The organism is Streptomyces sp. NPDC003036, from assembly GCF_040611175.1.
Taxonomy (GTDB): domain Bacteria; phylum Actinomycetota; class Actinomycetes; order Streptomycetales; family Streptomycetaceae; genus Streptomyces.
Genome location: NZ_JBEXNO010000035.1, coordinates 1 through 57,233 on the forward strand (window position 1 = coordinate 1; position 57,233 = coordinate 57,233).

51 protein-coding genes, 1 other RNA gene and 1 pseudogene (1 of these 53 running past the window's edge) are annotated in these 57,233 nt (G+C 72.1%); 27 read left to right on the plus strand and 26 right to left on the minus strand.

The window, feature by feature from the left end:
- Positions 1-105: 105 nt before the first annotated feature.
- From ABZX67_RS24025 to ABZX67_RS24065, 9 genes are all read right to left on the minus strand, one after another.
- Entirely contained in the window at positions 106-387 is a 282-nt protein-coding gene (locus tag ABZX67_RS24025) for an HU family DNA-binding protein (RefSeq protein WP_023588435.1), read from the minus strand.
- 372 nt (positions 388-759) lie between these two features.
- On the minus strand, positions 760-2,199 hold the full coding sequence (locus tag ABZX67_RS24030) for an NAD-dependent malic enzyme (RefSeq protein WP_355363454.1): 1,440 nt from the start codon (positions 2,197-2,199) through the stop codon (positions 760-762).
- 412 nt (positions 2,200-2,611) lie between these two features.
- A complete protein-coding gene (locus ABZX67_RS24035; RefSeq protein WP_355363456.1) occupies positions 2,612-4,903 on the minus strand; it encodes a UvrD-helicase domain-containing protein in 2,292 nt (763 codons plus the stop codon).
- A gap of 62 nt (positions 4,904-4,965) precedes the next feature.
- Positions 4,966-5,751, minus strand: a complete 786-nt coding sequence (locus ABZX67_RS24040; protein WP_355363458.1) for a zf-HC2 domain-containing protein — start codon at positions 5,749-5,751, stop codon at positions 4,966-4,968.
- Positions 5,748-6,350, minus strand: a complete 603-nt coding sequence (locus ABZX67_RS24045) for a sigma-70 family RNA polymerase sigma factor (protein WP_355363460.1) — start codon at positions 6,348-6,350, stop codon at positions 5,748-5,750. Before ABZX67_RS24045 ends, ABZX67_RS24040 begins: the two co-directional genes overlap by 4 nt.
- A gap of 102 nt (positions 6,351-6,452) precedes the next feature.
- Entirely contained in the window at positions 6,453-6,968 is a 516-nt protein-coding gene (locus ABZX67_RS24050; RefSeq protein WP_355363462.1) for a GNAT family protein, read from the minus strand.
- Positions 6,969-6,996: 28 nt separating this feature from the next.
- Positions 6,997-8,160, minus strand: coding sequence for a uroporphyrinogen-III synthase (locus ABZX67_RS24055; RefSeq protein WP_355363464.1), 1,164 nt, complete (start codon positions 8,158-8,160; stop codon positions 6,997-6,999).
- An 88-nt stretch (positions 8,161-8,248) separates the two neighbouring features.
- A complete protein-coding gene (locus ABZX67_RS24060) occupies positions 8,249-9,580 on the minus strand; it encodes a nitrate/nitrite transporter (protein ID WP_355363466.1) in 1,332 nt (443 codons plus the stop codon).
- A gap of 159 nt (positions 9,581-9,739) precedes the next feature.
- Complete coding sequence (locus ABZX67_RS24065; RefSeq protein WP_355363468.1) at positions 9,740-10,705, minus strand: LysR family transcriptional regulator; 966 nt, start codon at positions 10,703-10,705, stop codon at positions 9,740-9,742.
- Positions 10,706-10,788: 83 nt separating this feature from the next.
- On the opposite strand from ABZX67_RS24065, the gene ABZX67_RS24070 reads away from it, so the two are divergent.
- Both ABZX67_RS24070 and ABZX67_RS24075 read left to right on the plus strand, forming a co-directional pair.
- Positions 10,789-11,994, plus strand: coding sequence for an MFS transporter (locus ABZX67_RS24070; RefSeq protein WP_355363470.1), 1,206 nt, complete (start codon positions 10,789-10,791; stop codon positions 11,992-11,994).
- Positions 11,995-12,099: 105 nt separating this feature from the next.
- A complete protein-coding gene (locus ABZX67_RS24075) occupies positions 12,100-12,576 on the plus strand; it encodes a hypothetical protein (RefSeq protein ID WP_355363472.1) in 477 nt (158 codons plus the stop codon).
- A 42-nt stretch (positions 12,577-12,618) separates the two neighbouring features.
- Here ABZX67_RS24075 and ABZX67_RS24080 read toward each other — a convergent pair whose 3' ends face one another.
- Positions 12,619-13,953: a hypothetical protein gene (locus ABZX67_RS24080; RefSeq protein WP_355363474.1), complete on the minus strand. Its 1,335-nt coding sequence runs from the start codon at positions 13,951-13,953 to the stop codon at positions 12,619-12,621.
- 142 nt (positions 13,954-14,095) lie between these two features.
- Here ABZX67_RS24080 and ABZX67_RS24085 point away from each other — a divergent pair, with 142 nt between their 5' ends.
- From ABZX67_RS24085 to tgmC, 5 genes are read left to right on the plus strand one after another with little or no spacing between them, the layout of a single operon-like run.
- The gene (locus tag ABZX67_RS24085) at positions 14,096-14,263 is read left to right on the plus strand and encodes a hypothetical protein (RefSeq protein ID WP_355363476.1); all 168 of its coding nucleotides are present in this window, start codon (positions 14,096-14,098) and stop codon (positions 14,261-14,263) included.
- A gap of 5 nt (positions 14,264-14,268) precedes the next feature.
- Positions 14,269-14,583, plus strand: a complete 315-nt coding sequence (locus tag ABZX67_RS24090) for a hypothetical protein (RefSeq protein ID WP_355363478.1) — start codon at positions 14,269-14,271, stop codon at positions 14,581-14,583.
- On the plus strand, positions 14,538-14,819 hold the full coding sequence (gene tgmA / locus ABZX67_RS24095) for a putative ATP-grasp-modified RiPP (RefSeq protein ID WP_355363480.1): 282 nt from the start codon (positions 14,538-14,540) through the stop codon (positions 14,817-14,819). The genes ABZX67_RS24090 and tgmA overlap by 46 nt, the downstream gene beginning before the upstream one ends.
- A gap of 5 nt (positions 14,820-14,824) precedes the next feature.
- Positions 14,825-15,808 (plus strand): ATP-grasp ribosomal peptide maturase, encoded by a 984-nt coding sequence (gene tgmB, locus ABZX67_RS24100; RefSeq protein WP_355363482.1) that lies wholly within the window; start codon positions 14,825-14,827, stop codon positions 15,806-15,808.
- On the plus strand, positions 15,783-16,955 hold the full coding sequence (gene tgmC, locus ABZX67_RS24105; RefSeq protein ID WP_355363484.1) for an ATP-grasp peptide maturase system methyltransferase: 1,173 nt from the start codon (positions 15,783-15,785) through the stop codon (positions 16,953-16,955). The genes tgmB and tgmC overlap by 26 nt, the downstream gene beginning before the upstream one ends.
- A 106-nt stretch (positions 16,956-17,061) precedes the next feature.
- Here the strand turns inward: tgmC and ssrA are convergent.
- The 5 genes from ssrA to ftsE form a co-directional block, all read right to left on the minus strand.
- Positions 17,062-17,432, minus strand: a transfer-messenger RNA (tmRNA) gene (gene ssrA, locus ABZX67_RS24110).
- Positions 17,433-17,544: 112 nt separating this feature from the next.
- A complete protein-coding gene (smpB, locus tag ABZX67_RS24115) occupies positions 17,545-18,024 on the minus strand; it encodes an SsrA-binding protein SmpB (RefSeq protein WP_355363486.1) in 480 nt (159 codons plus the stop codon).
- Between the two features lie 18 nt (positions 18,025-18,042).
- Complete coding sequence (locus ABZX67_RS24120; RefSeq protein WP_355363488.1) at positions 18,043-19,239, minus strand: S41 family peptidase; 1,197 nt, start codon at positions 19,237-19,239, stop codon at positions 18,043-18,045.
- Positions 19,240-19,307: 68 nt separating this feature from the next.
- Complete coding sequence (ftsX, locus tag ABZX67_RS24125) at positions 19,308-20,225, minus strand: permease-like cell division protein FtsX (RefSeq protein WP_355363490.1); 918 nt, start codon at positions 20,223-20,225, stop codon at positions 19,308-19,310.
- Positions 20,226-20,272: 47 nt separating this feature from the next.
- Positions 20,273-20,962: a cell division ATP-binding protein FtsE gene (ftsE, locus tag ABZX67_RS24130; protein WP_355363492.1), complete on the minus strand. Its 690-nt coding sequence runs from the start codon at positions 20,960-20,962 to the stop codon at positions 20,273-20,275.
- A 272-nt stretch (positions 20,963-21,234) separates the two neighbouring features.
- Here ftsE and ABZX67_RS24135 point away from each other — a divergent pair, with 272 nt between their 5' ends.
- Positions 21,235-21,435 carry a hypothetical protein gene (locus ABZX67_RS24135; RefSeq protein ID WP_355363494.1) on the plus strand — a complete coding sequence of 67 codons (201 nt, stop codon included), beginning with the start codon at positions 21,235-21,237 and terminating at the stop codon, positions 21,433-21,435.
- Positions 21,436-21,551: 116 nt separating this feature from the next.
- Here ABZX67_RS24135 and ABZX67_RS24140 read toward each other — a convergent pair whose 3' ends face one another.
- The 4 genes from ABZX67_RS24140 to ABZX67_RS24155 form a co-directional block, all read right to left on the minus strand.
- Entirely contained in the window at positions 21,552-22,547 is a 996-nt protein-coding gene (locus tag ABZX67_RS24140) for a hypothetical protein (protein ID WP_355363496.1), read from the minus strand.
- A 388-nt stretch (positions 22,548-22,935) separates the two neighbouring features.
- Positions 22,936-24,042: a peptide chain release factor 2 gene (gene prfB, locus ABZX67_RS24145; RefSeq protein WP_355363498.1), complete on the minus strand. Its 1,107-nt coding sequence runs from the start codon at positions 24,040-24,042 to the stop codon at positions 22,936-22,938.
- A gap of 70 nt (positions 24,043-24,112) precedes the next feature.
- Complete coding sequence (locus ABZX67_RS24150) at positions 24,113-25,348, minus strand: serine/threonine-protein kinase (protein WP_355363500.1); 1,236 nt, start codon at positions 25,346-25,348, stop codon at positions 24,113-24,115.
- A 114-nt stretch (positions 25,349-25,462) separates the two neighbouring features.
- A complete protein-coding gene (locus ABZX67_RS24155) occupies positions 25,463-27,157 on the minus strand; it encodes a protein kinase (RefSeq protein ID WP_355363502.1) in 1,695 nt (564 codons plus the stop codon).
- 385 nt (positions 27,158-27,542) lie between these two features.
- On the opposite strand from ABZX67_RS24155, the gene ABZX67_RS24160 reads away from it, so the two are divergent.
- From ABZX67_RS24160 to ABZX67_RS24200, 9 genes are all read left to right on the plus strand, one after another.
- Positions 27,543-30,656 (plus strand): FHA domain-containing protein, encoded by a 3,114-nt coding sequence (locus ABZX67_RS24160; protein ID WP_355363582.1) that lies wholly within the window; start codon positions 27,543-27,545, stop codon positions 30,654-30,656.
- 114 nt (positions 30,657-30,770) lie between these two features.
- Positions 30,771-32,162 carry an ABC transporter substrate-binding protein gene (locus ABZX67_RS24165; protein WP_355363504.1) on the plus strand — a complete coding sequence of 464 codons (1,392 nt, stop codon included), beginning with the start codon at positions 30,771-30,773 and terminating at the stop codon, positions 32,160-32,162.
- A 97-nt stretch (positions 32,163-32,259) separates the two neighbouring features.
- Entirely contained in the window at positions 32,260-33,522 is a 1,263-nt protein-coding gene (locus ABZX67_RS24170) for a sugar ABC transporter permease (RefSeq protein WP_355363584.1), read from the plus strand.
- The gene (locus ABZX67_RS24175; protein WP_355363506.1) at positions 33,519-34,394 is read left to right on the plus strand and encodes a carbohydrate ABC transporter permease; all 876 of its coding nucleotides are present in this window, start codon (positions 33,519-33,521) and stop codon (positions 34,392-34,394) included. The genes ABZX67_RS24170 and ABZX67_RS24175 overlap by 4 nt, the downstream gene beginning before the upstream one ends.
- Before the next feature lie 86 nt (positions 34,395-34,480).
- Positions 34,481-36,730: a bifunctional glycosyltransferase family 2 protein/CDP-glycerol:glycerophosphate glycerophosphotransferase gene (locus ABZX67_RS24180; RefSeq protein ID WP_355363508.1), complete on the plus strand. Its 2,250-nt coding sequence runs from the start codon at positions 34,481-34,483 to the stop codon at positions 36,728-36,730.
- 101 nt (positions 36,731-36,831) lie between these two features.
- Complete coding sequence (locus ABZX67_RS24185; protein WP_355363510.1) at positions 36,832-37,224, plus strand: hypothetical protein; 393 nt, start codon at positions 36,832-36,834, stop codon at positions 37,222-37,224.
- A 199-nt stretch (positions 37,225-37,423) separates the two neighbouring features.
- Positions 37,424-38,140, plus strand: a complete 717-nt coding sequence (locus ABZX67_RS24190) for a terpene synthase family protein (RefSeq protein WP_355363512.1) — start codon at positions 37,424-37,426, stop codon at positions 38,138-38,140.
- Positions 38,137-38,397, plus strand: coding sequence for a hypothetical protein (locus ABZX67_RS24195; RefSeq protein WP_355363514.1), 261 nt, complete (start codon positions 38,137-38,139; stop codon positions 38,395-38,397). The genes ABZX67_RS24190 and ABZX67_RS24195 overlap by 4 nt, the downstream gene beginning before the upstream one ends.
- Positions 38,394-39,227 (plus strand): methyltransferase domain-containing protein, encoded by an 834-nt coding sequence (locus ABZX67_RS24200; RefSeq protein ID WP_355363516.1) that lies wholly within the window; start codon positions 38,394-38,396, stop codon positions 39,225-39,227. The genes ABZX67_RS24195 and ABZX67_RS24200 overlap by 4 nt, the downstream gene beginning before the upstream one ends.
- Positions 39,228-39,314: 87 nt before the next feature.
- Here ABZX67_RS24200 and ABZX67_RS24205 read toward each other — a convergent pair whose 3' ends face one another.
- Genes ABZX67_RS24205 through ABZX67_RS24225 form a run of 5 tightly spaced genes read right to left on the minus strand, consistent with a single transcriptional unit; the run spans position 39,315 to position 46,445 of the window.
- Positions 39,315-40,961 (minus strand): glycosyltransferase family 2 protein, encoded by a 1,647-nt coding sequence (locus tag ABZX67_RS24205; RefSeq protein WP_355363518.1) that lies wholly within the window; start codon positions 40,959-40,961, stop codon positions 39,315-39,317.
- Positions 40,958-43,168, minus strand: coding sequence for a CDP-glycerol glycerophosphotransferase family protein (locus ABZX67_RS24210; RefSeq protein ID WP_355363520.1), 2,211 nt, complete (start codon positions 43,166-43,168; stop codon positions 40,958-40,960). The genes ABZX67_RS24205 and ABZX67_RS24210 overlap by 4 nt, the downstream gene beginning before the upstream one ends.
- Before the next feature lie 22 nt (positions 43,169-43,190).
- Entirely contained in the window at positions 43,191-43,565 is a 375-nt protein-coding gene (locus tag ABZX67_RS24215; protein WP_355363522.1) for a hypothetical protein, read from the minus strand.
- A gap of 10 nt (positions 43,566-43,575) precedes the next feature.
- Complete coding sequence (locus tag ABZX67_RS24220) at positions 43,576-45,156, minus strand: bifunctional glycosyltransferase/class I SAM-dependent methyltransferase (RefSeq protein WP_355363524.1); 1,581 nt, start codon at positions 45,154-45,156, stop codon at positions 43,576-43,578.
- A gap of 53 nt (positions 45,157-45,209) precedes the next feature.
- Complete coding sequence (locus ABZX67_RS24225) at positions 45,210-46,445, minus strand: glycosyltransferase family 39 protein (RefSeq protein ID WP_355363526.1); 1,236 nt, start codon at positions 46,443-46,445, stop codon at positions 45,210-45,212.
- Positions 46,446-46,628: 183 nt separating this feature from the next.
- Here ABZX67_RS24225 and ABZX67_RS24230 point away from each other — a divergent pair, with 183 nt between their 5' ends.
- The 7 genes and pseudogenes from ABZX67_RS24230 (at position 46,629) to ABZX67_RS24260 (ending at position 52,835) form a co-directional block, all read left to right on the plus strand.
- A complete protein-coding gene (locus ABZX67_RS24230) occupies positions 46,629-47,699 on the plus strand; it encodes a glucose-1-phosphate thymidylyltransferase (protein ID WP_355363528.1) in 1,071 nt (356 codons plus the stop codon).
- A complete protein-coding gene (gene rfbB / locus ABZX67_RS24235) occupies positions 47,696-48,712 on the plus strand; it encodes a dTDP-glucose 4,6-dehydratase (protein WP_355363530.1) in 1,017 nt (338 codons plus the stop codon). Before ABZX67_RS24230 ends, rfbB begins: the two co-directional genes overlap by 4 nt.
- Positions 48,709-49,569, plus strand: coding sequence for a dTDP-4-dehydrorhamnose reductase (gene rfbD / locus ABZX67_RS24240; protein ID WP_355363586.1), 861 nt, complete (start codon positions 48,709-48,711; stop codon positions 49,567-49,569). Before rfbB ends, rfbD begins: the two co-directional genes overlap by 4 nt.
- A gap of 20 nt (positions 49,570-49,589) precedes the next feature.
- A pseudogene (locus ABZX67_RS24245) lies at positions 49,590-49,760 on the plus strand (ATP-binding protein); the annotation flags it as partial.
- Between the two features lie 462 nt (positions 49,761-50,222).
- Positions 50,223-50,804, plus strand: coding sequence for a carbonic anhydrase (locus ABZX67_RS24250; protein ID WP_355363532.1), 582 nt, complete (start codon positions 50,223-50,225; stop codon positions 50,802-50,804).
- A gap of 14 nt (positions 50,805-50,818) precedes the next feature.
- Positions 50,819-52,312 carry a SulP family inorganic anion transporter gene (locus tag ABZX67_RS24255; RefSeq protein WP_355363534.1) on the plus strand — a complete coding sequence of 498 codons (1,494 nt, stop codon included), beginning with the start codon at positions 50,819-50,821 and terminating at the stop codon, positions 52,310-52,312.
- Positions 52,313-52,424: 112 nt separating this feature from the next.
- Positions 52,425-52,835 (plus strand): RidA family protein, encoded by a 411-nt coding sequence (locus tag ABZX67_RS24260; protein WP_355363536.1) that lies wholly within the window; start codon positions 52,425-52,427, stop codon positions 52,833-52,835.
- Positions 52,836-52,892: 57 nt separating this feature from the next.
- Here ABZX67_RS24260 and rfbC read toward each other — a convergent pair whose 3' ends face one another.
- Together rfbC and ABZX67_RS24270 are read right to left on the minus strand one after the other, a co-directional pair.
- A complete protein-coding gene (gene rfbC, locus ABZX67_RS24265) occupies positions 52,893-53,531 on the minus strand; it encodes a dTDP-4-dehydrorhamnose 3,5-epimerase (protein WP_355363538.1) in 639 nt (212 codons plus the stop codon).
- Between the two features lie 102 nt (positions 53,532-53,633).
- The gene (locus ABZX67_RS24270; protein ID WP_355363540.1) at positions 53,634-54,254 is read right to left on the minus strand and encodes a TetR/AcrR family transcriptional regulator; all 621 of its coding nucleotides are present in this window, start codon (positions 54,252-54,254) and stop codon (positions 53,634-53,636) included.
- A gap of 154 nt (positions 54,255-54,408) precedes the next feature.
- On the opposite strand from ABZX67_RS24270, the gene ABZX67_RS24275 reads away from it, so the two are divergent.
- The 3 genes from ABZX67_RS24275 to ABZX67_RS24285 all read left to right on the plus strand — a co-directional run.
- Complete coding sequence (locus ABZX67_RS24275; protein ID WP_355363542.1) at positions 54,409-55,308, plus strand: ABC transporter permease; 900 nt, start codon at positions 54,409-54,411, stop codon at positions 55,306-55,308.
- Between the two features lie 73 nt (positions 55,309-55,381).
- Positions 55,382-56,122 carry an ABC transporter ATP-binding protein gene (locus tag ABZX67_RS24280; protein ID WP_355363588.1) on the plus strand — a complete coding sequence of 247 codons (741 nt, stop codon included), beginning with the start codon at positions 55,382-55,384 and terminating at the stop codon, positions 56,120-56,122.
- Positions 56,123-56,202: 80 nt separating this feature from the next.
- Positions 56,203-57,233 carry the 5' portion of a glycosyltransferase 87 family protein gene (locus ABZX67_RS24285; protein WP_355363544.1) on the plus strand. 262 nt of this gene lie beyond the right edge of the window, so 1,031 of the gene's 1,293 nt are visible here — the first part of the coding sequence; it begins with the start codon at positions 56,203-56,205; its stop codon lies off the right edge, out of view.

Here is a 57,233-nt window from a genome sequence, read left to right on the forward strand (position 1 = left end):
GGGGGCCCAACTCAGGGGCGCCCCCCCGGGGGGGGGGGCCCCCCCTTCTGTCACGTCTCGTGCCCAGTGGCGCCCGGCCGGTGCGCGGCCGGCGCCAAGGGGGGCTTACTTGCCCTTGGCGGCTTCCTTGAGCTTCGAGCCCGCGGAGACCTTCACGCTGTAGCCGGCCGGGATGTTGATCGGCTCGCCGGTCTGCGGGTTACGAGCGGTGCGAGCGGCACGGTGGGTGCGCTCGAAGGTCAGGAAGCCGGGGATGGTGACCTTCTCGTCGCCCTTGGCGACGACCTCACCGATGGTCTCGGCGAGCGCGGCCAGCACGGCGTCGGCGTCCTTGCGGGTCACCTCGGCGCGGTCGGCCAGGGCGGCCACCAGCTCACTGCGGTTCATGTTCTTACTCCCGTGTTCTTTCTGCCTGTGAGGCGTGCCACGCGGCGGAGCCGCATGTTGGGCACAGCGAAGCCGATGCTGCCAGGGCCCTTGGACAGTCCCCGGACCCGGGTCTGCTGTCAGACCCTCGCGCCCGAATACGCATCCTGCCCCCACCAGCGGCGGGAAAGCCAATCCGGCACCCTCCGGAGTCACACGAAAAGCGCCACTGGCCCGTCCTGGTGACGTTGGGTCGATCATGCGGGACTCCCCGGAGCCGAATCGCCACCCTAAAGGCCGAAAGGGCAGGTGTACGGCTCCGGGCCCGCGCGGCGCGCCGCGAACTCGGCGGGAACTCGGCGCGCCGGCTCCCGAGGGTCCGGCTTCCGGGGGTCAGACCGACGACGGCGCGCTGGAGGGCACCGTCGTGCCCGCCGCCTTGGCGGCGTCGCGCACGGCGCCCGCGACCGCGCCGGCGACCTTGTCGTTGAAGACCGACGGGACGATGTAGTTCGCGTTGAGCTCGTCCTCGGTGACGACCCCCGCCAGCGCGGTCGCCGCCGCGAGCATCATCTCGGTGTTGACGGTGCGCGACTGGGCGTCGAGCAGACCGCGGAAGACGCCCGGGAAGACCAGCACGTTGTTGATCTGGTTCGGGAAGTCGGAGCGTCCGGTGGCGACAACTGCCGCCGTCTGGCGGGCGATTGCCGGGTCCACCTCGGGGTCCGGGTTCGCGAGCGCGAACACGATGGCGTCGTCCGCCATGGCCGCGACGTCGTCGCCGTTCAGCACGTTCGGGGCGGAGACGCCGATGAAGACGTCCGCGCCGACCACGGCCTCCTTCAGGGTGCCGGTGACGCCCTCGGGGTTGGTGTTGTCGGCGATCCAGCGCAGCGGCGAGTCGGGGTCGGCGGAGACGAGGTCCTCGCGGCCCGCGTGCACGACGCCGTGGATGTCGGCGACGACGGCGTGCTTGACGCCCGCCGCGATGAGGAGCTTGAGGATGGCCGTACCGGCGGCGCCGGCGCCGGACATGACGACCCGTACGTCGCCGATGGCCTTGCCGACGACCCGCAGGGCGTTGGTCAGGGCGGCGAGGACGACGATGGCGGTGCCGTGCTGGTCGTCGTGGAAGACCGGGATGTCCAGGGCCTCGCGCAGCCGCGCCTCGATCTCGAAGCAGCGGGGCGCGGAGATGTCCTCGAGGTTGATGCCGGCGAAGCCGGGGGCGATGGCCTTGACGATCTCGACGATGGCGTCGGAGTCCTGGGTGTCCAGGCAGATCGGCCAGGCGTCGATGCCGGCGAACCGCTTGAAGAGGGCCGCCTTGCCCTCCATGACGGGCAGCGCGGCCTTGGGGCCGATGTTGCCGAGGCCCAGCACGGCGGAGCCGTCCGTCACGACGGCGACGGAGTTGCGCTTGATGGTGAGGCGGCGGGCGTCCTCGGGGTTCTCGGCGATCGCCATGCACACGCGGGCGACGCCCGGGGTGTAGATCATGGAGAGGTCGTCACGGTTGCGGATGGGATGCTTGCTCGCCATCTCGATCTTGCCGCCGAGGTGCATCAGGAACGTACGGTCGGAGACCTTGCCGAGCACGACGCCCTCGATGGAGCGCAGCTTGCCGACGATCTCGTCGGCGTGCGCGGTGGACGTGGCGGCGATCGTGACGTCGATCCGCAGCTTCTCGTGGCCGGATGCGGTCACGTCGAGGCCGGTGACGGAGCCGCCGGAGGACTCCACGGCCGTGGTGAGCTGGGAGACCGCGGTTCCGCTCGCGGGCACCTCCAGCCGGACCGTCATCGAGTACGAGACGCTGGGCGCCGTTGCCATGGCCGAGTTCCTCTTTCCCTAGCTACGTTGCTGCGCCGCACCGGCGGGTGGCCGGGCGGAGCCCTCCGATGGTCGCACCTACCTGTGAGTAACAGGTAATAGCGGTCATTTAGTTTTCGGAGTTTCGGAAACTAACTTCCACCATACGAGAAAGTGGCCTCTTGGCGGAAGCCCCAAGATCGCCGGACCCAAAAAGCAGCAGGTCCGTGTCATCGTCTGATGACACGGACCTGCTGCTCATGAACGCGAAGGGTGGCACCGACCCGCCATGCTCGCCTCGCGGCAAGTGGTCGCTCGAAGCGACTAAGGTTGGGCCCGGGGGCTTGGATCGAGCCGGTGCCACCCCCAGGCTAACAAACCACCCCGGGAAGTGATTCCCCTACGACCGGTTGACGGCGAAACGCCGCGCGGATCAGTCCCGGAGCAGGTCCGGAACCCCGTCCGCGTCCGGGTCGTCGCGCCGCCCGGACACCACCGTCAGCTGCTGCGTCGCCCGGGTGAGCGCCACGTACAGCACCCGCAGCCCGGCCGGCGACTCGTCGGCGATCTCCGCGGGTGAGACCACGACGGTCGCGTCGTACTCCAGGCCCTTCGCCTCCAGGCTGCCCAGCGCCACCACCCGGTCGCCCAGCTCCTGAAGCCAGCGCGCCGCCTGCCGGCGCCGCTCCATGGCCACCACGACGCCCACGGTGCCGTCCACGCGGTCCAGCAGCCGCCGCGCCTCCTCCCGTACGAGCTCGGCGAGGTCCCCGCCGTCCGGCAGGGCCACGAAGCGGGGCTCCACGCCCGTCGAGCGGACGGCGCGCGGCGCCTCCATGCCCGGCATGGCGAGCGCCAGCACCTTCGCGGCGAGCTCGGCGATCTCGGCGGGGTTGCGGTAGTTCACGGTCAGCTCGAAGCGGCGGCGCGGCCGGGTGCCCAGCGCCTCGTCGCGCGCCTCGGCGGCCTCGTCCGGCAGCGGCCACGACGACTGGGCCGGGTCGCCGACCACCGTCCAGGTGGCGTGGCGGCCGCGCCGGCCCACCATGCGCCACTGCATGGGCGTGAGGTCCTGCGCCTCGTCGACGATGACGTGGGCGTACTCGGTGCGCTCCTGCGCCAGCCGCTCGGCCCGCTCGCGCTGCGTCTCCTCCCGTACGGGCATGAGCTCCTCGAGGCCCGTGAGCTGGTCCAGCGGGTCGAGCTCCCGCTTCCTGCGCGGGCGCGCCGGGGCGCCGAGGATCGCCTGGAGCTCGTCCAGCAGGGCCACGTCGTGCACGGAGAGCTCCGTGCGGCGCAGCGAGCGGGCCAGGCGCCGCACCTCGCCCGGGTTGAGCACCCGCCGGGCCCAGCGGCCCAGCCGCTTCTCGTCGGCCATGGCGTCGAGCACGCGGCGCGGCGTGAGCTCGGGCCACCAGGCGTCGAGGAAGGCGATGAAGCTGTCCTCCGTCGTCACGTCCTCGTCGAAGGAGGAGCGCAGCTCGGCGGCGAGCTCCGGGTCGCCCGGGTGGCGCGAGGCCGCGCCCGACTTGGCGTACAGCGCGTCGAGCAGCAGCTTGCGCGCCCGCGGGCGCAGCAGGTTCACCGGCGCGGTGCCGCCGAGCGCGTTGTGGCGGATCCGGTTCAGCTCGTCGGCCTCCAGCTCCAGGCGCCGCCCGAAGGCGACGACCCGCAGCCGCTCGGGGGCCCCGCCCTGTTCCAGGGCCCCGCGCGCGGCCTTCCGCAGCACCTTGAGCATCCGCGAGGAGCCCTTGACGCGGGCGACGGCCGGCTCGTCGTACACCGTCGCCTCGGCGCCGTCGACCAGGCTGCCGACCGCGCGGATCGCCACCTGGCCCTCCTCGCCCAGTGACGGCAGGACGCCCTCGGTGTAGGCGACCAGCAGCGGGGTCGGCGAGACGATCAGGATGCCGCCCGCGTACCGGCGCCGGTCCTGGTAGAGCAGGTAGGCGGCGCGGTGCAGCGCGACCGCCGTCTTGCCGGTGCCGGGGCCGCCCTCGACGTACGTCACGGAGGCGGCGGGCGCGCGGATGACGAGGTCCTGCTCGGCCTGGATCGAGGCGACGATGTCGCGCATGGTGTGGCTGCGGGCCTGGCCGAGCGCGGCCATCAGCGCGCCGTCGCCGATCACCGGCAGCTCGGCGCCGTCCAGTGTCGCGGTCAGCTCGGGGCGCATGAGGTCGTCCTCGACGCCGAGGACCTTGCGCCCCTTGGAGCGGATGACGCGGCGGCGTACGACCCGGCCGGGCTCGACGGGCGTGGAGCGGTAGAAGGGCGCGGCGGCCGGGGCGCGCCAGTCGATGACCAGCGGGGAGTAGTCGGCGTCGAGGACGCCGATGCGGCCGATGTGGAGGGTCTCCCCGATCTCGGCCGTGTTGTCCGGTCTGACGGCGTCGTCGGCGGGCTCGACGGAGGTGTAGGCGCCGTCGGGGCCCTTCTTGCCGTCCTTGCCGCGCAGCAGGTCGATGCGGCCGAAGAGGAAGTCCTCGTACTCGTTGTTCAGCCGGTTGAGGTGGATCCCGGCGCGGAACACCTGCGCGTCGCGCTCGGCGAGCGCGCCGGGTGTTCCGACCTGGCCGCGCTTGGCGGCGTCGTTCATCAGGAACTCCGCCTCGTGGATCTTCTCCTCGAGGCGGCGGTACACCTGGTCCAGGTGGTCCTGTTCGATACCGATCTCGCGGTCACGGACCGTATCGACACCACCGACGGCTTCCTGCGCGGCCACCGAGGCCCCCTTCTGACGTGCATTGGGCAGCCGTCGAGCCTACGCCAGCGGGACCGTGAATGTCAGGCGGGTACCGTCACGAGCCGGTTCCCTTCGAACGTCCGCACCTCGAAGTGATCGATGTCGTCGCGCTCCATGGCGGCGCCGCCGTGGACGTACAGCGGGTTCCTGGCCGCCTTGTCGGGGCTGTCCGGGATGCCGTACCCCCACTTCGGGACGGACCAGGAGGTGATGATCTCCTCCTCGCCCGTCTTGGAGACGGCGATCAGATTGCACTTGAGCGGGCCCTTGACGTTCTTGAGCTCCAGCACGGTGTGCGTGCCCCAGGCCTTGCGCTCGGTGCCGACGGTGGCGCTGACCTTGGTGGTGGCGTCGGTGGCGGACTCCTTCTGCTCCATGTGGTGGAAGAAGGCGTCCTCGGCCGGGCTGGTCGGGTGGGGGTCGAGGGCGACGGCGGGCCGCCGGTCGTCGCCGGAGGACGTGACGACCACCGCGGTCGCGGGCCCGGCGATGATCAGGGCGGCCGCGGCGGCGATCAGATACCGCGTACGGCGGCGGCGCTGGGCGCGCTTGGCGGCGACCTCGTCGACGATCCGGTCGAACAGCTTGGTCTCGCCGCCGCGCAGCGGCTCCGGCATGGGCAGGCGCACCGGCTGGGCGGACGGTCCGGGACCCTCCGCGAGCATGGCCAGCATGGGCTCCATCCCGGAGAACTCCTCCAGGTGGTGGGCGCACACCGGGCAGCCGGCCAGATGCACTTCGAAGGCGGTGGCCTCGGCGTCGTCGAGAATTCCGAGCGCGTACGCGCCGACGGCGTCGTGCACCGACTCGTTCTCGTACGTCGTCATGCCGAGATCCCCCTCTCCTCCAGCGCGAGCTTCATGGAACGCAGTGCGTAGAACACCCGGGACCGGACGGTCCCGCTGGGTATGCCGAGCGTCTCGGCAGCCTCGTTGACCGTACGCCCCTTGAAATAAGTCTCGACCAATACTTCCCGGTGGGCCGGGCTCAAATCGTCGAGCGCGTCAGAGAGCGTCATCAGCCACAACGCCTTGTCGATCTCGTCCTCCGCGGGCATGACCTCGAGCGGCGACGGGTCGACCTCCTGCGGCCGGGCCTGCCGGCTGCGGTGGCCGTCGATGACGATGCGCCGGGCGACCGTCACCAGCCAGGGTCGGACGGAGCCGGTTGCCCGGTTGAGCTGACCGGCGTTCTTCCAGGCACGGATGAGTGTCTCCTGTACGACGTCCTCGGCGCGCTGGCGGTCGCCCGCGACGAGACGCAGTACGTAGGCGAGCAGGGGGCCGGCGTGTTCACGGTAGAGCGCACGCATCAACTCCTCGTCCGGGACGGAGGTGTTGTCGTTGCGTGGCGGCACAGCGCGATGCCGGGCCCGATGCGCTCCCCGACGGTCATCGGCCACGGCGGCATCCTTGCGCACCTGCACCTCCCGGTCGAGACCCTGTCTGAGTCGTTGTCGTTCATGACTACGGAGGCGGGAGGGATTCTTCTCAACGCGCGGGGATTCTTTTTTCGTTCGGGTGTCGGGCTACCCCTGCGGGGGCGGGTCGTCGTGGAGGATCCGCTGGTAGAGGTGGTGATCGCGCCAGGCGCCGTCGATGTGCAGATAGCGCGGGGCCGTGCCGATCCGCTCGAACCCGCTCTTGGCCAGGACGCGTTGGGAGGCGGTGTTGTCGAGCACGGTCCCGGCCTCGATCCGGTGCAGCCCGAGTTCCTCGCGGGCGGCCCGGCACACCTCCCCGACGAGCCGGGTGGCCAGCCCGCGCCCGGTGTGCGCGGCGTCGACCCAGTAGCCGAGGAAGGCGCTGCGGAAGGGGCCGAGCGCGATCCCCGAGAGCGTGGCGCAGCCGACGACGTCCTCCCCGTGGAAGGCGAGCCACATCCGGCTGCCGGGCGCGGTGAGCCGGGCGCGCTGCTCCTCGGCGGTGTAGTACGCGTCGGGCCTGCGCGGCTCCCAGGGGCGCATGTGCGCGCGGTTGCGGGCGAGGGCGGCGGCGAGCGCGGGGGCGTCGGCGGGGTCGGCGGGACGGAGGAAGATCGTCATGCCGCCACGTTAAGACCTCGTGAAGGGCTTACACGTCCGCGTACTTGGCGTCGCCGCCGGGGTCCAGGGCCAGCCGGTAGCCGCGCTTGACGACCGTCTGGATCAGCTTCGGCGCGCCGAGGGCCGCACGGAGCCGGGCCATCGCCGTCTCGACGGCGTGTTCGTCGCGGCCCGCGCCCGGCAGCGCGCGCAGCAGGTCGGCGCGGGAGACGACCCAGCCGGGGCGGCGGGCGAGCGCGTGCAGGAGGGACATGCCCGCCGGGGGCACGGGCCGCAGGTCTCCGTCGACCAGGACCGCGTGGCCCCGGATCTCGATGCGCCGCCCGGCGACGGGCAGGGTCCGGGCGCGGGCCGGGAGCTCCTGGCACAGCAGCTGCACCAGCGGCCCGAGGCGGAACCGCTCGGGCTGCACGGTGTCGATGCCGTGCGCCTGGAGCGGCAGGGCGGTGACGGGTCCCACGCACGCGGCGAGCACCCCGTGGTGCAGCGCGTCGAGCAGCTCGGGCAGCAGGCCCCGGCTCTCGGCGCGGGCCAGCAGCGAGGCGCCCGCCGGCGCGCTGGTGAAGGTCACCGCGTCCAGGGAGCGGGCCACGGCCGCGTCGATCAGCCGGTCCAGGGGCGCGAGGTCCTCGGGCGGCATCCACCGGTAGACCGGGACGACCACGACGTCCGCCCCGGCGTCCCGCAGCGCCTCCACGAAGCCGGGCAGCGGCTCGCCGTGCAGCTGGAGCGCGATGCGCCGCCCGGTGATCTCCTGGGCGAGGAGCCGCTCCAGGACCTCCGCCATGGAGTCCGAGGCGGGCGACCAGTCCTCGGTGAGCCCGGCGGCCCGGACCGCGCCCTTGACCTTGGGGCCCCGGGCGAGGACCTGCGCGCCCCGCAGGCGGGCGAGCAGGTCGTCGCCGTACCCCCAGCCGTCCGCGGCCTCCAGCCAGCCGCGGAAGCCGATCGCGGTGGTGGCGACCACGATGTCGGGTGCCTGGGCGATGAGGCCCTTGGTGGCGTCGAGGAGCTCGGCGTCGTCGGCGAGCGGCACGATCCGCAGCGCCGGGGCGTGCAGGACGGACGCACCGCGGCGCTGCAGGAGCGCGCCGAGCTCGTCGGCGCGGCGGGCCGCGGTGACGCCGACCGTGAAGCCGGCGAGGGGGCCGTGGGCGGGACCGTGCGGGGGAGCCTGCTCTTGCTCGTGCATGACACCAGAGGGTGGCAAGGGTGCGTGACGGTCCTGGTTCGCCGATATTTCTCCCCCGTTACGGACGTCCCCGGCAGTCATGTCCCGCTCACACCTCGGAGTAGCTGAGCTGCCGCTGCGCCGGGACCTCGGCCGGACGGCGAAGGTATACCGCCCAGGTGACGGCCAGGCAGGCCGCGTAGTAGGCGAGGAAGGCGACGAAGGCCGCGGTGCCGGTGCCGCCCGCCTGGAAGGACTGCCGGAAGGCGAGGTTGATGCCGAGCCCGCCGATCGCGCCGACCGCGCCGATCAGGCCCATCGCGGCGCCGGAGAGCCGGCGCCCGTACGCGTCGGCCTCCTCGTTCGCGAGCCCGAGCCCGTACGCCTTCCGCGTGAAGACCGCAGGGATCATCTTGAACGTGGAGCCGTTGCCGATGCCGCTGAGCACGAAGAGCGCGGTGAAGCCGACCAGGAAGACGGGGAGCGACTCCGTGACCGAGGCGTAGACGACGACCCCGGTGGCCGCGGCCATGGCGGCGAAGGTCGTCAGGGTGATGCGGGCGCCGCCGTGCCGGTCGGCGAGGGCCCCGCCGAAGGGCCGGATCAGCGAGCCGAGGAGGGGCCCGAGGAAGGTGAGGGACGCGGCCTGGAGCGGCGTACGGCCGAACTGCGTCTGGAGGACGAGCCCGAAGGCGAAGCTGTAGCCGATGAAGGATCCGAAGCAGCCGATGTAGAGGAACGCCAGGATCCAGGTGTGCGGGGCCCTGACGGCCTCCTTGACGGCGCCGGTGTCGTTCTTCACGGGCGCGAGGTTGTCCATGTACAGCGCGGCGCAGACGGCGGCGACGACGATCAGCGGGATGTAGACGCCGAGCACGATCCGCGGGTGGGCCGCGCCGGCGACGCCGATGACCAGCAGGCCGACGAGCTGGACGACGGGCACGCCGATGTTGCCGCCGCCCGCGTTGAGGCCGAGGGCCCAGCCCTTGCGGTGGAGCGGGAAGAAGGCGTTGATGTTCGTCATGGAGGAGGCGAAGTTGCCGCCGCCGACGCCCGTGAGCGCGGCCACGAGGACGAAGGTGGTGTACGAGGTCCCCGGCTCCATCACCGCGAACGCCGCGCCCGTCGGCAGCAGGAGCAGCAGCGCGCTGAAGACCGTCCAGTTGCGGCCGCCGAAGCGGGCGACGGCGAAGGTGTACGGGACGCGGATCACCGCGCCGACCAGCGTCGCCACCGCGATCAGGAAGAACTTGCCGGCGGGGTCGATCCCGTACTCCGGTCCCATGAAGAGGACCATCACCGACCACAGCGTCCACACGGAGAACCCGATGTGCTCGGAGAAGACGGAGAAGTACAGGTTGCGCCGGGCGACCCGCTCCCCCTCCTCCCGCCAGAAGGTCTCGTCCTCGGGGTCCCACCGCTCGATCCACCGGCCGCGCATCGCGTACCTCCGCTGCTGTCGTCAGGTCCTGCCGTCCTGAATCCCGTCAGGACCCGACGCTAGGGAGGATGCGTTTCAGCCCGGTCATGTGACGTGACCGGGCTGAAACCTTGCTCTCACCGGACGTGGAGGACGACGGTGAGGAAGACCGTCGTCCGTTCACTTTGTGCCGCGCATCTGCAGCATGTCCTCCTGGGGGAGCCAGGAGCCGGGGGGCCTGGTCAGCCATCTCTCCCGCTCGGCGAGGTCGGCGGCCGCCGCGCGCAGCGCGTCCACCCCCGGGTGCTTCAGCCCCTTCCGCCACACCAGGGAGACGGGCGAGAGCGGTACGGGACGGACGAGCGGCCGCAGCACCGTGCCGGGCATCACCGGAAAGTCCACGCCGACCAGCACGGGTGTGCGGTGTTTCTCCATCACGCGCCGGAACTCCTCGTGACCGATGGCCACGGGCGCGGGGGGCGCGATCTTCACGCCTGTGCCCTCGAACAGGCGCTCCGCCAGGTCGGTCCACTCCCGGGTCCCGGGGTTGCCGGCGCCGGCGTACACGAACTCCCCCGCCAGCGCCGCCACCTCCACCTCGGCGCGCTCGGCGAGGACGTGGTCCTCCGGCACGAGCACGGCCATCGGCTCGTACCGCACGGGCTGTGCCGACAGCCGGGCGCGGACGGCCGGCTCCAGGCCCGCGAACCGCCCGAAGGACACGTCCAGTCCCCCGGCGAGGATCTTGGCGGCCGCGCCGGTCAGCCCGCTCTCGAACCGGGCCATCAGCTCGCAGTGGGGCGCCAGTTCGCGGGCGCGCGCCAGGACCCTGCCGGTGATCATCCCGTCGCTGTTGAGGTCCACGAGCAGCGGCCGCGCCTCGTCGACGAAGGCCGCGCCCAGCTCGTCGTACGCCGCCAGCACCGCCTGCGCGTACGGCACCAGCCGCTCGCCGTCCCCGGTGAGCGCCACCTGCCGCGTGGTCCGTACGAACAGCTCCGTGCCCAGCTCCCGCTCCAGCCGCCGGATGTCGCGGCTGAGCGCCTGCTGGGCGACGTACAGGCGGGCGGCGGCGCGGGTGAAATGGAGTTCGTCGGCGACGGCGACGAAGGCGCGCAGGAGTCGTGGGTCTATGTCGTGGGCCACGCGCCGAATTTACAACGCAGGTGCGTCAATCGGTCCCCATCAGGTGTTGGACCGCCGGACCCGGTGGCGGCGAGGCTCACGCCATGCCGCACTCCACCCTTTCGACCACCCGGCCGATGCAGCGCTACGCCCGGCTCTTCGCGCTGCCCGGCACGCGCGCGTTCACCGTCGGCAACCTGATCGCACGGCTGCCCATGGGCATCTTCAGCGTGAGCGCCGTCATCATGATCGCCGGGGCCTACGGCTCGTACGCCCTCGCCGGGGCCGTCACCGCGACCGGCCTCGCCGCCACGGCGGTCGTCGCCCCGTTCACGGCGCGGCTCGTCGACCGGTACGGGCAGGCGCGCATAGCCGTGCCCGCGACCCTGGTCGCCGCCCTCGGGCAGCTCACCATGATGGTGTGCGTCCACATCCACGCGCCCGCCTGGATGCTGTTCGCGGCGTACGCCGCGACGGCCACGATGCCCAACACCGGCGGCATGTCCCGCGCGCGCTGGGCCCACCTGTACCGGGACGACCCGGCGGCCGTCCACACCGCGAACGCCTTCGAGCAGGCGGCCGACGAGCTCTGCTTCATGCTGGGCCCGGTCCTGGCGGCCTTCCTGTGCGCCGCGCTGTTCCCGGAGGCGGGCACCCTGACCGGCACGGTGCTGCTGGTGACGGGTGTCCTGATCTTCGCAGCGCAGCGCTCCACCGAGCCGCCCGTCACACCGCGCACGGGCCGGGCCCGCACCCCGCTGCGTACGCCCGGCATGCCCGCGCTGCTGGCGGTGTTCCTGGCGACGGGCGCGGTATTCGGATCGATGGAGGTCGTCACGCTCGCCTTCGTGGACGGCCCGTCGGCCGGCCTCGTACTGGCTCTCCAGGCGGCCGGCTCCTGCGTGGCGGGCCTGGTGTACGGCTCGGCGGCGGCACCCGCCGGCGACGTCCGCCGCCGCCTGCTCGGCTGCCTCGCCGCGATGACGGCCCTGATGTCCCTGCCCCTGCTCGCGGCGTCCGGCACGAGCTCCCTGCTCGCCCTGGCGGGCGCCCTGCTGCTGGCGGGCATGGCGACGGCGCCCACGATGGTGACGGGCATGACCCTGGTCCAGCGCCTGACCCCGGCCGGGCAGCTGAACGAGGGCATGACCCTGGCCGTGACGGCCCTGCTGGGCGGCATAGCGGCGGGCTCGGCGGCCGGCGGCTGGACGATCGAACACGCGGGCGCGACGACGGCGTACACGGTCCCGATCACGGCGGCGGGCCTGGCACTGCTGCTGGCGCTGGCGCTGACGCGCAAGAGGGGGTGACCGGGGGCAATTTCCCGTACTGGCCGGTCACGACTGGAGGAAGCGGCATGATTTCGCCCACGTGCCCCCACATCCACCTCCAGGCCCCGCCCGAACAGGAGACCCGTGTCCGACAACACCACGCCCCTCCCCCCGGCACCCCCGGCCATGCCCCCCGGCCCGCCGCCCGCCAAGCAGCCCCGCCGCTTTACGGCCGGCGCCGTCAAGGCGATCGCCGCCACCGTCGCGGTCGCCTCCCTCGTCACCACCGCGGTCTTCACCGGCCTCATATGGGCGCAGCACTCCGACACGGTTGCCGAGTACGAGGGGCAGCACCGCCTCTACACGTGCGCCAGCGCCCACGCCGACCCCAAGACCTGGGGCGAGGACACCGACGGCCTGAACTGCCACGAGCTCTACGACATGTCCAAGAAGGCCTGGGACGACACCTACGGCGTCAACCACCCAGCCAACCGCCCGTCCGACGAGGACGAGGACGACACCGACAGCAGCACCGACACCACCGGCATGACGTACGAGGAATGCCTCTCCGACCCCGACACCACCCTCGCGGACTGCAAGGCCCTCTCCGACGCGCCGTGACCCACCCGGCCCCGGCCCCGGCACCCTGGCGGGGCCGAGCCGCTACGCCGCCTTGAGCGCGGCGACGTGCCGGGCCCGCTCCTCCAGGTCGCGCGCCGCGTTGAGCCCTCGGTAGTGGGGCAGCTCCTTCAGCATGGTCCTGAGGTGCGCGTCCCCGCGCGCCGACGAGACCACCATGTGCTCGTCCAGGAAGGCGCCCCATGTCCGGCAGGCGGCCTCCACGTGCCTCATGCGGAACTGCCGCTCGGCGATCACACCGAGGCAGTGCAGGCGCCCTTGCCGCTCCTGCGGCGACCGAGCCGCGTTGGACCGCCGCAGCGCCTGGACGGACCCCTCCCCGTCACCCAGACACCAGCGGACGTGTGCCTCATGGAAGTGGAACGCGGCCTCGTCGTACCCGCCCACCGCGTCCCGCCGGTTGTCCGCCCGCGCCAGTGCGGTCTCGGTCTCTCCCAGCCGGGCGAGCGCCGCCCGTCGGTCCTTCACCATCGCCGAGGCGTGCGCCTGCTGCCCCCGCAGGAACGCCACCAGGCGTGGCCCGGCGGAAGGCGCGGCCTCGGCGGCGGAGTCGGCCAGCTCCAGCGCCTTCTCGCCGTACCCGAGGTGGGAGGCCTGAAGTGACATGCCGCGCAGAGTACGGCAGTACGTGACGTGGTCCTCCGCCTCACCCGCGAGCTTCAGCGCCTCCAGGTAGTAGCGCTGCCCGAGCCCCTGCTTCTCCTCGTACATGGCCATCCACCCGGTGAGGTACACGAGGTCCGCGGCAGCCGCCCGCATGTCCCTCACCACCCGTTCCGTGCCGGAGGCCCGCAGGTAGGTGCCGACGGTGTTGGTCAGGAACGCGGCCGCCATCGGGCGGGCGTGCCCGGCGCCGATCTCGTCCAGCATCTCCGCCACCTTGTCGGTCATCTTCCGGACGGTTTCCACATCGGAGGCGCCGATGCGCACCGTACGTCCGGCAGCCGCCGCCTCCACCCGCCCGGCCACGTCGTCGAAAGACGGCACCGCCAGGGTGACCGCGTACATCCCGGTACCCAGGACGCTCCGCCTGGACGGGTCCATATCCGCGCGGCTCAGCTCCACCACCCCGGTCACCACGTCGGGATCCTCTGCCGCACCGGCCTCCCAGCCGAGCTCCGCCGACGTCACGGGGCGCCGGAGGGCCCGTGACAGCGCCTCGGCGACCGCCGGCCGGGCCTCGGGCCTGGGCACCGAGCCCTTGATCCAGTGCGACACGGTGGTCTTGTCGTAGTGCAGGGACAGCCCGAGTTCCCTGCCGGCCAGGTTGACCCGGCGGGCGAGCTGCGCGTTTCCCAGTCCGGCCTCGGCCATCAGCCGCGACAGGGACTGGTTCGGTGTTCGCGTCCGTGCTGCCATGCGAGGAACCCCCAGCGTTCAACCGGTTCAACCTGTGGGCCAGTGTGCTCCGTTCTCTCCGGGGCCGTACCCGAGTTGGATGAATGACAGCCGTTCGGAACCCGCCAATTGCGGCAGCACCACTCAACGAGGTGACCCACGAATGACGACGACGGACGTATCCCGTCCCGCACTGCCCCTTCGCAACCCCGGCGATGCCCTGTCCGCCCGCACGATGGCCATCGCCGAACACGGTTGGCACACCTTCGTTCAGCGGCACCGGCCCGCAAGCGAGGGCACCGAGACCGCGCCGGTACGGGCGGAGGAGTGAACAGGATGCAGACACCCCGCGTCTCCGCCCCCCTCCGGGTCGGAGACACCGTCACCGGCCGTACGTACGTCTCTCCCGAGGACAAGGGCCGGGAGCAGCCCCAAGAGATCACCGGCACCGTCGTCCAAGTCGGCTCCGGCTTCGCGGGAGTGGACGCCGAGAAGGCGTTCGTCTGGGTCAGGCTGCCGGACTGCACAGAACGCAAGTGCCTCATCCGCGATGTCCGCCGAGCGGACGAGCGGTCCCTCAAACGCTCGTACGGCCCTGCCGGCCCATGGACGTCGTCCGCCACACCCACCCCTATGAAGGAGACACCGTGACAGTGACAAGTCCGTGGGCATCCCGCCGACTCCGGCCGTACCCGACCACGGTGAAGCTGCCGTTCAGCACCGTGGAGATCGACCCGGCCACCCAACTCGGCGTGTTCCGCGACAGGCACGGCCGGGTGGTCGACATGGGCAGGCACGGAACCAGTTCCGCCACGGAGACCTCCACCTCGACCAACCTCGATTCCCAGCCCGACCAGGGCCATGACCAGGACAACCAGCAGGACTGATGGACGTGACCGAGGAGAGGCCGGTCCTGGTGGCCACCGAGTCGGCCGACATCACCGCCGACATGGTGATCGCCCACCTCAACCGGCGTGGGGTGCCAGTGGTCAGGTTCAACCCCGCCGACATGGGCGACGGCCGCCTCACGGTCTCGGCCCGGTTCGGTACCTGTCCGGTCCCCGTGGCCGGACAGGTCCGTACCCCGTCCAGGGCCGCCGACCTGGAGCGCATCCGGGCTGTGTACTGGCGCCGGCCCGTGTGGCCCGCGTTCGAGGGCCTGGCCGACGCCGACGCACGGTTCGCTGCCGCCCAGGTCCGCCATGGGCTCGGCGGCACCCTCTATGCCGTGGACGGCGTGCGGTGGGTCAACCACCCGCTCCGGAACGCCGCCGCCGACTACAAGCCCGCACAGCTCGCCCTAGCCCGACGGCTCGGCCTCACGATCCCCCCGACGCTGGTCACCAACGACCCGGACGAGGCCCGGGCGTTCATCGCCGCCCACGGACAGGTGATCACCAAGACGCTCAGGTGGACCCCGTACGAGCGCGACGGTGTCGGTCTCACAAGCTGGGCGGAGCCGGTCACCGCCGAGGAGGTGGACGACACGCTCCGGATCACGCCACACCTTTTCCAGGTTCGCGTGGACAAGGTCGCGGACCTCCGGGTCCAAGTTGTCGGCGGGCACGTGTTCGCGGTGCGTATCGAATCCGGTCTGCTGGACTGGCGAAGGGACTACTCCGCGCTCACCTACTCCGTCGTGGACCTCCCGGACCGCCTCGACCGGACACTGCGCCACTACCTGGATCGCTTCGGTCTGGCCTCCGGGTCTTTCGATCTCGCCGTGGACCGCGACGGCGTACCGCACTGGCTGGAGCTGAATCCGAACGGCCAGTGGGGGTGGCTGGAGGAGAGAACCGGCTTGGAGATGGCCGCCGCGTTCGCCGCATTGCTCAGTGAAGGAGACCTTGATGCCCCTGCCCGAAACCGCCGCTGACCGGCGCGCACTCGCCGACCGGCTGGAGGCGGCCGGAGCCCTGCGGAGCCCGCAGTGGCGGGCGGCGGTCGAAGCCGTGCCCCGTGAGCTGTTCCTCAATCCCGGCGTGTTCCTGCCCGCCGGAAGCGGACATTGGCGCCCAGTCACCGCGCTGGGCACCGACCCGGAGGACTGGGCGGAGATCGCGTACAGCGATCGGTCCCTGGTCACGCAACTGGACGGGCACCTCACCGCCGACCAGGCCGTCGGCCCGGTCAGCGGAGTGCCCACGTCGTCCTCCACCACCCCGGTCACCGTGGTGTCCATGATCGAGGACCTGGAGGTGGAAGACGGGCACTGCGTGCTGGAGATCGGTACCGGCACCGGTTACTCCACGTCCCTTCTGTGCCACCGCCTCGGCGAGGACAACGTCACCACCATCGAAGTGGACCCCCAGGTGGCCGCCCGCGCCGACGCCGCCCTGGAGGAGGCCGGGTTCTCCACGTGGACCGTGTGCGGTGACGGACTCCTCGGCCACCCCCGCCGCGCGCCCTATGACCGGGTGATCGCCACCTGTGCCGTGCGCCGCATCCCTTACGCCTGGGTCAGACAGACGAAGCCCGGCGGCTTCATCCTCGCGACGGTCGGCTCCTGGGCGTACGGAACCGGCCTCGCCAAGCTCACCGTGAACGAAGACGGCTCAGCGGAGGGCAGCGTCATCGGAAAGTCGTCCTTCATGCACGCCCGGTCCCAGGCCCCCCAGCCGCCGGCCGGTGATCTGTCGGCCCGTACCGCCTACGCCGACAGCGAGCGGGCGGTGAAGGTGCCCCCGACCGTGCTGGAGGAGTGGATGCCCGCCTTCCTCGCCCAGCTCGCAGCGCCCGGCGCTCATGTCGTCCGCGCCACCGGCGGAGACGGCGACCGGCACCTCTACGTGTTCGATACCGAGCGGGAGTCGTTCGCCGCCTTCATGGAGCATGGTTCCGGCTGGACCGTGCGGCAGGGAGGCCCCGTGCCCCTTTGGGACGACATCGAGCGGGCGCTCATGGAGTGGCGGCAGGCGGGGAGCCCAGGCATCGAATCCGTACGGCTCCGCATCACGCGCGGCGCCCACACCTACGCGATCGGTGATCACACGCGCCTGCGCTGGGAGCACCGAGCCGTCTGAGGACCGGTCCCGGCCATGACGAAGGCCCGGCCGTCATGACAACGGCCGGGCCTTCGCCCACATGGGATGTCGGGGTCCGGGGGCGTGTGGCCCCCGGGGCTCCGGTGAGTGGAGATGGCGGGAATCGAACCCGCGTCCAACGGTGCAGAATCAGGGCTTCTCCGTGTGCAGTCCGCTGCGCTTTTCTCGGCCCCGGAGATCACGCGGACAAGTCTCCGACGGGCTCAGTCACTGTTTGGTTTCCCTCTACACCCCGTGACCGGGCCTAGAGGTTTAGTTCCCTAGCTGATGCCAGGATCCGGGTCGGGAACAGCCCCGGGCTGACACTTCGCAAGCTCGCTACTTAGGCAGCGAGGGCGAAGGAATCGCGCTTGGTGTTGGCGATTATTGGTTGCGACATATGGTTTACGAGATCATTGCCGCTTCCTCGACACGCTTCCCCTGCTTCGACATCCGCTGTCGAAACCGATCATCCCCATGTTGATTTTTCAATCTGCGCCCCTGCCGTGAGGGGCAGGTGCCATCGTACGGGATCAACGCCGGACGGTGCCAGCTTATTTCCCGCGACCCGTGACGTGCGTCACACGGGTCAGCCCCGCTGGCGGCGCCGGACCGCGGAGATCGCGCGTTCCGCCTCGCGGCGGTCCTGCTTCTCGCGGAGCGTCTGGCGCTTGTCGTACTCCTTCTTGCCCCGCGCCAGGGCGATCTCGACCTTCGCCCGCCCGTCCTTGAAGTACAGCGACAGGGGCACGATCGTGTGGCCGGTCTCCTGGGACTTGGACTCCAGCTTGTCGATCTCGACCCGGTGCAGCAGCAGCTTCCGCTTGCGCCGCGCGGAGTGGTTGGTCCAGGTGCCCTGGCTGTACTCCGGTACGTGGACGTTGTGCAGCCACGCCTCGTGGCCGTCGATCTGTACGAAGCCGTCCACCAGCGAGGCCCGCCCCTGGCGCAGCGACTTCACCTCGGTGCCGGTCAGCACCAGACCGCACTCGTAGGTGTCCAGGATGTGGTAGTCGTGCCGCGCCTTCTTGTTCTGCGCGATCAGCTTGCGCCCTTTTTCCTTAGCCATAGTGCGGCCATTTTCGCACTACGAGGGGGTACCGAGGCCACTCAATACCGTGCGCGCCCGCTCCTCCGCGCGGCTCGGCGCCGTCACGTCGGGGGTGACGCCCCGCCCGTCCACGACGTGCCCGGCGGGGGTGCGGTAGTGGCCGACGGTCAGCTCGGCGACGGACCCGTCCGGGAGCCTGCTGGGCATCTGCACGGCCCCCTTCCCGAAGGTCCGGGTGCCCACCGTCACCGCGCGGCCCCGGTCCTGGAGGGCGCCGGCCAGCAGCTCGGCCGCGCTCATGGTGCCGCCGTCCACGAGCGCCACCAGGGGCCGGCGGGTATCGCCGCCCGGCTCGGCGTACAGCGCCTTCTCCTCGCCGTGAACGTCGTACGTGGCGACCAGCCCGCCGTCCAGGAACGCGGACGCGACGGAGACCGCCTCGGAGACCAGGCCGCCGCTGCTGCCACGCAGGTCCAGGACGACTCCCGCGCCCGCGGGCGCCTCGCGCACCGCGCGCCGGACCCGCTCGCCCGTGCCCTTGGTGAAGGCGGCCACCTTGATCCGTACGATCCGCGCGGCGCCGTCGCCGTCGCCGAGCGGCTGGACGGTGACGTCCTCGGTGGCCAGCCGCGCGCGGCGCAGGGTCTGGGTCCACCCGCGGGTGCCGCGCTCCAGCCCGAGGACCACGGGCGTACCGGCGTCGCCGCGCAGCAGGGCGACGACCTCGGAGACGGAGCGGCCCCCCACCGGGCGGCCGTCGACGGTACGGAGGCGATCGCCCGGTTTCAGGCCGGCCTTGGCGGCGGGGCCGCCGGGCTGGACGCGGGCCACCTCGACCCGGCCGTCCTCGTCGCGCCGGGCCGACAGGCCGACGCCGGTGTACGCGCCGTCGAGGGCCTGCTCGAACTCCTCGTACTCCCGCCGGTCGTAGACCGCTCCCCACCGGTCGCCGCTGCGGCTGACGACCTCCTCGGCGGCCTTGGCGGCGGACTTGCCGTCCGCCATGGCCTCCCTCGCCGCGCGGGCGAGCTCCTCGCGGTCGACGGTGGACGGCTTCTCCGCGGAGGGCGCCGCGGAGCGTGCCGCGGGCCGCGGCTCGGGCGTGCGCTCCTCGTCCTGCGGAAGGCAGTTGGTGACCGCCGCGGCCGCGACGACGGTGGCGAAGACGAATGTCAGGGCCGCCCCGCGGCTGCGGGCGCCGCGGGGCCGGGTACAGAACTCGGGGCCCAGCATGGCGCCCACTCTAGGACAAGCGAAGGGCGCCGCACGGTGGTTGACCGCACGGCGCCCCGGGGCAATCGTCACACCTTCAGGTACTTGCGCAACGCTATGGCAGCGGCCAGGGACGGCATCAGCAGGCCGATGACCACGACGAACGGCAGCACCGCGAACACCGCGTCCCAGCCGATGAAGTTGACCAGCGGCATGGACTCGGCGAGCCGGAGCCCCGCGTCGATGAGGAAGTACCGGCCCACCACCAGCAGGACGCAGGCGACCACGCCGCCCAGCAGGCCCGCGACGGCGGCCTCCATGATGAACGGCATCTGGATGTAGAAGCTGGAGGCGCCGACCAGCCGCATGATGCCCGTCTCGCGGCGCCTGCTGAACGCCGACACCCGCACGGTGTTGACGATCAGCATCAGCGCGATGACGAGCATCAGGCCCATGACGCACAGCGCGGCGACGTTCATGCCCTTCATCATGTTGAAGAGGTTCTCCAGGATGCCGCGCTGGTCTTGGACGGAGTGCACCCCCGCCCGCCCCGCGAACGCCGTGGCCACCACCTGGTACTTCTCCGGGTCCTTGAGCTTGACCCGGAACGACTCCTGCATCTGGTCGGGCGTGATGATGCTGGCGATGGCGGTGTCGCCGTACTGGTCCTTGTAGTGCTTGTACGCCTCGTCGGCGGTCTCGTAGTGGACCGAGTCGACGATGTCCATCTTCTTGAGGTCGGTCTTGATCTCCTCGCGCTGCTGCGCGGTGACGGCGCCCTTGGCGCAGGTGTCACCGGACGCCGCGTCGTTCTTGTTGCAGAGGAAGATGGAGACGTTGACCTTGTCGTACCAGAAGTCCTTCATCACGCTGACCTGCTCGCGCATGAGCAGCGCACCGCCGAAGAGCGCGAGTGACAGGGCCACGGAGACGATGACGGCGAACGTCATCGTGAGATTGCGACGGAGGCCGACACCGATCTCCGAGAGTACGAACTGGGCGCGCATCGCGTGCGTTCAGCCTTTCTTGCTGCTGGTGCTGCTGGAGCTGCTGCTCAGTGCTGGTAGCCGTAGACGCCGCGCGCCTGGTCGCGTACGAGACGGCCCTGCTCGAGCTCGATGACGCGCTTGCGCATCTGGTCGACGATGTTCTGGTCGTGGGTCGCCATGACCACCGTCGTACCGGTGCGGTTGATCCGGTCCAGCAGCTTCATGATGCCGACGGAGGTCTGCGGGTCCAGGTTTCCGGTCGGCTCGTCGGCGATGAGCAGCATCGGCCGGTTGACGAACGCGCGGGCGATGGCCACACGCTGCTGCTCACCACCCGACAGCTCGCCGGGCATGCGGTCCTCCTTGCCGCCGAGGCCGACCAGGTCGAGCACCTGGGGTACGGCCTTGCGGATCTCGCCGCGCGGCTTGCCGATGACCTCCTGGGCGAACGCCACGTTCTGGGCGACGGTCTTGTTGGGCAGGAGCCGGAAGTCCTGGAAGACCGTGCCGAGCTGGCGGCGCATGTGCGGCACCTTCCAGTTGGACAGCCGGGCGAGGTCCTTGCCGAGGACGTGCACGGTGCCCTGGCTGGCGCGCTCCTCGCGCAGCAGCAGCCGCAGGAAGGTGGACTTTCCGGAGCCCGAGGACCCCACCAGGAAGACGAACTCGCCCTTCTCGATCTCCAGGGAGACGTCCCTGAGCGCGGGGCGGTTCTGCTTCGGATAGGACTTGGAGACGTTGTCGAATCGGATCACGGGTGCACCACGGTCGGCCGGGAGTAGGTGTGCGTGACCATACGCGACTGGCGATGGCCCGCGCAGTCGCCGTATACCCTTGCACCTTTTGTCCCGGCGCCTCCGCTCGCGTGCGCCCGGCTCCGCCCCCCTCCACCGGGTGGGGCGCGCCTAAATGCGCCGGACCTGGCAGAGTGGTAGGGGGAACGGATGCGTTTCCGTGAGCGTTGTGCGGAGAGAACTGTGTGCACAGTCCGCGTCTGCGGCTCCGCCGCGCGGGAGGAGGAAAGCGCATGACCTATGACCGACTGGTATGCGCGAACTGCGCGGCGCCCGTCAGCGAGGGCCGGTGCCCCGTCTGCCGGGCCAACCGGGAGCGCCTCCAGCAGGAGGGGCCCTTCGGCGGGCTCAGCCCGGCGGCTCTGCTGACGCTGCTGGTCGTCCTGGTCGCGATGGTGGCCCTGCTGGCCGCCACGGCCCAGCAGACGGCGTAAGGCTTCGCCCGGCCCCTTCGCGGCGGGCCGGGCAGGGGAAGGGCCCCGGAAGGCCGCTCAGCGGCTTTCCGGGGCCCTTCCTGTGTCGTATCCCGTTACCGGGTTACCGACCGGTTTCAGACGGCCGTACGGCCACCGGCGACGAGGCGCGGCAGCATGCGGAAGCCGATGCCACCCGCGATCATCGTCGCGGCGCCGACCAGCAGGAACGTGGTCTCGGCGGCGCCGGTCTCGGCCAGCTCGCCGGTCTCGGCGGTGCCGGTCTCGGCCAGCTCCTCCTTGGCCTTGCCCTGCTCGACCGGCTTCGAGCCGGCGGAGTCGGTGTCGGTGTTGTTCGCGCACTCGGCGCCGTCGAGGTCGACGGCGCAGGTGCCGGCGTCGCCGGTGGTGGAGCCACCGGTCGCGGCCGCGCCACCGGAGGTGGAGCCGCCCTGGTCGCCACCGGTGGTGCCGCCGTTGCCGCCGGAGGTGCCGGTGCTGCCACCGTTGCCGCCCGTGGCACCGCCGTTGCCGCCGGTCGCACCACCGTTGCCGCCCGTGGCGCCACCGTTGCCGCCGGTCGCACCACCGTTGCCGCCCGTGGCACCGCCGTCGCCGCCGTTGCCACCGCCCGTGGTGGTCGCGCCACCCGAGGCAGCAGCACCGCCCGAGGCGGCAGCGCCACCCGTGGTCGTGTCACCCGTGGTCGCACCACCCGAGGCGGCAGCGCCACCCGAGGCAGCAGCGCCACCCGTGGTCGTGTCACCCGTGGTCGCACCACCCGAGGCCGCAGCGCCACCCGTGGTGGTGTCACCCGTCGTGGCACCACCCGAGGCGGCAGCGCCACCCGTGGTCGTGTCACCGGTCGTCGCACCACCCGAGGCCGCAGCGCCACCCGCAGCGGCCGCACCGCCCGTGCTCGTGTCGCCGACACCGCCCGGGTCGCCGCCCTCGTTGATGCCGAGGCCGATCTCCGCGCCGTCCTTGGTCACCTCGGCGCTGGCGCCCAGGCCCGCGACGTTGACCTCCACGCCGACGGCCGAAGCGGCGCCCGCGGCGGTCAGGGACGCGCCGGCGGCAATCACCGCACCGGCTGCGATCCGCGCCACGCGGACCCGCGTCTTCTTGGTCATCTGCTTGCTACCCCCAGTAGCTGAATTCGTCAGTGGAGCAGCGCTCGGGGCAGCGGACGCTGGGGGTCGTGCTTCTTGTCGCCCCCGATCACACACGCCCCCGTACATGCGCATGCCGCGCGTCAGCTTTCCCACTTTTCAGACAAGCGTCAAGGTCGTTGCGCGTGCGATGCCCGGAATGATCACACTTGCCGGGCGTGCAACGATGCAACTGTGACGTAAACGCCGAACAACCGCGCCGCACCGGGCCGTTCCCTTGTCGACAAAGCGCTGAAACGGCCTGCGCCCCGCTTGCGTCAGCGAATTGACGCGGCATATGCGTGCGGCGCCGGACCCCGACCGGGATCCGGCGCCGAACCTGCGTCAACGGCGTTGCTCGCGCGGGAGGTTACTTCTCCTGCTGCTTCCGCCAGCGGATGCCCGCCTCCAGGAAGCCGTCGATCTCGCCGTCGAGGACCGCCTGCGGGTTGCCGACCTCGAACTCCGTCCGCAGGTCCTTGACCATCTGGTACGGGTGCAGGACGTACGACCGCATCTGGTTGCCCCAGGAGTTGCCGCCGTCGCCCTTGAGGGCGTCCATCTTGGCCTGCTCCTCCTGGCGGCGGCGCTCCAGCAGCTTCGCCTGGAGGACGTTCATCGCGCTCGCCTTGTTCTGGATCTGCGAGCGCTCGTTCTGGCAGGAGACCACGATGCCGGTCGGGATGTGGGTGATGCGCACCGCCGAGTCGGTGGTGTTGACGCCCTGGCCGCCCGGGCCCGAGGCGCGGTAGACGTCGATGCGCAGCTCGGACTCGTCGATCTCGACGTGGTCGGACTGCTCGACGACCGGGAGCACCTCGACACCGGCGAAGGAGGTCTGGCGGCGGCCCTGGTTGTCGAACGGGGAGATGCGCACCAGGCGGTGCGTGCCCTGCTCCACGGAGAGGGTGCCGTAGGCGTACGGCGCCTTGACGACGAAGGTGGTCGACTTGATGCCGGCCTCTTCCGCGTACGACGTCTCGTAGACCTCCGTCGAGTACCCGTGGCGCTCGGCCCAGCGCAGGTACATGCGCTGCAGGCGCTCGGCGAAGTCGGAGGCGTCGACGCCGCCGGCCTCGGCGCGGATGTTGACCAGGGCCTCGCGCTCGTCGTACTCGCCGGACAGGAGGGTACGGACCTCCATCTCGTCGAGCGCCTTGCGGACGGAGACCAGCTCCGCCTCGGCCTCGGCGAGGGTGTCCGAGTCGTCCATCTCCTCGGCGAGCTCGAACAGGACGGCGAGGTCGTCGATGCGACCGCGCAGTGCCTCGGCCTTGCGCACCTCGGCCTGGAGGTGCGAAAGCTTGCTCGTGATCTTCTGCGCCGCCTCCGGGTCGTCCCACAGGGACGGGGCCGCGGCCTGCTCCTCGAGCACGGCGATGTCTGCCCTCAGCTTGTCGAGGTCCAGGACGGCCTCGATCGACCCCATGGTCGAGGAGAGGGACTTCAGCTCTTCGGATACATCGACGACTGCCACGACACCAGCGTAACGGCTGGCCGTGACATCCCCGCCCGGCAGGAGGCCCGCAGGGACCTCCGGGGCCCCTCTACGGCTGCGAGGGGGCCGACTGCCGGGAGTCGCGGGGCGGCGCGGGATCGTCGTCTCCGCTGGTCACCGCGTATCCGCCGACGCCCGCGGCGGCCACCAGCGCGGCGGCGGCGATACCGAGGGTGAGGCGCCGCTTGCGGATGGCGTCCGCTTTGTGGCGGGCGGAGCCGGGGCGGCGCCCGCCGGCGGGGCGGGGGGCGCGGGCGGTGCCCAGCGGCCCGCCGGAGAGCTCGTCGGGCGCCGGGACGCGCATGGAGGTGTGGGTGTCCCGGTTGGAGTCCGGCGACGAGCCGGGTACCAGCGGGACGGCGGCCCTGCGCGGCGCGTTCGGGACGGTGGGGTACGGGTCGTCGTCGTACGGCTCCGATGACGGCTCGGTGTCCGGCTCGTCGACGTCCAGGGGCGGCATGCCCGCGAGGAGCGGGAGGACGTCGTGGAGGCGGGCGGCCAGCTCCGAGGCGCGCAGCCGGGAGGCCGGGGCCTTGGCCAGGCACTGGACGATCAGCTTCCACAGCTCGTCCGGGATCCCGGGGAGCGGGACGACCGTCTCGGTGACGTGGCGGCGCAGTACGGCGCCGGGGTGGCCGCCGCCGAAGGGCGTGAAGCCGGCGAGGAGCTCGTACAGGACGGTGGCGAGGGCGTAGATGTCGACGGCCGCGCGGGGCGGCAGGCCCTCGACGATCTCCGGGGCCACGTAGTCGGGCGTGCCGATGACGCGGGTGGACTTGGTGCGGCCGGGCGTGTCGATGAGCTTGGCGACGCCGAAGTCGGTGAGGAGGGCGGGGTGGGCGCCGCCGGGGCCGAGCGGGCCCTCCATGTCGAGCAGGATGTTCTCCGGCTTGACGTCGCGGTGGACGACGCCCGCGGCGTGCGCGGCGGCCAGGCCCTCGGCGACGTCCGCGACGATCGAGACGGCCGCCTCGGGCGCGAGGCGGCGCTCGCGGTCGAGGCGGGTGCGCAGGTCGGTGCCGCGCACGAGGTCCATGACGAGCGCGAGGTCGTTGCCGTCGACGACCAGGTCGCGGACGGCCACCACGCGCGCGTGCTCCAGTCCGAGCAGGGCGGTGCGCTCCTGGACGAAGCGGCCGACGAGCTCCTGGTCGGATGCCAGGTCCTCGCGCAACAGCTTGATCGCGACGGGGCCCTCGGGGCCTTCGCCGAGCCACACCGTGCCGGCGCTTCCCCGCCCCAGGATCTGGTGGGCCGTGTACCGGCTGCCGATTTTCCGTGCCAAGACTGCTCCCTCAGCGGCTGGCGTTCCCGACCAAGTTACGCGGGTGCGGGCACCGTTATTCACCTCCGGGGGGAAATCAGCCCCCGGAGGTCGACAAATCGACAGAGTTGGCGGCTACTGCCCGGGCGGGGTGGGCGTGGTGGAGTCGCCGAGCTGGGAGATCCAGTCGGAGACCGTGGAGACGGCGTCTCCGATGGCCTGCCAGTAGCTCTTGCCCTGGGCGACCCAGTCCTGGAGCGGGGTCAGCTCCCAGATGAGCCAGCCCGCCACGACGAACAGCACGATCGTGAACAGGCACCCCTTCAGGCAGCCCAGGCCCGGGATCCGCATCGGGTTGGCGCTGCGCTGCCGGGGCTGACGCGGCTCGCGGGGCGGGCGCGGGGCCGGCTGCGGAGGCTGCTGCCGCTGCGGCTGGTGGTGCTGCGGGGGCTGGGGGGCGTACCGCTGCGGCTGGGGCCGCTGCGGTGGCCGCTGCTGGGGCTGGTGCTGCGGGGCGTACTGCTGGTGCTGCGGCGGCTGCGGGGGCTGCTGCGGCTGGGGGCGGCGCGGCGGGCGGCGGCGCAGGGGGTCCTGGCTCGGGTCCAGGTGCTGGATCTGCGTCTGCTCGTTGCGGTCGCGGGCCGCGCGCAGCTGCGTCTGCCAGGGGTGCGGCTCCTCCGGCTGCGGCGGGCCGTCGGGGCGCGGGGGCACCGGCGGCATGACCGCGGTCGGGTCGGCGTCCCCGGCGCCGGGGCGGCCGGGGCCGCTGGTGGGCATGACGCTGGTCGCGGCGTTGGGGTCGTACTGCCCGGCGTCGTACCGTCCGGCGTCGTGCTGCCCCGGGCCGTACTGCCCGGCGGTGCTGGGCAGCACCTGGGTCGGGTCGGCGGCGCCGGGGGTTTGCGGGACGGGAGCGGGCGAGGGGTCGGGCGCGAGCAGCGCGCCGACGCCCTCGGCGGCCTCGATCTGGGCGGGCGTGGCGTGCACGCCGATGCCTGCGGCGACGACGCGCAGGCCGCGGGCGAGGTTCTCGGCGCTCGGGCGGCGGTCCGGGTCCTTGCTCAGGCAGCGCTCGATGACGGTCCACAGGGGGCCCGGGACCGTGGAGGGGCGGCGCGGCTCCTCGCTGAGGTGGCGGTGCAGGACCTCCAGCGCGGTGCCGCCGGAGAACGGCGGGCGGCCGGTGACGAGCTCGTACAGCAGGATCCCGGCGCCGTAGATGTCCACGGCGGAGGTCTGCGGGCGGCCCTCGGCGGACTCGGGCGCGACGTACGCGGGCGTGCCGACGAATTCGTGCGTACGGGTCAGGCCGGGGCTGTCGGCGAGGCGCGCGATCCCGAAGTCGGTCAGCATCGGGTGCATCTGGCCGTCGCGCTCGGCGACCAGGACGTTGGCGGGCTTCAGGTCGCGGTGGACGACGCCGTCGGCGTGGCTGGCGGCGAGCGCGTCGGCGATCTGCGCGGTGAGGAGGGCGGCGGCGACCGGGGTGAGCGGGCCGTTCTCGCGGATGTAGCGGTGCAGGTCCGGGCCCTCGACCAGGTCCATGACCAGGGCGAGCAGGTCGCCCTCGACGACGAGGTCGCGGGTGCGGACGATGTTGGGGTGGGTGAGGCGGAGGAGGACGGAGCGCTCCCGCAGGAAGCGCATCACCACGTCCGCGTCGTTCGCGAGCTCCTCCTTGAGGACCTTGATCGCGACGGTCTCGCCGGGCTGGCCCGGTACGGCCGCCTCGGCGCCCGCGGTCTCCCTCTGACGAGCCCGCCAGACGGTGCCCGTGGCGCCGCGTCCGAGCGGCTGCTCGAGCAGGTACTTACTGCCTACCGGCCGCACGTCATGCGCTCCCTGCGATCGTGGTCCTTGCCTGGCCCGCGCTCCCGCTCGGGGCCGCCCGGGTGTCCGCCCCACTGTAGTGCCGACGGGCACGACACCGGTTGGTCGTCTTCCGGTCTCGTACGGAGCCGAAGACGCAGCCTTCGGGTCCATGGTTGCCACACATGATCCCAAGATGGCCACAACCTGGCATTTCCGCGATCGGGGCCGAGCATCCAAGATCATTTGGTGCCGGGTCCCGGGCGTGTTGTCAGTCGCAGGTGCGAGGATGCCCTCAGCACTGAACCGGACGACGCGTCCGCGGTGGTGGGGGGAATCGCAGGGCCTCGCGGGCCCTTCCCCCGGGCCTGCCGGGCGCGCCGCGCAGAAGGGACCGCTGACGGCGATGCAGATCCGGCTGACCGTCCTCGCGCCGACCGCCGGGCAGGGCGGGGGACGCGCCTGTGACGTGCTGGTCACCGCCCCGGCGGGGACCGCGCTGGCCGCCGTGGCCTCCGGCCTCGCCACCGCCGTCGCCGGGCCCGACGTCTCGGGCACGGTCGTGCTGTACGCGGGCGGCGAGCGGCTCGACCCGCAGCGCCGCGTGCTGGGCGAGCCGCCGCTGGTGGACGGCGCGGTGCTCACCCTCCAGGTCCCGGGCGCGGACCACACGCCCCTCGACGGCGCGGCGGCGCGCCTCCATGTGATCGCCGGGCCCGACGCGGGCGGTGTGCACCTGCTGCACGGCGGCCAGATCCGCATCGGCCGCTCCGCCGACGCCGACGTCCCGCTGGACGACCCCGACGTCTCCCGCCTGCACTGCGCGGTGACGGTCGCCGACGACGGGCGCGTCACGGTCGCGGACCTCGGCTCCACGAACGGCACCACCCTCGACGGCGAGGAGGTCGGCCCCCGTCCGGTGCCGCTGCCGCCGGGCGCCCTGCTGCGGCTGGGCGAGTCGACCCTCCGCCTGAGCCGGGGCGTTCCGGACGGTGCGGCCGGTTTCCCGGCGCAGACGACCCCGGACGGCGAGGGCCACCTGCGCGTGCGGGTGGGCGCGGGGGCCGGGCCCGCCCCGTACGCCACGCCCTCGATCCCTGCCCAGACCCGGTACGCGTCCGGCGCGGGCACCCCGGGCTCAGGTGCCGGCTTCGGGCCCGGCGCTCCCGGCGGCGAGGCCGCCACCCACGGTCAGGGCATCCGCCCCGCCGACGCCCCCGCCCCCGCCCCCGCCGACGCCCCCGCCCCCGCCGACGCCCCCGCCCCCCGGGGCGCCGCCCGGAGGCGCGGCATAGGCGCCTGGGCGCGGCGGCTCGCGGGCGGGCGCGGTGACGAAGGCGCGGGCCCGGAGCCGTACGGAGCGCCCGAGGTGCCGGGCCCGGCCGGCGTCGGGGGCGAGGCGTGGCCGGACCCGGCCGCCGTGCTGCTGACGGCGCTCGGGCCGGGGCCCCGGCTCTGGGAGCGCGGTCCGGCCCACCCCGAGGCCCTCGTCGTACGGCTCGGCACGACCGACCGGGCCAATCTGCCCGCCGTGCCGGTCACGGTCGGGCTGCGCGAGGCGGGGTCCCTCGCGCTCGCGGGGCCGCGCCCGCGCCTGATGGGCCTGGCCCGGTCCGTGGTGGCGCAGCTCGCCGCGCTGCACGCGCCCGCCGGCCCCGTCGGCGGCCTGGAGATCGTCCTGATCGCCGGAGCCGCCCGGGGCAAGCGCGAGTGGGGCTGGCTCGGCTGGCTGCCGCACGTGCGGCCCGCCCACGGCCAGGACTGCCGGCTGCTCCTGGCGTACGACCGGGACCAGGCGGCCGCCCGCGCCGCCGAGCTCACCCGGCGGCTGGACGACGGGCCGCTGGGCCCCGGCTGGGCCGCCGCCGACCGCAAGGCCGTCGCGGAGGCGGCCGCGCGGTACGACGGGCCGCGCACGGTCGTGGTCGTCGACGGCGACCCCGGCTCGGCGGAGCTGCGGGAGACGATGGCGCGGCTCGCCGGGGCGGGCCCCTCGGCGGGCATCCACCTGATCTGCCTGGCCGAGGCTCCGGCGGCCTCGCCGCTCTCGCCGGTCGCGGCGACGTACGAGACGGCGTGCGCCGCGTCGCTCGCGTTCCGCGAGTGCGGCGCCGTCGCGCTGCTGTCCGGCGACGTGGCCACCGCGCTGCGCCTGATGCGTACGGCGGGCGGGCAGCCCGCGGGGCACGGCACGGTCGGCACGGTCGACGCCGTCTCGCCCGCGTGGGCGGAGCGCTTCGCCCGCGCCCTGGCGCCGCTGCGCCCCGGCTGCGACGGCGCCGAGGGCGCGGACGGCGTGGCCGGGCTCCACGGGACCGGCGCCGTGCCGGGCGGCCGGGCGGCCGCCCTGGCGCCGCTGCCGCCGTCCTCGCGCCTCCTCGACGAGCTGGGCCTGGCCCGCGCCACGCCCGCGTCCCTGATGGCCCGCTGGGCCTCGGCCCCCGACGGCTCGGCCGTGCTGGGCACCGGCCCGCGCGGTCCGCTCGCCGTCGACCTCACCACCGAGGGGCCGCACCTGCTGATCGAGGGCCCGGCGGGCAGCGGGCGTACGGAGCTGCTGCGCGCGGTCGCGGCGTCGCTGGCGGCCGCGTCCCGCCCCGACCGGCTGGCGCTGCTGCTGGTCGACGGCGCGGGCGGCGGGCGCGGCGAGGGCCTCGCGCCCTGTACGGAACTGCCGCACGCCACGGAGCACCTGGTCGCCTCGGACCCGGTGCGGATGCGGGCGTTCGCCCAGGCCGTCGGGGCGGAGCTGAAGCGTCGGGCCGAGCTGCTGGGCCGCCAGGAGTACGCGGAGTGGCAGACGCAGCGGGAGGTGTCGGACCGCCTGATCGGCCCGCGCCGCCCGGCGGACGGCGAGCAGCCGCACCGTAGTGACCTCGACACCCCGCCCAGCAGCACCCTCCGCCTGCGCCCGGCGGCCCACCGCGCGGGCGCGGGAACCGGAACCGGCACCGGCACCGGCACCTCGGGGGGCGACGCCCCGCCCGCACTCCCCCGCCTGGTCGTCCTCGTCGACGACTATGACGCGCTGGTGGCGCCCGCGCTCGGCAGCCCCGGCCGCCCCGCCGCCGGATCGGTCGTGCGCGCGCTGGAGGCCGTGGCCCGCGAAGGCGACCGGCTCGGCGTGCACCTGGTGGCGACCTCCGCGCGCCCGGACCGCACGGCCGACACGGAGCTCGCCCACGCCGCGCGCCTGCGCGTGGTGCTGGACGCGCCGCCCGCCTCGCCGGGCCCGGACGACCCGGCGCCCGGGCGCGGCCGGCTCGGGCATCCGGACGGCCGGGTCACGCCGTTCCAGACCGGCCGGGTCACCGGGCGCATCCCGCGCACGGCGACGCAGCGGCCGACCGTCGTCCAGCTGGAGTGGGAGCGGATGGGCGACCCGCCGACCCGCCGCCCGGTCCGCGAGCTGGGCAACGGCCCGACCGACCTAGCGCTGCTGGCCAGCGCGCTGGAGCGGGCGGCCCGCTCGGTCGACGCGGCCCCGGTGCCGCCCCTGACGACTCCCAGCCATCACTGACGTCACGTCACGAGCCCATCACGATCGCCCACTTGACAGGGAAGGCGGTATTGCGACCCCCGTGCACCCGGCGTAGACCTGAGCGCACGGGAGAACGCGAGAGACGGGGCAGTGATGCGCACAACTCTTCGCACGAGCACACGCACGGCACGCACGGCACGCACGGCACGCACGGCGGTTCTGGCGCTGGCAGCGGTCGGCGCCCTCACCCTCGCCGGCTGCGGCGGCGGCGACGGCGGCAAGGACGGCACCGCCGGGCCGACCAAAGAAGCCGACCAGCCAACCGTCCAACTCCCCAAGCTGAACGGCCAGAAGCTCCAGGTCGTCGCCGTCTGGACCGGACCGGAGCAGCAGGCCTTCACCAAGGTCCTCGACGAGTTCGAGAAGCGCACCGGCGCCGAGGTCGCGTACGTCCCGACGCAGGACGCGATGCTCAACTACATCGGCACGAAGATCGCGGGCGGTTCCCCGCCGGACGTGGCGATGCTCCAGCAGGTCGGCGCGCTCCACCAGGCCGTCGAGCGCACATGGGCCAAGCCCCTCGCTCCGGAGGCCAAGGCCCAGCTGACCAAGAACTACTCGCCGGGCTGGCAGGAGCTCGGCGCGGTCGACGGCACGCAGTACGGCGTGTACTTCAAGGCCGCCAACAAGTCGCTGATCTGGTACAACTCCGCCGTCTTCGACAACGCGGGCGTGTCCGAGCCGAAGACGTGGAAGGAGTTCCTGTCCACGGCGGAGACGATCTCCGCGTCCGGCGTCACGCCCGTCTCGATCGGCGGCGCGGACGGCTGGACGCTGACGGACTGGTTCGAGAACATCTACCTCTCCCAGGCGGGCCCGGAGAAGTACGACCAGCTCGCCCGGCACGAGATCAAGTGGACGGACCCGTCCGTCACGCAGGCGCTCACCACCCTCGCCGAGCTCTTCGGCAAGCCGAATCTCATCGCGGGCGGCGCGCAGGGGGCGCTGCAGACCGAGTTCCCGGCCTCCGTCACGCAGACGTTCACCGGGGGCGACCAGCCGAAGGCCGGGATGGTCTTCGAGGGCGACTTCGTATCGATCAACATCGGTCAGACCGAGGCAAAGATCGGTACGGACGCGAAGGTGTTCCCGTTCCCGGCGGTCGGCGCCGAGCCTCCGGTGGTCACCGGCGGTGATGTGGCGGTGGCGCTGACCGAGAAGCCCGCCACCCAGGCCCTGATGACGTTCCTCGCCTCGCCCGACGCGGCGCGGATCTGGGCGGGCGAGGGCGGCTTCATCTCGCCCAACAAGTCCATGGACGTGGCGGCGTACCCGAACGACGTCCAGCGCGACATCGCCAAGGCCCTCATCTCCGCGGGCGACGACTTCCGCTTCGACATGTCGGACCAGATGCCGCAGTCGTTCGGCGGTACGCCCGGCAAGGGCGAGTGGAAGGCGCTCCAGGACTTCCTGAAGAACCCGAAGGACGTCGCCGGCATCCAGGCCCGCCTGGAAGCCGACGCGGCCAAGGCGTTCAAGAGCTGACGCCATGGCCGCCCCCGCCGCCACCTCCGCCCTCTCCCCCGCACCCAAGCCCGCTCCCCCGTCCCCGAACCGGCGCGTGACCGGCACGCGCAAGCTGATGGCCGCGGCCTTCCTGCTGCCCGCGCTCGTGCTGCTGGGCGCGCTCGTGGTGTATCCGATCGGGTACTCGGTCTACCGGTCCTTCTTCGACCAGTCCGGCGACGCCTTCGCCGGACTGGCCAACTACACCGAGATCTTCACCGACGACACCATCCTCACCGCCGTCAAGAACAACGCCGTGTGGGTGGTGGTGGCGCCGACCGTCGCCACCGCCCTCGGCCTGATGTTCGCGGTGCTCACCGAGCGGGTCCGCTGGGGCACGGCGTTCAAGCTGGTCGTCTTCATGCCGATGGCGATCTCGATGCTCGCCGCGGGCATCATCTTCCGGCTGGTGTACGAGCAGGACCCCGACCGCGGCGTCGCCAACGCCGTCTGGGTGGGCGTGCACGACACCTTCGCCGAGTCGGCCGGCTACCCCAAGGCCCGCCCCCTCCCGGTCCACCCGCTCAAGGCGGCGGGCGGCGGCGCGTTCGTCACCAAGGAGCCGGTACGGGCGGGCACGCCGGCGAAGCTGCCGCTGATCGGCGTGGCCCCGGCCGACATGCCCGGCGACGCCGCGCCCGCGAAGGCACCCGCCCCGGCGGGCGACCGGATCACCGGCACCGCCTGGCTGGACTTCACCCGGGGCGGTGGCGGCGCGCCCAACACCGTCGACGCCAAGGAGCTCGGCCTCAAGGGCCTGAAGGTCGAGGCGGTCAAGGACGGCAGGGTCGTCGCCACCGCGACGGCGGCGGCCGACGGCACCTTCAGCCTCCCTGCCACGGCCGACGGCGCGCACCTGCGCCTGCCCGAGTCGAACTTCCGCGCGCGCTACAACGGCGTCGACTGGCTCGGCCCGTCCTTCGTCACGCCCGCCATCATCGGCAGTTACCTGTGGATGTGGGCGGGTTTCGCGATGGTGCTGATCGCGGCCGGGCTGGCGGGCCTGCCCCGCGAGCTGCTGGAAGCGGCCCGCGTGGACGGCGCCAACGAATGGCAGGTCTTCCGCCGCGTGACGGTCCCGCTCCTCGCGCCGGTCCTGGCGGTCGTCCTCGTCACCCTGATGATCAACGTACTGAAGATCTTCGACCTGGTCTTCATCATCGCGCCCGGCTCGGTCCAGGACGACGCCAACGTCCTGGCGCTCCAGCTCTACCGCTCCTCCTTCGGCACGGACGCCCACCTCGGCGTCGGCAGCGCCATCTCGGTCCTGCTCCTGCTGCTGGTGATCCCGGTGATGTTGTTCAACATCCGCCGGATACGGAAGGAGACGCGGCGATGAGCCCAGCGAACACAGCGAACAAGGCGTCGTTCGCGGCCCGCCTCGCCGCCCGCGCCGGGGGTGGCGCCCTGCGCGTCTTCCTCGTCCTCGTCGCGCTCTTCTGGCTGATGCCCACCATCGGGCTGCTGCTGTCCTCGCTGCGCGACCCCACCGACATCAACGCCTCCGGCTGGTGGACGGTGTTCACCGCCCCCGCCGAGCTCACCACCGCCAACTACGCGAGCATCCTCGACAACGACACCATCACCCGCTCCCTCCTCTCCACTGTCCTCATCACCGTCCCGGCGACGGTCCTCGTCATCGTCATCGGCTCGCTCGCCGGCTACGCCTTCGCCTGGATGGACTTCCCCGGCCGCGACTGGTGGTTCCTGGTGGTCGTCGGCCTGCTCGTCGTCCCCGTCCAGGTGGCGCTCGTGCCCGTGTCGAAGCTCTTCGGCGCGGTCGGCATCTTCGAGACGACCCTCGGCGTCGTGCTCTTCCACGTCGCCTTCGGCCTGCCCTTCGCGATCTTCCTCCTGCGCAACTTCTTCGCGGAGATCCCGCGCGAGCTGCTGGAGGCGGCCCGCCTCGACGGAGCGGGGGAGATACGGCTGTTCACGCGCGTGGTCATGCCGCTCGGCGGTCCGGCCATCGCCTCGCTCGGCATCTTCCAGTTCCTCTGGGTCTGGAACGACATGCTGGTCGCGCTGATCTTCGCGGACTCCGAGTCCCCGCCGATCACGGTCGCGCTCCAGCAGCAGGTCCGGCAGTTCGGCAACAACATCGACGTGCTCGCGCCCGGCGCGTTCGTCTCGATGGTGATCCCGCTCGCCGTCTTCTTCGCCTTCCAGCGGCAGTTCGTCTCGGGGGTGATGGCCGGGGCGGTGAAATGACGTACAGGTCAGCGGACGTACACCCGCGGGTCCCCCGTATGCCACGGGGCGCGTAACCCGGTCGGTCCATCGGAAGTTCCCGGGCCATGCCCCGGTTCAGCGTCATCGTCCCCGCGTACAACGTCCGGCCCTATCTGCACGCGTGCCTGGAGTCGGTGCTCTCCCAGTCCTGCGACGACCTGGAACTGATCGCCGTGGACGACTGCTCGCCCGACGGCTGCGGTGCGATCGTCGACGAGTTCGCCGCCCGCGACCGCCGGGTCGTCGCCGTGCACCTGCCCGAGAACTCCGGCCTGGGCCGGGCCCGCAACGCCGGGCTCGCCCAGGCCACGGGCGACTACCTCGTCTTCCTCGACGGCGACGACACGCTCGTACCGGGCGCCCTCCAGGCCATCGCCGACCGCCTCAAGGAGACCGGCGACCCGGACGTCCTGGTCTACGACTACGCCCGTACGTACGCCACCGGCGAGACCGTCCGCAACGAGTTCCACGCCCACCTCGGCCAGGAGGGCCCCGCGCCCTTCACCCTCGCGGACCGGCCGGGGCTGCTGAAGGTGCTGATGGTGGTGTGGAACAAGGCGTACAAGCGGGAGTTCGTCCGGCGCGAGGGCTTCGCCTTCCCGCCCGGGTTCTACGAGGACACGCCGTGGACCTATCCGGCGCTGCTGGCCGCCGGGTCGATCGCCACGCTCGACCGGGTGTGCGTGCACTACCGCCAGCGCCGCTCCGGCTCCATCCTGAGCACCACGAGCCTGCGCCACTTCGACCTGTTCGACCAGTACGAGCGGCTGTTCGCGTTCCTCGACGGCCGCCCCGAGCTGGCGCACTGGCGGCCGGTGCTGTGCCGCCGCATGGCGGACCACTTCACCTCCGTGTTCATGGCGCCGGGGCGCCTGCCGCGCGGCACGCGCGCCCGCTTCTTCCGGCGCGCCCGCGCGCACTACCGCCGCTACCGCGCGCCGGGCGCCGCCCCGAAGTTCGCCGCCCCGAAGGCCACCACGCGCCTGCGCCACGCCCTGGTGCGGTGCGGCAGCCACCGCACGTACCGCACGCTCATGGCCGCCCGTACGGCGAGGAAGCGCCTCGCCACCAGCGCCCGCCGGATCCTGGGCTCGGTGCGCGGCGTACTGCTCCAGCTGCACTACCGCCTCCAGCGCTGCCTGCCGGTCCGCGACGACCGCGCGGTCTTCGGCGCGTACTGGGGCCGGGGTTACGCGTGCAGCCCGGCCGCCATCGAGGAGCGGGTGCGGGAGCTGGCGCCGCACATCCGCACCTCGTGGATCTGCGCTCCGGCGTACGCCCACACCGTGCCGCCGGGCACGCGCCGGGTGCGTCCGGGCTCGGCGGCGTACTGGACGGCCCTGGCCCGCTCCAAGTACCTCGTCAACAACGTGAACTTCGACCGCCGCCTGGTCAAGCGGCGCGGCCAGGTCGTGGTCCAGACGCAGCACGGCACGCCGCTCAAGCACATGGGCCTGGACCTGATGCACCGGCCGGCCGCCGCCCGGGGCATGGACTTCGCCGGGCTGCTGCGCGCGGTCGACACCTGGGACTACCTCGTCTCCCCCAACCGCCACGCCACCCTCGTATGGGAGCGGGTCTACCCGGCCGCGTACCGCACGCTCGAATACGGCAGCCCGCGCAACGACGTCTTCCAGCGGGCCGGCGCCGCCGACGTCGCCCGGCTGCGCGAGACGCTCGGCATCCCCGAGGGCCACACGGCGATCCTGTACGCGCCCACCCACCGCGACTACGTCCACCCGCAGCCGCACCTGCTGGACCTGGACCGGCTGGCGGTGGCGCTCGGCCCCCGGTTCGTGATCCTCGCGCGCGCCCACCCCACGCACGGCGACGGCGAACCCCTGACCGCCACCAGCTCCCGCGTGCTCGACGTCTCGGCGCACCCGTCCGTCGAGCAGTTGTGCCTGGCGTCGGACGCGCTGCTGACGGACTACTCCTCGCTGATGTTCGACTACGCCAACCTGGACCGGCCGATCGTCGTCCACACCGAGGACTGGGCGGTGTACGACGCGGCCCGGGGCACCTACTTCGACCTGCGCGCCTTCCCGCCGGGGGCGGTGGCCCGCTCCGAGGACGAGCTGATCGACATCTTCGTCACCGGCCACTGGCGGGGCTCGCGCTCGGCGCAGCTGCGGGCCGCGTTCCGGGCGCGGTTCTGCCCGTACGACGACGGGCACGCGGCCGAGCGGGTCGTCCGCCACGTGTTCCTGGGCGAGGACCCGGAGCGGCTGGCGCCCGTCGTCCCGCTGGAGGAGCGCCGCCCGGCGCCGTCGATGGGTCAGGCGGTGTCGATGCTGTTCCCGGCGCCGCGCTAGGCAGTGCCGGTTGGCAGGTGACCGCCGGTCGCGTGTCGGCGTGGTACCTCCCGTCAAGGCGCTCTAGACACAGCCGTCAAGGGCGGGTTAACGTATGTCGCATGGAGCCCCGGTCCGAGAATGAGATGTACCGAGTCCGAGCGATCTTGATGCGACAGGGCTGGCGACTGAACGTTCCGCATGTGGGAGAAGTTGTGGTGCGCCGCTTGACGCAGGCAACCAGCGCCGCGCGGAACCTCATCGCCGAAAAGACAGAAGCCGATCCGGATTCCGTTCACGTGCAGCTCGATACCGATCTGGGCGAACCCCTCCAGAGCGCGAAAAGAGAAGCAGTCGAGGCAGCCCTGACGGCGCGGCGGGCCCAGGAGAGGTCTTCACAGGCCCACAAGAACCTGGTCAAGAGTTTGCAGAATTCAGGGATCTCGGGCGCAGATATTTCCCTAATCCTAGGGGTTTCGCGGCAGCGCGTTTCGCAACTAGCAGCAGAAGCCTAGGCTGCCGCCGGCGTGACGGCGGGGTGCCGGACAGGCGAAAAAGTACCGCCTGCCCGGCTCGAGGTCACTTCATCTCCACCTGTACACGGTCGATGTCCCAGGAGCAGTCCACCGCATACTTACGGGTTGTTTTAGGCAGCGCTTCAGCTGCGGCCTGCACCCTGACTACTACAGCATCCTGGCGCGGCACGAGGACTGGGTGCGCAGTCGCCTTCTGCCCGGTAAGCCCGAAGCGGCAGACCAAATCCTGGCCGATAACCTCTCTGCCCTGTTCGTCTGTATGTCGTACTACCGGCTGGATACGGAGAAGGTCCTCGACGTCTGCAACCTCACCGACTGGCTTTTCTTCCACGACAACGATGTAGCCGGCCTCCGCACCACTCCGGGCATCAGCGACGAACAGCGCGAGGACGCAGTCCTTGACTACCTGGACTCCCTCAAGACCATGCTCAAAGGCGGTCCAGCACCGGACCAGCCTTGGGAGATGAGCAGCATCAACGACCTGATAAATCGTTTCGCCGCCAAGGCAACCCCTGAAGGCTTCACTCGGCTCGCGGAAGCCTTCGACCACTACTCGACCGTCACCATCGGTGATGAGGCCTCCAACCTGCTCCGTCACCAGGTGACCGACCTGGACAGCTACATGCACATGCGCGCCGCCGGCGGCAGCTCGGCGACCGTCTTTTACCACGTGGTAACGCAATATGTCCTGGGTATCGACATCGACCAGAACGCTCTCAAGCACGAACTGGTCGAACGCTACTGGGCTGCAATCATGGACTACTGGTACCTACCCAACGACCTGCTGTCGTTCCGCGCGGAATGCGCCAGAGGCGACCAAACAATGCCGTCTGCCTCTTGCGCCGCTCCCAGGGCGCCACGCTTCAGGAGGCGGTCGACACCGTCGCCCGCATGATCGATGACTGCCAGGACATCGCCGTCCGCTACTGGAACGAGATCACCAGCTCCCATCTGGCGGACGTCCCAGGGCTTCTTCAACTACTGGAAACGTTCCAGCACATCGGAGCGGCCAACCACCGCTGGTCATTCATGGCCCCTCGATACCACGGCCGCGGGTTCGTGTGGAACGGCGTCCTGACCGGCGAGCTGCGCCTGACGCCGACCCACACCTTCTTCCCCGACGTCCCGGTACTGGAAGGAACCCCCCGTTGACGAGCGTAGAGGTATTCAGCAAGGAACAAGTAGCGGCGTTCTATGACAACATCAGCATGATTGCCGCCCTGTCCGGGCCGAACGTCCACGTGGGCTATTGGGAGAACGACGAGGACAGCAGCCCATTGGGTGAGGCGACTGACCGTATGACCGACCTCGTCATCGCCCGCCTGGGCGTCTCGCCCGGGGATCGTGTCCTGGACATTGGATGCGGCCTCGGAGCTCCCGCTATCCGGCTGGCCAAGGCAATGGACGTCCAGGTCACCGCGATCGCCACCAGTCCGGCCCTGATCTCCGAAGCCCGACGACGCGCGGTCGAGGCGGGCGCAGATGGCCAGGTCGTCTTCGAGTTGGGTGACGGCGAAGACCTGGCCTACCCTTCCTGCCACTTCGATGCCGTCATGGCCATCGAGTCGCTCGTCCACATGAACGACCGCCCGGCCGCCTTCCGCCAGATCGCCAGGGTCCTCAAGCCCGGTGGGCATCTCGTCGCCACTGACCGTGTGGAGATACAAGCCCCCACCGATGCAGAGCGCGCCGTCGTCGAGGCCTACCGGCGCATGTCCTTCAACGCGCCCTTCTTACGCCTGAACACCTACGTCACGGCGCTACTGGACGCAGGGCTCCTGCCGGTGGAATACCGGGACATCACCGACCGCACCCTTCCGCATTATCGGCACATGATCACACAGCTCGATCAGGCGCAGGGGATCGATGCGCACGTCCGCGACCAGGGAAAGGCCATGCTGACCGCTCTCTTTGAAGCGGGTCTCCCAACAAACATGATCATCACTGCAAAGGCAACGGCGTCGGCAGCCGCGCATGGCTGATCCGCATCGGAAGCCCGGGCCCGCCCGCTGGCTCATGGTAGGTGCGCGGGCAAGCCCGGGCCCGTAGGCGCTGGAGCCGACAAGCGCCTACCGCGTCGCGGAAGATCGGCCCAGCCCCCTGGCCAGCCTGCGGACCACGCCCCGCCGGGCCATCGGCACGAGCAGCCGCCCCGCCGCCCCGCCCGGCCGCCACCGCACCTGGAGGCGCCCCGCGTCCCGCCCCTCCGGTTCGACGGTGACGCGGTGCCGCGCGGGCCCGGTCACCTCGAAGGGCGGGAAGTCCAGCGGCGCCAGCAGCACGCCCGCGTTCGCGGTGTGTCCGTCGGTGACCTCCAGCACGGGGTGGCGCACGCCCCAGAAGCCGTGCGGGGGCAGCGCCACGGCCGCCAGGTCGAGGCGTACGGCGCCTTCGAAGACGCCGCGCCCGGCCGGGTCCAGCCGCACCGGCAGGGTGGTGCGCCGCCCGCCGGGCGCGAGGTGCAGCCGCGCCGGCTGGGGGGCGAGCGCCAGCCGCCGCCCGGGGTCGTACGTCCGTACCGCCAGTTCGACGACCGCGCCCGTATGGGCCAGGTGCGTGATCTCGTGCCGGAAGCGCGCCGCGCCGAACGGGCACCCCTCCAGGTCCCGTTCCGTCAGGTCCAGGTCGCGGCGGCCGGCCTCGGTCGCGGGCACCTCCCCGCCCCAGTACGTCCGCCCCCCGGCCGCGCTCGTCTCGCGCGGGCCCACGCCGTGCACGAGGCCTCGCGCGGCGAGCCGCGCCTCCTCGTACCGGCCCTCGCGCAGCAGCCCGAGCACGGCCCGCTCGACCCAGCCCAGCCGTTCGTACGCGGCCGGGGCCAGCCCCTCCAGGTACGGCAGGGTCTCGGCGGCGAACTCCGCGACCCACTCCACGTCCCGGTACGGCAGGTCGCCCGCGTACAGCCGGACGTCGTGGGACAGGAACTTGAAGTCCTTCTCCTCCCGGACGGCCGCCGAGACGCCCTGCCCCTCCAGGAACGCGTCGATGAGCCGGGCGATGGCGATCCGGTCCCGGACGTTGGACATCAGGTGGCGCCGGTTGGAGATGGTGGCCTCGTCGGCGGCGGCGTAGGGGGCGATGTACCAGCGGTAGACGGGTTCGGTGAGGACGGTGAAGGCGCGGGCCAGGGTGTACGCCTGGGCCGAGAAGAGCTGGTCCTCGTAGTGCAGGCCCTCGGGGAAGCGCAGCCGGTGCCGGTCGAGGAACTCCTTGCGGTACATCTTGTTGGTCGACAGCGGCTCGAAGAGCAGCCGCGGCTCGTCCTCGATGCCCCGCACCGTGCGGCGTCGGCCGAAGAGGGACGCCATCCAGGTGGACGTGGCGCCGGTGTCGGCCCGCACCCGCTCCACCGCGCCCATGGTGAAGTCGACGTCCGCCTCCCGGTGCGCGGCGAGCAGCAGCTCGACGGCCCTCGGAGGGAGTTCGTCGTCGCTGTCGAGGAACATCAGGAAGGGCGCGCGGGCGATCTCGACGGCCCGGTTGCGGGGCGCGCCGCAGCCGCCGCTGTTCCGCTCCAGCCGCAGCAGCCGGATCCGGTCGTCCTTGGCGGCGAGCGCGGCGGCGACCTTCGGGGTGTCGTCCGTGGAGTGGTCGTCGCTGATGACGATCTCGATCGCGCGGTGGGTCTGGGCGCGTACGGAGGCGACGGCGCGCGGAAGCCGCGCCGCGTCGTTGTGGACGATGACGGTGACGGTGACGTCCGGAAAGGTGCTCATCGGCGCGCGGCCTCCTCGGGGGTGGGTGCGGGGGTGCGCCGGTCGAGGGGCAGCACGGGCGGCAGGCCCTCCTCGCCCTCGCCGAGGAAGACGCGGCGCACGACCCGTTCGGCGGCGTGCCCGTCGTCGTACTCGCAGAAGCGCAGCCGGAAGTCGTGGCGCTGCTTGCGGGCGGTCTCGTCGCACCAGGCGGTGGAGGTGAGGACCTCGGTCAGTTCGCCCTGGCCGCGGGTGACCGGCCCGGGGGCCTCGGCCGTCAGGTCGAAGTAGACGCCGCGGACGCGGGTGTACGTCTCCCAGTCGTCGGCGTGGACGACGATGGGCCGGTCGAGGTTGGCGTAGTCGAACATGAGGGACGAGTAGTCCGTGACGAGGACGTCGGCGGCGAGCGCGAGGTCCTCGACGGGGTCCCAGCCGGTGACGTCGAGGACGCGGGGGTGGCGGGGCCCGGGCAGCCGGTCGTGGAAGTAGTGCCCGCGGACGAGCAGCACGGTGTCCTCGCCGAGCCGCTCGGCGAGGCGCGGCAGGTCGAGGCGGGGCGTCCAGCGGGCCTCGTGGTCGCGGTGCGTGGGGGCGTACAGGACGGCCCGGCGGCCCGGGGCGATGCCGAGGCGGGCGCGGGCGGCGAGGACGTCCTCGGCGGTGGCCCGGTAGTAGACATCGTTGCGCGGATAGCCGTAGTCGAGGGAGCGGTAGCCGGAGGGGTAGGCGCGGGCCCAGGTCTCGGTGGAGTGGCTGTTGGCGGAGAGGCTGTAGTCCCAGCGGTCGATGCGCTCCAGCAGGGCGTCGAAGTTGAGGCCCTGGGCGGCGGCCGGGTGGTCGCGCTGGTCGACGCCCATGCGCTTCAGCGGGGTGCCGTGGTGGGTCTGTACGTGGACGGAGCCGGGCCTCTTGACGACCTCGTTGGGGAAGTTGACGTTGTTGACGAGGTACTTGGCGCGGGCGAGGACGTCCCAGTAGCGGGGCGTGCCCGGGACGACGTGGTCGGTGCCGGGCGGCAGCAGCGGGACGCGGTCCTCCTCCACGACCCACACGCGGCGGATGTCGGGCGCGAGTTCGGCGAGCTCGGCGGCGAGGGCGGCCGGGTTGCAGTGGACGCCCCGCCCCCAGTACGCCGAGAAGACGGCGAGGTCCTCGTCGACGCGGCGGCGCAGGGCCGCGCGGTAGCGGCGCCGGGTGCGGACGGCCGCGACCTGCTCGGCGCGCGCCCCCGCGGCGGACTGGAGGGCGCGGCGCTTGTCGTTGGCGCCGCGCAGCGCCCGGTAGCCGAGGTAGGCGCCGTGCACCAGCAGCTGGTGGCGTACGCCGTCGAGGCCGCCGGGCCCGCGGTGGCCCTCGGGGCGGAAGCGGGCCGCGTGGCGGGCGGCGCGGCGGAAGTACTCGGCGACGAGCGCGGGCGGCAGCTCGTCGCGGCGGGCGAGGGTGGCGAGGTAGTCGGCGGTCATCCGGTCGTACAGCCGGGCGCGTACGGCCGGGTTGCCGCAGGCGGCGTACAGCTCGTGCAGCCGCTCGTACGGGCCGAAGGCCGCGAAGTGCCGCTCGGGGTCGGCGGCGCGCCGCTGGACGGGCCGGTCGCGGCGGTGGACGAGGGCCACGGTGTCGCAGCAGGCGATACGCCGGGCCAGGAGCAGGACGGCGTACGCGGGGTAGAGGTCGCCCTCGACGGCGAGGAGCCCGGGGTGTTCGGCGAGGAGCCGGGCGCTGATGAGGCGGGCGCCGAGGACGGGCGCGAGGTCCAGCAGGTCGGGCCGCTCGTCGAGGCTGGTGAGCCGGGGCAGCCGGGTGAGGAGGTCGGTGTCGCCGCTGGGCGCGGCGTCGTCCCACCAGTGGGCCAGCCGGTGGTCGCAGAGCAGCACGTCGGCGGCCGCGGCCTCCGGCAGGGCGTCGAGCCGGGCGGCCAGGGCGGCCGCCGCGCCCTCGGGCAGCCGGTCGTCGGGGTGGACGAACTGCACGTACGCCCCTCGCGCGGCGCCCGCGGCGGTGGCCCGCGCGGTGGCCGTCGACGCGTGCGGCGAGACGGGGACGACGGTGACGCGCGGGTCGCGGGTCTCATGCGTCTCGGCGAGCGCGCGGGCGGCCGGGTCGTCGAGCGGCACGGTCACCACGACGTCGAGGCGTGCGTACGGCTGCGCGGTGACGCTCTCCAGGCACGCGCGCAGCCGGCTGAGGGGGGCACGGCCCGAGACGACGACGCTGAGCTGGGTCATGCGGTCCCTCCGAGGTCCGAGGTCAGGAGCGTTGGCCGGCGAAGACGGTGACGAGGCCGATGACCACGAGCAGCGACCCGGCCCAGGTCCACGGCGAGGTCCGCTCGTGCAGGAGGGTCGAGCCGGCGAGCACGATGAGCAGGTAGCCGAGGGCGTTGAAGGGGTACGCGACCGACAGCGGCACCCGCGCGAGGGTGGACATCCAGGCGACGGCGGAGACGGCGAAGACGGCGAGGCCGACCACCACCCAGGGCGTGGTCGCGGCGCGCACGGCGAGGGAGCCGCCGCTCTTCTCGGCGGCGGTGGCGGCGGCCCGCATGCCGTGCTTGAGCATGATCTGCCCGGCGGCGGAGGAGAACACCGCGAACAGCAGCAGGGAGAAGCTGGCCAGGGTCAACGTCCGCCTCTCAGACGCCCACGCGGTGGGCCGGGACAGCGGCGGGGACGTCGGCGGGGACGTCGGTCGGCACGTACTGGCGGTTGAGGATGTCCTGGACATCGATGTGCTCCCCAGCGATGATCGTCCGCGCCGCGTGCGGGGTGAGCACGGCGACGTACTGGTAGCCGAAGAGGGTCGGCCGGATCCGGGTCAGCAGCTTCGACAGCGCGCCGAGCGCCCTGGCCGCCGGTCCGCCGCCGAGGACGGACCAGAACGGCGCTCCGGTGGCGCGGAGGGACAGCACGTCGTAGCCGGCGGAGCGTACAGTGCGGCGCAGACTGGCGCGGCTGAAGAAGCGCAGGTGTGTCTCGTCGAGGATGCCGCGCCGGTCGTAGTCGAAGATGCCGAGCGCGACGCGCAGCCGCGAGTACCAGTGGCCGAAGTTCGGTACGGACAGCAGGACGTGTCCGTCGGGGCGGAGCACGTCGCGCAGTTCGGCGAGGAGGCGTTCGGGGCGGGAGAGGTGTTCGACGACGTCGCCGGCGACGACGTAGTCGTACCCGCCGGCCTCGTGGACGGCGTCGGGCAGGCCCTCCTCCAGGTCGGCCGGGTGGAAGCCGCCCGAGCAGCGCTCGCGCACGCCGTCGACCTCCACGCAGTCGATGCCGGTGACCGTGTGCCCGAGGGCTTCGAGGCGCTCGGCGAACAGGCCGCCGGAGCAGCCGACGTCGAGGACGCGCCCGGGCGGCAGGTCGCGCATCCGGTCCAGGATGACGGCGTGCGAGGAGCCGTCGCCCTCCTTGAAGGCGTAGGCGACGGGCTTGGGAATCCAGTCGCAGGTGCCGAAGCCCTTTTTGGCGAGGCGGTATGCGAGGACGTCCTTGACGACGTCCTTGGCGTAGCGCAGGCCGTTGACGTAGCAGATCTCGTCCCCGTAGTAGGTGGGGATGGGGATCTCCTTGATGCGCATGCCGGCGTCGACGAGCTGGACGATGATCTGGGTGTCGAAGTCGAAGGCGTCGGTGTTGCGGTCGATGGGCAGCCGCCGCAGGGCGTCCACCTTGTAGGCGCGGTAGCCGGAGTGGAACTCGGTGAGCGCCGAGCCCAGGAGGGCGTTCTCCAGCCGCGTGAGGATGCGGTTGCCGAGCCACTTGTAGGCAGGCATGCCGCCGCGCAGGGCGTCGCGGGGCCGCATCATGCGGGAGCCGAAGACGGCTTCGCACTCGCCGCGTTCGAGGGGCTCGACCATCTGCGGGAGCAGCTCGGGGGCGTACTGGCCGTCGCCGTGGAGGAGGACGACGATGTCGAGGCCGCGCTCGGCGGCGAGGGCGTAACCGGCCTTCTGGTTGCCGCCGTAGCCGAGGTTCTTGGTGTGGCGCATGACGACGGTGGGGGGCATGCCGTCGAGCTGGGACCAGCGGCAGCCGGCGGTGAAGGTGGCGTCGTGGCTGGCGTCGTCGAGGATGAGGATCTCGGCGATGCGGGGCCGGAAGTCGGCGGGGATGCGGTCGAGGGTCTTCTCGAGGGTCGATTCGGCGTTGTACGCGACGACGAGGACCCCGATGCGGGGGCCGCTTTCGGCGGGGCCTGTGGGACTTTCGGGAGTCACGGGACTTCTCCACTCGTGGTGTCACGGGTACCGGGGGGTTCTGCGGGACTGGGTCAGTTGGCCGACCGGGCCGATCGCGCCTCCGTACGCGGCCTGGCGATCTCCACGGCGGGCGCCCCCGGATCGCGGCCCCTCGCCGCCGCGCCGAGCGCGCGGTGGATGCCGGTCGCCACGCACACCGCCAGCACCGCCCACCCCAGCGCGCCGAACGCCATCTCCGTGTCGGTCCAGTGGACGGGCCGCTGGCCCGCGTAGACGGACACGGCCACGCCGCCGACGACGACGCCGTACGCGATCCCCTGCCACAGGCCGATGACGAAGAGCCCGGCCGCCGGCCACGCGAGGTACTGCACCCCCGACGCGGTGCTCAGCAGGAGCAGCAGCCCCAGCGTGGTGGCGACGGCCACGGGTGCGTCGCCGGGCCGGCGCCAGGCGAGCCACACTCCGGCCGCCATGATCGCCGCGACGATCAGGAAGTGCCCGTCGCCGCGCACGAGCGCCACGTACGGCTCCGGCACCCCGGCCCAGCGGGCGAAGCGGATGATGCCCCAGAAGCTGAAGTTGCCGCCCGCGTACTCGAGCACGTTCGCCTTGAGCGCGCCCGGCACGGTGGCGATGACCGGCCCCCACACGGTGAGGAACAGCACCGCGAAGCCCCCGCCGAACCGGAGGAAGGTGGGGCGCCCGGCGCGCCAGGCGGCGACGAACAGCAGCGGAACCGCCACCACCGGGATGATCTTCACACTGATGCAGAGCGCCGCCGCGACGCCCGCCGCCCTGGGCTTCTTCCGGTCGACGAGCAGGTACGCGGCCGCGAAGGCGAACATCACCGCCACGGAGTCGGTGTTGCCGTGGTACCCGGAGGTGGCGACCAGGACCGGGCACAGGGCCGCGCCCAGCGCGCAGGCGACGGCCGTCCGCAGCCGGCCCCGCCTCCGTACGATCTCGAACACCAACAGCACGGTGATGAAGTCGGCCAGGCACGCCGGGAACCGGATCAGCGGCCGCCACGGCACCCCGTGCTGGGCGAGCCACTCCATGACGAGCAGCATCCAGCTCGCCAGCGGCGGATGGTTGTAGACGGGCAGCCAGGGCAGCGGCTCGGCGTAGACGCGAATGGGGTCCGTCCGGGCGATGGCCCGCGCGAAGCCCCAGAAGAAGCGCACATCGGCGGGCCCCCGGGTGGAGGCCGCGAGCGCGACTTTCGAGAGGAACGCGACCGCCGCGACGACGAGGACGGCGATCCGGGCTTTCCGCACGTCCCAAGAGGACGACATTCGGACGTTCATGTTGACGAACGTAGCAATACCAACGGTACGACGCGAAGCACCGATTAACACACTTAAACGGGCGTAAACGCAATACAGTTCGCTGTACGTGCATTATCGCCACAAAACCGACTTTGCGAATCACACGTATGGCTCACGGCCGTACGCAAGGCGCGGCGTCAACTCTCCTTGAAGGTAGGCCCAGTGAAAGCACTCGTACTCTCCGGAGGGGCCGGCACCCGGCTGCGCCCCATCACGCACACGTCCGCCAAGCAGCTCGTGCCCGTCGCCAACAAGCCGGTGCTCTTCTACGGACTCGAGTCCATCGCCGCCGCCGGGATCCGCGACACGGGCATCATCGTGGCCCCCGACACCGCCGACGAGATCCGTGCCGCCGTCGGCGACGGCTCGCGCTTCGGCCTCGACGTCACGTACATCCCGCAGCACGCGCCGCTCGGCCTCGCGCACGCCGTGCTGATCGCCCGTGAATTCCTCGGCGACGACGACTTCGTGATGTACCTCGGCGACAATTTCATCGTCGGGGGCATCACGGATCTGGTCGAGGAGTTCCGTACGAGCCGCCCCGACGCGCAGATCCTGCTGACCAAGGTGCCCGACCCGCGCGCCTTCGGCGTCGCCGAGCTCGACATCGACGGGCGGGTGGCGCGCCTGGAGGAGAAACCGGCGCATCCGCGCAGCGACCTCGCCCTGGTCGGGGTGTACCTCTTCTCGCCCGCCGTCCACGAGGCCGTCCGCGCCATCACGCCGTCGGCGCGCGGGGAGCTGGAGATCACGCACGCGCTCCAGTGGCTCATCGACGAGCGCCGCACGGTCACCTCCACGATCATCTCCGGCTACTGGAAGGACACCGGGAACGTCGCCGACATGCTGGAGGTGAACCGTTCCGTCCTGGAGATCCTCACCCCGGCGAACGAGGGCACCGTCGACGCCGCCACCGAGATCATCGGCCGCGTCCGCATCGGCGGCGGCGCGACCGTGCGCGGCTCGCGGATCGTCGGCCCGGCCGTCATCGGCGCGGGCACGGTCGTCGAGAACTCCTACATCGGCCCCTCCACCTCCATCGCGGAGAACTGCCGGGTGACGGACAGCGAGATCGAGTACTCCATCGTGCTCAGCGGCTCCTCCCTCCACGGCGTGGGTCGCGTGGAAGCGTCCCTTATCGGCCGTAACGTCGAGATCACCCCCGCCCCGGCCATCCCGGCCGCCCACCGCCTGGTGCTCGGCGATCACAGCAAGGTGCAGATCTCGTCATGACCCCGCCCCCTCCCGTCACACGGATCCTGGTGACCGGCGGCGCCGGTTTCATCGGCTCGCACTACGTCCGCACGCTGCTGGGCCCCGACGGGCCCGCCGGGCCGGACGGCCCCGCCCGGACCGAGGTCACGGTCCTGGACCGCCTCACCTACGCCGGAAACCTCGCCAATCTCGCCCCCGTCCGCGACCACCCCGGCTTCGCCTTCCTCCACGGCGACATCCGGGACGCCGACCTGGTCGACAAGCTGGTCTCCGAGCACGACCAGGTCGTGCACTTCGCCGCCGAGTCGCACGTCGACCGCTCGATCCTCGGCGCCGCCGAGTTCGTCCGCACGAACGTGCTCGGCACGCAGACCCTGCTGGACGCCTGCCTGCGTCACCGCACCGCGCCCTTCGTCCACATCTCGACGGACGAGGTGTACGGCTCGATCGAGACGGGCTCCTGGACGGAGGACGAGCCGGTACGGCCCAACTCGCCGTACGCCGCCTCCAAGGCGTCGGCCGACCTCATCGCGCTCTCCTACCACCGCACCCACGGCCTGGACGTCCGGGTCACGCGCTGCTCGAACAACTACGGCCCCCACCACTTCCCCGAGAAGGTCGTCCCCCTCTTCATCACCCGGCTGCTGGACGGCGGAAAGGTGCCCCTGTACGGGGACGGCTCGCACGTGCGGGACTGGCTGCACGTCGACGACCACGTGCGCGCGATCGAGCTCGTACGGACGCGGGGCCGGGCGGGCGAGATCTACAACATCGGCGGCGGGACGGAGCTGTCCAACCGCAAGCTGACGTCCCTCCTGCTGGACGCCTGCGGGGCGGACTGGTCCCACGTGCAGCAGGTCGAGGACCGCAAGGGCCACGACCGCAGGTACGCGGTGGACTGGACCAAGATCCGCGACGAGCTCGGCTACCGCCCGGCCAAGGACTTCGCGACGGGCCTCGCCGAGACGGTCGCCTGGTACCGCGACAACCGCTCCTGGTGGCAGCCGCTGCTGAGCCGGGCGGCGCTGTGACGGGCCCCTGGCTGGTCACCGGCGCGGCCGGGATACTCGCCCGCGATGTGCTGACCTGCTTGGGCGATGAGGCTGTCGGCCTCACGCGCCGCGACCTGGACGTGTGCGACGCTCACGCGGTCCGCGAGGCGGTGGCGGCGCTGCGCCCCTCGGTGGTCGTCAACTGCGCGGCCTGGACGGCCGTGGACGACGCCGAGACGCGCGAGGCCGAGGCCCTGTCCGTCAACGGCACGGCGGTCCGCTCGCTGGCGGAGGCGTGCGCCGCGCAGGGCTGCCGACTGCTGCACGTCTCGACGGACTACGTCTTCGACGGCCGCGCTTCGGCTCCGTACACCGAGGACGCGCTCCCCGCCCCCCGCACCGCGTACGGCCGCACCAAGCTCGCGGGCGAACGCGCCGTCCTGGAACTGCTCCCCGAGGACGGCTACGTGATCCGGACGGCCTGGCTGTACGGGGCGGGCGGCGCCAACTTCGTCCGCACCATGGCCCGTCTGGAGGTGGAACGCCCCTCCGTGGACGTCGTCGCGGACCAGCGCGGCCAGCCCACGTGGAGCGCCGACGTCGCCCGCCTCCTCGTCGCCCTCGGCCGCGCGGACGCGCCGCCGGGCGTCTACCACGCCACGAACGCGGGCGACGGCACCTGGCACGACCTCGCCCGGGAGACCTTCCACCTCCTGGGCGCGGACCCCGACCGCGTCCGGCCCACGACGAGCGAGGCCTTCCCCCGACCGGCACCGCGCCCGGCGTACAGCGTCCTGGGCCACGCGCGCTGGCGGCAGGCGGGGCTGCGGCCGCTGCGCGACTGGCGGGAAGCGCTACGGGCGGCGCTCCCCGCGCTGCTCACACCCGCGCGGTGAACTCCGCCCAGGCACGCGGCGAGACGGCGAGCGGACTGGTCCGCGTCGAGGTCTCGGACACGCACCAGGCACGGCCCGTGCGCTGGGGGAACGGCCTCACGCTGGTCGACGCGCTCGCGGCACGGTGGGGCGTGGAGGTCCGCCTCGGCCCCGGCAAGACGGTGTGGGCGGAGTGCACGCCGCACCCCTAGCACTCCAGCGCGACGTCCAAGCCTGCTTCGATTTGCAGGTTCTCTTCAGCTGGAAACGTTGGGTTAACCCGGCACACAACTTTGCCAGGTTAAAGTGTTCTTGACCGGTCCTTGACCGTACCTTGGTAAGCGCAAAAGGTAGTGAACTGCCTGGAGGGGGGCGCATGTTCGGAGGCATGACGGTCTTTCGGTCCGTGCTTGGCTCCTCGGTGCCGCCCTCCTCGTCCTTCCGTTCCTCACATGCTCGGCGTCCTTCGCATCTGCGCACACGGCCTGTCACTCCATGGCCAAGACCCGAGCGGGCCATGCCTGGTGCCGCGTACCACCGCACGTCGAGATGAGTGTCAGGCCACTCACCGGCCGTACCAACAGGTGTTCCGCTGCGGAGCAGACCCCCCACATCTCTGTCCTGTGTCCTGTAAGCCCGACGCGCCCCTACGGCGCGCCAGGAGGAGTCACATCATGCAACCCCTCATCGACAACGCCCGCACGTTCGGACAGCGCCCTGAGGAGTTCGCCGGGCTGGCCGAGGGCCAGTCGCCCGAGGTCCTGTTCGTCACCTGCTCCGACTCCCGGGTCGTTCCGGCCCTGATCACGGGCGCCCGCCCCGGCGAACTGTTCGAGCTGCGCACCGCGGGCAACATCGTCCCCCCGTACGCCTCCGCCACCCCCACTGGTGAGGCGGCCACGATCGAGTACGCCGTGCAGGTGCTCGGCGTCAAGCACGTCGTGGTGTGCGGCCACTCCCACTGCGGCGCGGTCGGTGCGGTGGTCCGCCACGACGACCTGACCGCCGTTCCCGCCGTGCGCGACTGGCTCGCGCACGCCGCGGACGAGCCCAAGTGCTCCGACCCCGCCGACCCGGCGGTCGCCGAGGCCGTGCAGAACCACGTGCTGACTCAGCTGGAGCGACTGCGCTCCTACCCGTGCATCGAGGAGCGCCTCCAGGCGCGCCAACTCCAGTTGCACGGCTGGTACTACGAGGTCCACACCGGGACCGTCCGGGAACACCGCGCGCAATCGGACACGTTCGAGACGCTCTGAGGGGACGAGTGACCATGTTGTCGAAGTTTCCTCACCTGAGGCAGGACTTCGCTGCCTCCATCGTCGTCTTCCTGGTCGCCGTGCCGCTGTGCGTCGGCGTGGCGGTCGCCTCCGGGGTCCCCGCGGAGCTCGGGCTCGTCACCGGCATCGTGGGCGGCCTCGTCACCGGGCTCATGCGCGGCAGCAGCCTCCAGGTGTCCGGGCCCGCCGCGGGCATGACCGTGCTGGTCTTCGAGGCCGTCAGCGAGTTCGGGGTGCCCACACTCGGCGTGATCGTGCTGGTCGCCGGGCTGCTCCAGCTCGCCATGGGATTCCTCAAGGCGGGCCGCTGGTTCCGGGCGATATCCGTCTCCGTCGTCGAGGGCATGCTCTGCGGCATCGGTCTGGTGATCATCGCCGGGCAGATATACGCGGCGGCGGGCCTGAAGGCCCCGGAGACCGGCATCGGCAAGCTCGTGGGGCTCCCGGGGGCCTTCGCCGCCGCGCTCGGCAGCACGGAGGCTCTGGCCTCGCTCGCGATCGGCGCGGGCACCATCGCCTTCCTCGTGCTGTGGAAGAAGATGCCCAAGAAGGCGCAGGCCGTGCCCGGCGCCCTCGCAGCGGTCATGCTGGCCACCATCGCCACGTTCGCCCTCAGCCTGCCGGTCGCCACCGTCCAGGTGGAGGGCCTGCTCGGCGTCATCCAGCCGCCGGGGCCCGAGGCATTCGGTGAGCTGGCCGGCCCTGCCATCTGGGGCACCATCATCGCGTTCACGCTGATCGCGTCGGCGGAGAGCCTGTTCAGCGCGGCGGCCGTGGACCGGCTGCACGACGGTCCGCGCACCCAGTACGACAAGGAAATGATCGCCCAGGGCACGGGCAACACGGTCTGTGGTCTGCTCGGCGCGCTGCCCATGACCGCGGTGATCGTGCGCAGCTCCGCCAACGTCAACGCGGGCGCGAAGACCAAGGCGTCGCGTGTGCTGCACGGCGTGTGGCTGCTGCTGTTCGCCGCCGCGCTGCCGTCCGCCCTGGCGCTGATCCCGATCCCCGCTCTCGCCGGCATCCTCGTGCACGCGGGCTGGAAGCTGATCCCGTTCCGCCAGATCGCGGCGCTGTGGCGGGGCCACAAGGGCGAGGCTCTGATCCTCGTGATCACGGCCGTGTCGATCGTCGCGGTGAACATGTTCGAGGGCGTGCTCATCGGTCTGGCCCTGTCGGTCGTCAAGACCGCCTGGGATGCGTCGCACGTCAAGCTGGAGGTCATCGACAAGGGCGCCGGCCCGATCCAGGCCTACCTGTCGGGCAACGCGACCTTCCTGCGGCTGCCGAAGATTCTCGACAGCCTGGAGGCGCTGCCCCAGGACCGGCCGGTCGAGCTGGATCTCTCCGGGCTGCACCACTTGGACCACGCCTGCCGCACGGCCCTGGAGAACTGGGCCGAACGGCACAGCGCGGTCGGTACGGAACCGGTGAAGGTCACCGAACGTGTGGTCGCCGCGTCGGGCGGGAGGGCCCCGGTGGCCTAGGACCGCCGGGAATGGATCTCGGCGTCTCGCGGCTGTCCTCAGAGATCAGGTCGAGTGGCCACTCGTGGCCACTCGTCCTTCTCCGTACCGACCTTGAGGGAGTGTCAGCAGTATGTCCGTCACACAGCCCGCCGCCGAACGTGTGCGCGTCTCCGCGGAACCCGACTGGTACGAGTCGGCCGGTATCTCACTCGGGGTCCGGGTCGGAAACCTCGTCTTCACCTCGGGACAGGCTCCCATCAACGCCCAGGGGGCCACGGTCGGCGCCGGGGACTTCGAGGCGCAGGCCCGTCAGGCGCTCGCGAATCTGTCGACGGTGCTGACGAATGCGGGCTCCAGCCTCGCCGATGTGGTCAAGGCGACCGTGTTCGTCACCGACATCACGCAGCAGGACGTCTACGCAAAGCTGCGCGCGGAGCACTTCCCGGACAAGCCGCACCTGGCGGAGTCGTTCGTGGAGGTCTCCTCGCTCGCCGCGCCCGAGTGGATGATCGAGATCGAGGCCATCGGACTCGTCCGGTGAGGTGCCAGGCCCCCTAGGCTCCCGCGCCCTCGCGCCGAGCGCCAACGACATGGGGCGTCACCGCCCGGCCGGGATGCGCGGCGTCCCGTCAGCGGCCCGCGTCGCCGCCCGCAGCGTCGCGTACCACTCCGTACACGCCTCGTACGACGGCAGCAGGCCGCCCCGCTCGGCTTCGGCGAGGGTGGGCGCGGCGGCGTCCTTGTCGGACAGGACGGGGGTGAGGTCGGCCGGCCAGGGGATGGCGAGGTCCGGGTCGAGCGGGTGGACGCCGTGCTCGCGGGCGGGGGCGTACCCACGCGAACAGAGGTAGACGACCGTGGCGTCGTCGGTGAGGGCCATGAAGCCGTGGCCGAGTCCCTCGGCGAGGTGGACGGCGCGGTGGTCCCGGTCGTCGAGCCGGACCGCCTCCCAGGCGCGGTAGGTGGGCGAGCCGGTGCGCAGGTCCACGATGACGTCGAGGACCGCGCCGCGCACGCACGTCACGTACTTCGCCTGGCCGGGCGGTACGTCCGCGAAGTGGATGCCGCGCAGGGTGCCGCGGCTGGACACCGAGCAGTTGGCCTGGGCGAGGCCCAGCCCGTACCCGGCGGCCTCGGCCAGGTCCGGGGCCCGGAACCACTCGTGGAAGCTGCCCCTGCTGTCGTGGAACACGCGCGGTTCCATGACCCACGCACCGTCGATACCCAGCGCACGCACTGTCGGCCCACCGTCCTCACCGTTGCACGGAACACGAACGGCAGGCTCAACCCCCGGGCGCCCGCGGGGTCACCGAGCCCGCGCCCAACCAGGTGAAGCGGCTCAGACGCGCAGCGCCGCCACCGCCGAGCGCGCCAGGTCGTCGAGGTACCCCTTCGGCAGGGGCGAGCGGACGACGACGAGCCGCCAGTACAGCGGGCCGATGATGAGGTCCAGCGCCCGCTCCGGGTCCGCGCCCTCGGGGAGTTCGCCGCGCTCGACGGCCTCGCGTACGACGACGGCCGCCACGCCCTGCTGGCTGTCGAGCAGCTGGGCCCTGACGGCGTCGGCGATCTCGGGGTGGCGGGCCGCCTCCACCAGGAGGTCCGGGATGACCTGGGAGGCGACGGGGTGGCGCAGGGCGTGGGCGGCGACCTCCAGGAGCGCGCGGACGTCGCCGTACAGCGAGCCGGTGGCCGGGGCCGGGAGGCCCTGGGTGGCGAAGGCGGTCAGCAGGTCCAGGACGAGCGACAGCTTGGACTTCCAGCGCCGGTAAACCGCCGTCTTGCCGACGCCCGCGCGGCGCGCGATGCCCTCGATGGACATGCGGGCGAATCCGACGGCCGCGAGCTCCTCGAAGACGGCGGCCCTGATCGCATCGGTCACGTCCTCCCGCAGCACGGCGGCTCCGGCGGGGGCGCGGCGGCGCGTGCTCCCGGGGGGCGGGGTCGGCGGTGCAGTCATGCCCCGGATCATAGCGCGACGCCCGCGTCACGACGGGACGGTTGCGTTCCGACGTCAGATCGTCCTACTCTCGCCGTAACGACGATACGGTCCCGTTCCGACCATGGAGCATGACGCGAAGGGCTGAAGGGCTGCGGTGAGTACGAGTGTGAGCGTGAGTACGAGTACGCGTGCGTACGCGGCCGAGGAAGACCTCCGGCAGCTCGCCCAGCGCCACGGGCTGACGGTCAGCGGCGCCCGCCCGCCCCTGACCGAGTACGCCCGGCGGCTCTGGGCGCGGCGCCACTTCATCACCGCCTTCGCCACGGCCCGCCTCACCGCCCAGTACAGCCAGGCGAAGCTCGGGCAGGTCTGGCAGCTGATGAACCCGCTGCTCAACGCCGCCGTCTACTTCTTCATCTTCGGCGTGCTGATGAACACCCGGAGCCACGTCGAGGACTTCGTCCCCTTCCTCGTCACCGGCGTCTTCATCTGGACCTTCACGTCCTCCTCCATCGCCGTCGGCACCCGCGCCATCAGCGGCAACATCGGCCTGGTCCGCGCGCTGCACTTCCCGCGCGCCAGCCTGCCCGTCTCGCTGGCGCTGCAGCAGCTCCAGCAGCTCGCCTTCTCGCTGGGCGCGCTCATCGTCATCCTGTTCTGCTTCGGCGTCCGGCCCGGCTGGTCCTGGTTGCTGGCCGCGCCCGCCCTGTTCCTCCAGTCCCTCTTCAACGCGGGCGTCTCGCTGGTGATGGCCCGCCTGGCGGCCCGTACGCCGGACATCGCCCAGGTGATGCCCTTCGTGCTGCGCACCTGGATGTACGTGTCCGGCGTGATGTGGAGCATCGACAAGGTGCTGGCGGACAACCGCGTCCCGCACGTCGTCGGCCTGGCCCTGGAGTACAACCCGGCGGCCCTCTACATCGACCTCGTGCGCTTCGCGTTCATCGACAGCTTCACCGCCGACCGGCTGCCGCCCCACGTGTGGGCCGCGGCGTCCGGCTGGGCACTGCTCGCCTTCGTGGGCGGCTTCATCTACTTCTGGAAGGCAGAGGAGACCTACGGCCGTGGCTGACACTCTCACCGCATCCACCGAATCCACCCCCGCCCCCGCCCCGGCCCCCGCGGTCGAGCGCGTCCCGACCGTCATCGTGGACGGCGCCCACGTGACGTACACCGTCCAGGGCGCGGGCGGCAAGCCGCAGGGCCCGCCCCTCGCCCGCATCCTGAACCGCCGCAAGGCGCGGGCCGCCACCCGCAAGGTCCACGCCGTCAAGGGCGTGAGCTTCGTCGCGTACAAGGGCGAGGCCATCGGGCTCATCGGCACCAACGGCTCGGGCAAGTCCACCCTGCTCAAGGCCATCGCGGGGCTGCTGCCCACCAGCCAGGGGCGCATCTACACCCAGGGCCAGCCCTCCCTGCTCGGCGTGAACGCGGCGCTGATGGGCGACCTGACCGGCGAGCGCAACGTCATCCTCGGCGGTCTGGCGATGGGCATGACGCGCGAGGAGATCCACGCCCGCTACCAGGAGATCGTCGACTTCTCCGGGATCAACGAGAAGGGCGACTTCATCTCGCTCCCGATGCGGACGTACTCCTCCGGCATGGGCGCCCGCCTGCGGTTCGCCATCGCCGCCGCCAAGAGCCATGAGGTGTTGCTCATCGACGAGGCGCTGGCGACCGGCGACGCGAAGTTCCGCAGGCGCAGCCAGGAGCGGATCAACGAGCTGCGCGCCGAGGCGGGCACGGTGTTCCTGGTCAGCCACAGCAACGGCACGATCCGGGAGACCTGCGACCGGGCGATCTGGCTGGAGGCGGGGACGATCCTGATGGACGGGCCGGCGAACGAGGTCGTCGACGCGTACGAGGCGCACACGAACAAGAAGTAGTAGGAAACGGGCAAGAAACGGTCGGGTGGCGGGCCGCAAATAGTCAGTATCAGCGCATAGGGAACATAAAGTGCGCTGAGATGACGACGACCTCCCGCCACCCCCGCGCCTCCCGGTACTCCGGTTCCTCCCGGTACTCCGGTTCCTCCCGGCACTCCGGTTCCTCCCGGTACCGGCTCGGCGGCGGCGGCCGCGCCCGCCTGCCGCTCTCCGCCGTACTCGCCCTCACCGCCGCCTGGGCCTTCACCCGCGCCGGCATGCTCCTGCTCCTGCGGGACGACACCCTCGGCATCGGCGGCGTCGGGCGTGAGGTGTACGTGCTCTACCGGCACTGGTACGAGCTGCTCGCCCTCGGGGCCTTCCCGGCGGGCGACGTCACCTGGCAGTACCCGCCGGGCGCCGGGCTGGTGCTCCTCGCCCCGGGGGCCGTGCCGTGGCTGACGTACTACCAGGCGTTCGTGGCGCTGACGCTCCTCGCCGACGCGGTGGTGGCGGTCGCGCTCGCCCGCGCGGCGCGCGCCGGCAGCAGCTCCGGCGCGTGGTTCTGGATCGGCGGGCTGCCGCTCCTGCTGCACCTCCCGCTCGCCCGGTACGACGTGCAGGTCACGGCCCTCGCGGTGCTCGCGCTGCTGGCGCTGGGCGCCCGGCGGCCCCGGGCCCGGCTCGGCGGGGCGCTGGCGGGGCTCGGCGCCATGGTCAAGGTGTGGCCGCTGCTGGTCCTGCTGGGCGCGCCCCGGGGACGGCCGACCCTTCGGGCCTGGGCCTCCGCGGTCGTCGCGGCGGGCGCGCTTCTCGGCGTCGTGGTGCTCGCCTTCGCGCACCCGCTGGACTTCCTGCGCCAGCAGGGCAGCCGGGGCGTGCAGATCGAGTCGCTCGGCGGCAGCGCGCTGTCGCTGGCCCGGCTGCTCGCCGGCTGGCCGGGGGCCGTCGAGTACCGCTACGGCGCCTTCGAGCTGACCGGCCCCTACGTGTCGAGCGTCGCCCGCCTCGCGCTGGCGCTCACCGCCGCCGCGCTGTGCTGGCTGCTGGTGTGGCGGCTGCGGTCGCGCCGCTGGAACGCCGCCACCCCGCTGGACGCGGCCCTCGCCGCCGTACTCCTCTTCACCGTCAC

Bases quoted from the DNA above. Each gene is read 5' to 3' on its own strand.
- ABZX67_RS24080 (WP_355363474.1), bottom strand. From the start codon at position 13,953: ATGGCAGCACGGACGCGAACACCGAACCAGTCCCTGTCGCGGCTGATG.
- ABZX67_RS24085 (WP_355363476.1), top strand. From the start codon at position 14,096: ATGACGACGACGGACGTATCCCGTCCCGCACTGCCCCTTCGCAACCCC.
- ABZX67_RS24255 (WP_355363534.1), top strand. From the start codon at position 50,819: ATGTTGTCGAAGTTTCCTCACCTGAGGCAGGACTTCGCTGCCTCCATC.
- ABZX67_RS24260 (WP_355363536.1), top strand. From the start codon at position 52,425: ATGTCCGTCACACAGCCCGCCGCCGAACGTGTGCGCGTCTCCGCGGAA.
- ABZX67_RS24160 (WP_355363582.1), top strand. From the start codon at position 27,543: ATGCAGATCCGGCTGACCGTCCTCGCGCCGACCGCCGGGCAGGGCGGG.
- ABZX67_RS24040 (WP_355363458.1), bottom strand. From the start codon at position 5,751: ATGACGACGTACGAGAACGAGTCGGTGCACGACGCCGTCGGCGCGTAC.
- ABZX67_RS24025 (WP_023588435.1), bottom strand. From the start codon at position 387: ATGAACCGCAGTGAGCTGGTGGCCGCCCTGGCCGACCGCGCCGAGGTG.
- ABZX67_RS24140 (WP_355363496.1), bottom strand. From the start codon at position 22,547: ATGACCAAGAAGACGCGGGTCCGCGTGGCGCGGATCGCAGCCGGTGCG.
- ABZX67_RS24205 (WP_355363518.1), bottom strand. From the start codon at position 40,961: ATGAGCACCTTTCCGGACGTCACCGTCACCGTCATCGTCCACAACGAC.
- ABZX67_RS24185 (WP_355363510.1), top strand. From the start codon at position 36,832: ATGGAGCCCCGGTCCGAGAATGAGATGTACCGAGTCCGAGCGATCTTG.
- smpB (WP_355363486.1), bottom strand. From the start codon at position 18,024: ATGGCTAAGGAAAAAGGGCGCAAGCTGATCGCGCAGAACAAGAAGGCG.
- ABZX67_RS24225 (WP_355363526.1), bottom strand. From the start codon at position 46,445: ATGAACGTCCGAATGTCGTCCTCTTGGGACGTGCGGAAAGCCCGGATC.
- ABZX67_RS24195 (WP_355363514.1), top strand. From the start codon at position 38,137: ATGATCGATGACTGCCAGGACATCGCCGTCCGCTACTGGAACGAGATC.
- ABZX67_RS24170 (WP_355363584.1), top strand. From the start codon at position 32,260: ATGGCCGCGGCCTTCCTGCTGCCCGCGCTCGTGCTGCTGGGCGCGCTC.
- ABZX67_RS24165 (WP_355363504.1), top strand. From the start codon at position 30,771: ATGCGCACAACTCTTCGCACGAGCACACGCACGGCACGCACGGCACGC.
- ABZX67_RS24175 (WP_355363506.1), top strand. From the start codon at position 33,519: ATGAGCCCAGCGAACACAGCGAACAAGGCGTCGTTCGCGGCCCGCCTC.
- ABZX67_RS24030 (WP_355363454.1), bottom strand. From the start codon at position 2,199: ATGGCAACGGCGCCCAGCGTCTCGTACTCGATGACGGTCCGGCTGGAG.
- rfbB (WP_355363530.1), top strand. From the start codon at position 47,696: ATGACCCCGCCCCCTCCCGTCACACGGATCCTGGTGACCGGCGGCGCC.
- tgmC (WP_355363484.1), top strand. From the start codon at position 15,783: ATGCCCCTGCCCGAAACCGCCGCTGACCGGCGCGCACTCGCCGACCGG.
- ABZX67_RS24180 (WP_355363508.1), top strand. From the start codon at position 34,481: ATGCCCCGGTTCAGCGTCATCGTCCCCGCGTACAACGTCCGGCCCTAT.
- ABZX67_RS24210 (WP_355363520.1), bottom strand. From the start codon at position 43,168: ATGACCCAGCTCAGCGTCGTCGTCTCGGGCCGTGCCCCCCTCAGCCGG.
- ABZX67_RS24090 (WP_355363478.1), top strand. From the start codon at position 14,269: ATGCAGACACCCCGCGTCTCCGCCCCCCTCCGGGTCGGAGACACCGTC.
- ABZX67_RS24135 (WP_355363494.1), top strand. From the start codon at position 21,235: ATGACCTATGACCGACTGGTATGCGCGAACTGCGCGGCGCCCGTCAGC.
- ABZX67_RS24270 (WP_355363540.1), bottom strand. From the start codon at position 54,254: ATGACTGCACCGCCGACCCCGCCCCCCGGGAGCACGCGCCGCCGCGCC.
- ABZX67_RS24060 (WP_355363466.1), bottom strand. From the start codon at position 9,580: ATGCGCGGCCGGTGGATCGAGCGGTGGGACCCCGAGGACGAGACCTTC.
- ftsX (WP_355363490.1), bottom strand. From the start codon at position 20,225: ATGCGCGCCCAGTTCGTACTCTCGGAGATCGGTGTCGGCCTCCGTCGC.
- ABZX67_RS24050 (WP_355363462.1), bottom strand. From the start codon at position 6,968: ATGACGATCTTCCTCCGTCCCGCCGACCCCGCCGACGCCCCCGCGCTC.
- ABZX67_RS24250 (WP_355363532.1), top strand. From the start codon at position 50,223: ATGCAACCCCTCATCGACAACGCCCGCACGTTCGGACAGCGCCCTGAG.
- ABZX67_RS24120 (WP_355363488.1), bottom strand. From the start codon at position 19,239: ATGCTGGGCCCCGAGTTCTGTACCCGGCCCCGCGGCGCCCGCAGCCGC.
- tgmA (WP_355363480.1), top strand. From the start codon at position 14,538: ATGGACGTCGTCCGCCACACCCACCCCTATGAAGGAGACACCGTGACA.
- ABZX67_RS24070 (WP_355363470.1), top strand. From the start codon at position 10,789: ATGCCGCACTCCACCCTTTCGACCACCCGGCCGATGCAGCGCTACGCC.
- ABZX67_RS24055 (WP_355363464.1), bottom strand. From the start codon at position 8,160: ATGCACGAGCAAGAGCAGGCTCCCCCGCACGGTCCCGCCCACGGCCCC.